Genomic DNA, 48,085 nt, shown 5'->3' on the forward strand with positions numbered 1-48,085 from the left:
TCACCGCGTTCGAGTCCGGCGGCGCGCAGTCCATGGACGAGACGGTTGGCGGCGGCGTGCAGACGACCGGCGGTCCACTCCTCGCCGTCCGGCGCGACGAGCACCGGCCGGTCGGGGTCGGCGGTGGCCTCGGCCCAGAAGCCTTGGGGCGCTTGGCTCACTGTTCCTCGCTCCTTCCGGCGATCCGGTTGACGCGGTCGACGGCTCGCCCGAAGCCTCGGGTGAGGTCGTCGAAGACGGCCTGGACGCTGCGTTCGCTGTTCATCCGGCCGACGATCTGCCCGACCGGGGTACCGAGCAGCGGCTCCACCTCGTACTTCTGGATGCGCGAGACCGCCTCGGCGACGAGCAGTCCTTGCAGGGGCATGGGCAGGGCGCCGGGTCCGGCGGGGTCGTCCCAGGCGTCGGTCCATTCGGTACGGAGCTGGCGTGCGGGTTTACCGGTGAGCGCGCGGGAGCGGACGGTGTCGCCGGAGCCCGCGGCGAGCAGTTTCTCGATCAGCCTGGGCGAGGGGAGTTCGGCCTCGGTGGTGGTCAGCCAGAGCGAGCCGAGCCAGACGCCCTGGGCTCCGAGGGCGAGGGCGGCGGCGATCTGCTGCCCGCTGCCGATGCCTCCGGCGGCCAGCACGGGCAACGGGTCGACGGCGTCCACGACTTCGGGCGTCAGCACCATCGAGGCGATATCACCGGTGTGTCCACCGGCCTCGTACCCCTGGGCCACGACGATGTCGATCCCGGCGTCGGCGTGCTTACGGGCATGACGGGCGCTACCGGCGAGGGCCGCGACGAGGACGTCGTGCTCATGGGCGCGGTCGATGACGTCGGCGGGCGGTGAGCCCAACGCGTTCGCGAGCAGCCGGATGGGGTAGTCGAAGGCGACGTCCAGCTGGGTGCGGGCGACCTGTTCCATCCAGCCGGTGATGCGCCAGCCGGAGGCCTCGCCCTCGGCGAGTTCGGGCACGCCGTACTTGGCGAGGGTGTCCGACACGAACTGGCGGTGGCCCTCGGGGATCATCGCCTCCACGTCGGCTTCTGTGACGCCCTCCACCTTCTTGGCCGGCATCACCACGTCCAGGCCGTACGGCTTGCCGTCGACGTGGGCCTCTATCCAGTCGAGGTCGCGTTTGAGGTCGTCGGGGGCTGTGTAGCGGACCGCGCCGAGCACTCCGAAACCGCCGGCCCGGCTGATGGCCGCGGCGACGGCGGGGAACGGGGTGAAGCCGAAGATGGCGTGCTCGACGCCCAGTTTTTTGCTCAGCTGGGTCTGCATGGGGGCAGCATGCATCAGTCCTCCGGACGAGGGAAGGGGTTTTCTGATGCACCGTCAGATTTTGGGATGACTGGGGGTGGGGCGCCTATGGGGAGGGGGTGTTGGGTGGGTGGGCGACTGCGGGCCGTGTGTGGCTGGTCGCGGGCGGATGCCTTCGGTGTAGATCATCGGTCAGCGGGCGATTTCACGGTCCGTCAGGTCCGGCAGGGCCCTGACGAGCGTGGTCGCCAAGGCCGGGTCGGTGCGGACCTTGCCCGGGACCTTCCGGTTCTTCGGGTGGGCGAAGCCGTGCTCGACCCGGGCGCGTCACCGTGCGTCAGACCCCGCGCGGACAGCGGCAGGACCATCTCGTCGACGCCGGTCGGCCGCCGCTGCCTCTCCTTGACGATCTGCGGCTCGCGGCTGCCGTCGCGGTCACGCGGCACCGTGCACTCCACCGGGCCGACGTCGGTCAGCACTGTCTTGGACCAGGCCCCGTCACGTCTGTTGCCACTGCCGGCACCGGCCGGATCGTGCTTCTCACGGCAGAGGTGGTCGGTGATCTCGCCTTCGAGAGAGGACTCCAGCACGCCCTTGGTCAGCTGCCGCAGCAGTGCGCCCTCACCGGTCGGCCGCAGACCGCCCGCGCGGCCGGTCGATCAACCGAAGACCGTACAGACCCGACTGGCGGGCTCTGGCGTTCGAGCGCGGTGGTCGAGCAGGATGGACAGATGCGTCCATCCCACCGTGCCGAAGAGGCATTCCGCGCCTGGCAGACGGCAGTTGCCCGCAACGATTCACAGGATGCTCTGCGGCACTTGGAGTTGGCGGCTGATCTCGGTCACCCGCACGCGATGACCGACCTCGGGATTCGACGGATCGAGAGCGGAGATGCCGCCGGGGCACGTGAGCTGTGGCGCCGGGCGTCGGAGACGGGCGCAAGCAAGGCCACGGCCAACCTCGCTGCCGAGGCAGAGATGCGCGACGACATGGTCGAGGCCGAGAAGTGGTGGCGCAAGGCGGCCGAACAAGGGGAGCCGGAGGGCATGCGAGGGGTAGGTGTACGCGCCTATCACCGCGGTGACCTGGCCGAGGCCGAGAAGTGGCTGACCCGTGCGGCAGACATGGGCGACAGGGAGTCCACCCGCTACCTTGCCGTCGTACGCAGCAAGCGGAGAGCCGAGGAGGCCGGGCAGGGCCCGGAGGAAGAGACGCTGACGGAGGAAGGAGTCCTCGCCCGGCTGATGGAGGGCGACACGGACCTCGCCGAGAGGCTCTTCCGTCGCCCTGCGATGGAAGGCAACGCCGAAGCCGCCTACAACCTCGGGGCGTTCTACCAGCAGGCGGGGAATCCGGAGCGGGCCTACCCCTTGTGGCTGCTCGCGGCCGAGCTCGGCCTGCCTCTTGCGATGTACAACCTCGCGGTCCTCTACGAGCAGCGCCACGAGCAGGCCACGGCCGATGTCTGGATGGACCGGGCGGCCGAGGCCGGGGTCTTCCAGGCCCAGGCAGCGGTGGGCCAGCGGATGCTTCAGGCCGGTCGCACTGAGGCGGCCGAAGAGCTACTGGTAGCCGCGGCCCGGCAGGGCAGCGTACCGGCCACCTGCTCACTGGGCTCGCTGCTCGCGGCGCGCGGTGAGATCTCGGACGCACAAGAGCTGTGGGAACACTCGGCACGCGGTGGCGACGCGTACGCAGCCCGCCAGATGGCCCGACTGCACGAGATCCGCGGCGACATCGCCTCGGCCGCCTACTGGCGCGCGATGGCGGAGGGGGCCGGAGAATCCACACAGCACGAACCCGGTCCGCCGGCACCCTTGTTGGAGCGCCGTTACCCCATTGAGCACGGTGCATCGTGAAAACTGCACGTCAGATGGCCTTGAGATGAGCGAAGCCGTGCCCTACCAGGGGCCCGCACCGCAGCCAGTGCCTTTGTCGGACAGTTTCCGACCACGGGTCAGGGGCCGATTGCGAGGGGCCTTGTAGCCGATGATCACCGCCGGGTCGGCGTACGGACCGGCATCGTCGAGTTTACCCGATGGTCTACGGCATAGACATCAGCCGCCGATCGGCACGAGTACCCGAATCGTCACCCACACCAGACCCGTGACCTGCGATTTCACGATGCACGCCACTCATTGGGGCCTGCGGCCCTTCATTCGGCCTGCGGCCCTTCGGTGGGGCTGGGAGACTATTTGTTCATGTTGCGTCGTGGATCGGCCGCGCAGGCGGGGCTGTTGGTGGAGCATCTGGAGCGGCTGGTCGAGGGGGCTGAGGGGTTTCTTCGGCCCTCTCCCTCGTATCCCTGGTACGCGGGGGTCGTGGTGCTCGCCGGGCGGGGTGGGATCGTCGCGTTGCATCGGGCTCTCGGGCAGGCCGTGCGGTACTCGGCGTATGACGAGGAGGCCGATGTCGGGGTGGAGTTTCCGGTGGAGCGGCAGATCGCGATGGCCGAGGACACCGTGTTCGACCTGGCCTCCGTCTCCAAGCTCTTCACCTCGATCCTCGTCGTTCAGCAGATCGAGCGCGGGGCGCTGGAGCTGGAGGGGAAGGTCGCCTCGTATCTGCCGGAGTTCGGGCGTGCGGGGAAGCAGGACGTCACCGTGCGGGAGTTGCTCACGCACACCTCGGGGTTCCGGGCCTGGCTTCCGCTGTACGAGGAGCCGTCGTACGAGGGGAAGCTGCGGCTCATCTGGGACGAGGCGCCCGTGAACCCACCGGGTAAGGCGTATCTGTACTCCGATCTGAATCTGATCTCGCTGCAGCTGGTGCTCGAACAGATCACCGGTCTCGGGCTGGAGCGCCTGCTCCACGACGAGATCACCGCTCCACTCGGGATGCACCGCACCCGTTTCAATCCGCCCGCCTCCTGGAAGCCGCGGATCGCGGCGACCGAGGACGCCCGTGCGCCCTGGTCGGGCCTCGATCGCGGGCTGGTCTGGGGCGAGGTCCACGACGAGAACGCCTACGCGCTCGGCGGGGTCGCGGGCCACGCCGGTGTCTTCTCCTGCGCCTGGGACCTGGCCGTCCTCGGCCGCACCCTCCTCGACGGCGGTGTGTACGGCGGCACCCGCGTCCTGGAGCCCAAGTCGGTGGACCTGATGTTCACCGACTTCAACACCGCCTTCCCCGGCCATGCGCACGGGCTCGGCTTCGAGCTGTACCAGCACTGGTACATGGGCGCGATGGCCACCCCGCGCACGGCCGGCCACACCGGCTTCACCGGCACCTCCCTCGTCCTCGACCCGACGACCGACTCCTTCCTCGTCGTCCTCGCCAACTCCGTCCACCCGGTGCGCACGTGGCGCTCCGGCTCCGCACCCCGCGTGACCGCTGCCAACCACCTCGCCCGAGCCGTCCCGGTACGCCCGGCCCACGGCCGCACCGCCTGGTTCTCCGGCATGACGACCTCCACCACCGCCACCCTCGCCCTCCCGCCCCTGGACACCTCCACTGCCGACCGGCCCCGACTGTGCTGCGCCCTGTGGTGGGACACCGAACCCCGGTCCGACGTCCTCATCCTGGAGACATCCACGGACGAGGGCTCCACATGGCAGCCGCTCCCCTTCACCACCACGCACGGCGACGACGCCCCGCAGGACCATCCCACCGGCGCGATCACCGGCTGGTCGGGGCGCGTCTGGCACCGGCTCGGCGCCGAACTGCCCCGGGCCACCGGACTGATGATCCGCTGGCGGTACTCGACGGATCGGCAGTACGTGGGGCGGGGCACCTACGTCGACGGGGTACGGGTGGACTCGGGCAGCGGCGTCCTCTTCGACGAGTCGCGTTCGGCGGACGCCGCGCGGATCACGGCGGCGGGCTGGACGGCGGCCACCGACTAGACCCCCTCCGAACCCCGTCCGGACCCCGTCCGGACCCCGTCCATTCGGCGGGCAGGTCTCGGAACCTCATCTGATCGATGGTCATCTTCCGTATCGCTCAACGGAGTTCGAGCGAGCGACAACGCTCCGAATCCATCCGTGACCGCCGATGCGTGGAGGATCTCTCGTGCCGTCCCAGCCCTCATCCACCCCACGACGACCGCGAAGGCGCGGAAGACTCGTCCTCGGTGTGCTGATCACCGCTCTGTTGGGTCAGTCGCTCGCAGGAACCGCATCGGCATCGGCACCGGCACCGGCACCGGCACCGGCACCGGCACCAGATGCTGTGGCTTGGCAGCCCTGTGAATCCCCTTACGGCGAGGGCACGTTCGAGTGCGCGACCATCGAGGTGCCCGTCGACTGGGAGCGGCCCCACGGCGACACCATCGATCTGGCGCTCGCCCGGCGCCGAGCGAGCGACCCCGGTAAGCGGATCGGCTCGCTGTTGGTCAATCCCGGTGGTCCGGGTGCCCCGGGCGTGGAGTTCGCGTTGAGCGCGCCCGTCTCCTTCTCCCCGGAACTGCTGGAGCGCTTCGACATCGTGGGCTTCGACCCGCGTGGCATCGGCCGCAGCGACCCGGTGAAGTGCGACGAGGAACTGATCGTCGCCCAGGACGAGTCGCTGTATCCGACCGACGCCGAATCCTTCGACGCCCTCGGCCGTGCGAACCGCGCGCTCGGTGAGAGCTGCCGGGCCCACACCGGGCCGCTCGTCGACCACATGGACACCGCGAGCGTCGTCCGTGACATGGAGGCGATCCGTGTCGGTCTCGGCGAGGAACGGATCAGCTACCTCGGCGTCTCGTACGGCACCGGCATCGGTCAGCAGTACGCCGAGCGCTACCCGGACCGCGTCCGTGCGATGGTCCTCGACTCGAACATGAACCACAGCCTGGACAGTTGGGGCCTGCAGAAGACCCGGGCCGTCGCGGTGGAGGAGACGTTCGGCCAGTTCGCCGACTGGTGCGCGCGTACGCCGTCCTGTGCGCTGTACGGCCGTGACGTACGGGCCCTGTACGACTCGCTCTATCGTCGTGCCGCCGCCGGTGAGCTGGTGCTGCCCGACGGCGATGTGTGGACCGCCGAGCGTATGCAGCGCACCGCCTTCGGGTTCCTGCGCAGCCCGCTCGACTGGTTCCGCTTCGCCCAGGTTCTCGCCGAGTGGGACGACCCCGAGGCCACGGCGGCGCGCTCCCTCCGGTCGAGCGGCACACCGGCCGAGTTCGCGTACTTCCCGGTGCTGTGCCAGGACTACGACCTCGACCTGCCGTCGTACGCCGCGCTCGCCGGCTACCGGAGCCGGCTCGCCCGCCTCGCCCCCGTCACCCGTTACAGCCACCTCGGCTGGACGGACCTGACCGGCTGCCAGGAGTGGCCGACTCGGGTGGCCAACCCGCCGCACCGGCTGCGGGTCGACGGCACCCCGCCGATCCTGCTCACCAACAGCCGTTATGACGCCGCCACCCCGTACTCCTGGGCCGTCGACACCGCCCGTCAGATCGGTGTGGAGGCCGTGCTCCTCACCTACGACGGTTCCGGCCATGGCACCTACTGGTCGAGCCCCTGCGTACGCGGCGCCGTCGACACCTACCTGGTCACCCTGGAGACACCGCGCAAGGGCACCCACTGCCCCGCCGTCTGGCCGAGCTAGGGCCGCCGGGCGAGGCCCAGTTCCTCCAGTACGGCCATCGCCGCGTTGTGCCCCGGTACTCCGCTGACCCCGCCGCCGCGTACCGCGCCCGCGCCGCAGAGGAGGACGTTCGGGTGGCGGGTCTCCACACCCCAGCGGCCGGTGCCTTCCTGCTGGTAAGGCCAGGCGAGGTCGTGGTGGAAGATGTTGCCGCCGGGGAGGCGGAGGTCCCGTTCCAGGTCGAGGGGGGTCTTCGCCTCGATGCAGGGGCGGCCCTCGGCGTCGGTGGCCAGGCAGTCGGTGATCGGCTCGGCGAGGTGGGCGTCCAGTTGGGCGAGGGTGGCCTTCAGGAGTTCGTCGCGCGCTGTGTCGTTGTCGGGCTCGAAGAGTCCCGCCGGGGTGTGCAGACCGAACAGGGTCAGGGTCTGGTAGCCCTGTTCGATCAGGTCGGGGCCGAGGATGGTCGGGTCGGTGAGGGAGTGGCAGTAGATCTCGGAGGGCGGGGCCTCGGGGAGGGTGCCGGCGGCGGCCTGGGCGTAGGCGGTGGCCAGTTGGTCGTAGCCCTCGGCGATGTGGAAGGTGCCGGCGAAGGCCTCGCGGGGGTCCACCGACGCGTCGCGGAGCCTCGGCAGCCGGGTGAGCAGCATGTTCACCTTGAGCTGGGCTCCCTCGGCGGGGGTGGGCGGGGCGTCGCCGGTCAGGGCGGCGAGTTCCTGGGGTGAGGCGTTGACCAGTACGTGGCGGGCGGTGACGGTGGCTTCGGTGTCGGCCGTGCGGTAGGTGACCTCGGCGGAGTGGCCGTCCGTCGCGATGCCGCGTACCTCGTGGCCGGTGGCGATCACCGCGTCCGCCTCGCGCGCGGCCCTCGCGAGCGCGTCGGTGAGGGCGCCCATACCGCCGACGGGCACGTCCCAGTCGCCCGTGCCGCCGCCGATCACGTGGTAGAGGAAGCAGCGGTTCTGCTTCAGGGAGGGGTCGTGGGCGTCCGCGAAGGTGCCGATCAGGGCGTCGGTGAGGACGACTCCGCGCACCAGGTCGTCGCCGAAGGCCGACTCGATCGCCGTGCCGATCGGTTCCTCGAAGAGGGTCCGCCATGCCTCCTCGTCGTCGATGCGGTGGCGCAGTTCGTCGCGGGTGGGCAGGGGTTCGGTGAGGGTGGGGAACACGCGTTTGGCCACCTGGCCCGTCATACCGTAGAAACGCCGCCATGCCTCGTACTCCGTGTCCGAACCGGTCAGCCGTGCGAACGCCTCCCGGGTGCGGCGCTCTCCACCGCCGACGAGCAGGCCGGTGGGGTGGCCGTCGCGTTCGACGGGGGTGTACGAGGAGATCGTGCGGCCCCGGACCCGGAAGTCCAGGTCGAGATCGCGCACGATCTTCCGGGGCAGCAGGCTGACCAGGTACGAGTAGCGCGAGAGCCGGGCGTCGACTCCGGTGAAGGGCCGAGTGGAGACCGCGGCGCCCCCGGTGCCGCCCAGCCGCTCCAGCACCAGGACCGAGCGGCCGGCCCGGGCGAGGTAGGCGGCGGCGACCAGACCGTTGTGGCCACCGCCGACGATCACGGCGTCGTACGCGTCCCGTGGCCGGGGCCCGGGACGGCTGGGCCGGGCTGTGGACGAGGGGACGGGTGCGGGGGTGGCAGGCATGGGACTTTTCGTAACACGTGATAATCGGGGTCGGCCAGGGGTGTGGGGCAGGTGGATCAATGGGGAGCGGGACGGCGTGTCCACCCTGCCCGGCTCGCAGCAGCCCCCGGTTCAAGGTCGCCCGGTCGCCCGCTGCCCGCGTAACGCCGCCACCCTCCGGTAGAGGTCCACGGCCTCCTGGCCCCGCCCGAGTTGTTCCAGGCAGTGGGCCTCGTCGTTGCGGCTGGCCAGGGCGTCGGGGTGGTCGGCGCCGAGGACGCGTTCGCGGGCGTCGGCCACGTCTCGGTACTCGGTGAGGGCGTCGGCCCAGCGGCCCAGCCAGCCGAGGCCGACGGCGACCTCGCGGCGGCTGACGAGGGTGTCGGGATGGTCGGCGCCGAGGGTGCGCTCGCGCAGGGCGCACACGTCGCGCGATTCGGCGAGGGCCTCCTCCCAGCGGCCGAGGCGCCCCAGATTGACGCCGAGGCCGTGGCGGGCGCGCAGGGTCTCGGGGTGGGCGGGGCCGTGGACGCGGGTGCGGTCGTCGACCAGGGCACGGTAGAGGGTGAGCGCGTCGGTGCTGCGGCCTAGTCGGCCGAGGCTGATGCCGACCTCGTAGCGGGCGGCGAGGGTGTCGGGGTGATCGGGGCCGAGGGCCTGGGCTCGGGCCTCGGCAACGTCCTGATAGGTCTGCAGCGCCTCGGGCCAGCGGCCCAACTGACCGAGGGCGTAAGCGACTTCGTAGCGGGTGACGAGGGTGTCGGGGTGGCCCGCGCCGAGGACGCGGGTGCGGGCGGCGGCCACGTCGCTCGCCATCTGGTACGAGTCCTCCAGGCGGCCCAGCCTGCTGAGGTTGAAGGCGAGGTTGTGGCGGCAGCGCAGGGTGTCCGGATGGTCGGGGCCCACCGTGCGTTCGCGGGCGTCGAGGACCGAGGTGTACGCCTGGTGGGCCTCGAAGTGCCGCCCCAACTGGCCGAGTACATACGCCATTTCCTGTCGGGCGGCGAGGGTGTCGGAGTGCTCTGCACCGAGGACCCGCTCGCGGGTTCGGGCCACATGGGCGAACTCGCGGAGGGCGTCTGCGGGGCGCCCGGTGCGGCTGAGGGTGAAGCCGACCTCGTACCTGCTGGCCAGGGTGTCGGGATGGTCGGGCCCGAGGGCGTGCTCGCGCTCGACGGCGACCGCGCGGTGCACTTCGCCGGCCTCGGTCCAGCGGCCGAGGCGTCCGAGACTCAGTCCGGCGTTGTGCCGTCCGGCCAGGGTGACGATCAACTCCCTTGACGGGGCAGGCCGTTCGTCCTGGACGGGTTCCTCGGCGCGGCCGGTGGCCGGGCGGGCGATCCACTCCCCGGTGAGACCGGCCGAGGCGTCCGGCGGGGTGAGGCTCAGCCCGGTGGCGGTGGCCTTGTGCCCGGTGGTCATCTCGCGGGTCCAGGAGGGCAGCCGGGGTTCGCGCGGGGAGGGCCGCCCGGGGCGGGGTTCGGGGGCGGCCTCGGGTGACCCGGGGGGTGCGACGGCCGTGGGGACGTACGACGGGGCCGGGGTGGCGGTGCGGCCCTCGTCCACGCGGCGGCCCAACTCGTGGGCGTCCTGCGGGCGTTCCTCGGGCCGCTTGGCGAGGAGGTCCAGGATGATGCGGTCCAGGTACTCGGGGATTTCCTCGCGGTGGGTGCGCGGCGGCCTGGGCGGGGTGTCCCGGTGTCCCATCAGCACGGCCCAGGCGTCGTCGAGGTCGAACGGCGGTACTCCGGTGATGAGTTCGTAGAGGACACAGCCGAAGGAGTACAGATCGCTGCGCTGGTCGACCTGGTCGCCGCTGATCTGTTCCGGGGACATGTAGTGCGGGGTGCCCATGGCGATGCCGGTGCCGGTGAGCCGGGAGGTGAAGGTGACGTCACGGCCGAGGCGGGCGATGCCGAAGTCGCAGATCTTCACCGTGTCGTCGGTGAGCCGCATGATGTTGGCGGGCTTCAGGTCGCGGTGCACGATGCCCTGGTGATGGGTGTAGGCGAGCGCGGCGGCGACCTGGTCGGCGATGTCGACGACATCGGCGACGGGCAGCGGGTAATGCCTGTTGTCCTCCAGGATCTGGCTGAGGTTGCGGCCCTCCAGTAACTCCATGACGAGGAACAGCACCCCGTCGGACTCCCCGAAGTCGTGGACGACGGTCACTCCCCGGTGCTGGAGCGCCGCCGCCACGCGGGCCTCGCGTCGGAAGCGCTCCCTGAGGACCTGGGTGAAGGCCTGGTCGGGCTGGGTGTTGATGGGCTTGAGGCACTTGACGGCGACCTGTCGGCCCAGTGATTCGTCTCTCGCGCGCCAGACCTCGCCCATCCCGCCCCGCCCGATCAGATCGAGCAGCCGGTACCGGCCCTGGACCAGCCTGGTGTCCCCCATCGCCGCCGTTCGCCCCCGTCCTCACGGACCCGCCCTCCCCTGGCCCGTCCAGTATGGCGACCTATCTCCTGACTTTGTACGGTGCCGGGCGCGAGCCGGGGCCGAGCCGGGCCATGGCGCGGAGGATGTGTTTGGGCGGGAGTTGCCAGCGCAGGTGTGCGGGGATCGAGCGCAGCAGGGTACCGGTGAGCCGGAGGCGCCGGGTGACGATGGCCGGTGCCGGGGCCGGTCTGCCGTACAACTCATGGGCGTACGGCGGCAGAGAGGCGTACGCCAGGTTGGCCACGCGCCGCCAGAGTGCTTCGCGTGCCGGTACGAGCAACGGGTGGGTGGGCGGTCTGCGCAGGAAGTCGTCCACCTCCCGTGCCTCGGGTCCGGCGGCCAGCTCGGGCCGCACCTTCTCGAAGTACGCGGCCAACTCCTGCTGGTCACCGGGGACTTCGGCCGGGTCGAGACCCACGAGCCCGGCGCTGACCCGGTGTTCACGGACGTAAAGGTCGGCGGCGGTCTCCGTGAACGGGTAGCCGGAGCGGCGCAGGATGTGCACATAGGAGTCGATCTCCGCGCAGTGCACCCACAGCAGCAGCTCGGGCTCGTCGACGCCGTACCGCTCCCCCGTGTCCGGGTCGGTCGCCGTCAGCATGCTGTGGATCTTCCGAACGCGGGCGGCGGCCCGTTCGGCGGCCTCGGTGGTGCCGTACGTGATCGTGCCGACGAAGTCGGCGGTCCGCATCAGCCGGCCCCAGGCGTCTTTGCGGAAGTCCGAGTTCTGCATGACTCCGCGCACCGCGCGCGGGTGCAGGGCCTGGAGGTACAGGGCGCGGATACCGGCGATCCACATCATGGGGTCGCCATGCGCCTGCCAGGTCATGGACCCCGGGCCGAAGAGCCCGGGGTCGCCCACGAGGGGGTCACCAGTTCGAGGGACGTCCACATGGCCAGTGTGGACGAACCGTGGAGCCCCCGGAAGACGCCTTCGGGAAGGTCGCCCGCCGGGGAGCACCGGAGTGGGCGGTCCGATCGCCGTTACTGCTTCCAGGCCCAGTGCAGGCGGTCGAGGCCGCTCTGGTTGTTGAGCTTGAGGCTGAGGCGGGTGCCCGTGCCCTGGAGGGTGGTGAGGGAGTAGGTGTCGCCGTTGCGCAGGCCGGGCCAGTAGACCGAGCCGAGGCCCAGCTCGCGGATGGTGTCGGTGGCGGCCTGGATGTAGGCGATCTCGTTGGAGCCGTTGACGGGGCCGTTGTAGTCGAGGCCGGTGGTCATGGAGGCGCCGAACTCGTCGAGGACGGTGCGCGAGGCGCAGGTGCCGATGCGCTCCTTGAAGTCGGCCTTCCACTGGTCGACGCTGGTCCAGTCGGTGTGCCAGAAACCGTAGTTGTGCAGGGCGATCCGGGTGCCGTCGAGGCGGCTGTCGGCGCAGACGGGCTTGACGTCCTCGCTGTACTTGATGCCGCCGATGAGGACCCGGTCGCGCGGTATGGAGCGGTGGGTGTCCAGCCAGTTGGCGGCCACGTCGCGCCACTCCTGGGAGGTGTAGCCGAACGGCTCGTTCATCGGCTCGAAGTACACCTTGGAGTTGCGCTCGTAGGACGAGGTGAGTCGCGCCCACATGCGGTCCCAGGCGGCCTGGTCGTCGATCTTGCCGTCCTTGGCGTTGTCGCCCTCCCAGTAGCCCAGGATGACCTTGAAGCCCTTGGCGGTGGCGGCGTCGATCGCAGCCCGGTACGACTTCCAGAAGGGGCCGTTGACGGAGGTGGGGTTGACCGGGAGGCGGACGGTGTTGGCGCCGAGTTCGGCGAAGCCGCCGATGATGGCGCGGGACTTGGCGTAGGTCGTGCCGTAGCTGTCGGAGGTGGACAGGCCGGAGGGCACGACCGCGTCGTCGGCGTAGTTGTCGCGCGGGTCGGCCCAGTTGACGCCGCGGAAGTCGCTGACGGGTGGCGGTGAGGCGTGGCGGGAGACGGCGGCGGGAGCGGCGGCCGCAGGGGAGGCGAAGGCTCCGCCGAATGCCGTGGCGCCGGCCAGCAACGCCCCCACACAAGCTGTCCCGCGATGGTTCTTTCCGTGCACGACGTACCTTTCTGGGCAGTTGCGTCCGCGCGACCTCACCTGCAGGTCAGCGGCTCTGTGGCTTCCGCAACCTAGAAGGGATCTCAAACAGGGGTCAACACATCTGCACACCAAATTTCATCAAGAACACAGACCCGGAAGGCGGGCGCAGTGGTCGGCCCGGTGTGCGTGGGCCTCGGCGAGGAGGAGGTAGGCGGCGGCGGTCCAGGTGTAGGCGCGGTCGCGCAGGCCCGTGCCGGTGAGGGCGTCGAAGTTCTCAGCGAAGCCGTGGGCCTCGCACAGGGCGCGGAAGCGGGCGCTGACGTCGTCCGCGAGGCGGTGGTGGCCGACGCGGCGCAGTCCGTCGTCGATGAGCACGGTCGCGGGGGCCCAGATGGGGCCGCGCCAGTAGCCGTCGGGGAGGTAGTGCGGCGAGGTGGTCAGCTCGGTGGCGAGGCCGTACGGCGTCAGATGGGCCTTGATGCGATCGGCCAGGGCACCGGCGATGTCGTCGGGCAGATGCTCGCCCAGCACGATCGGCATCACATCGAGCAGACCGGCGCTGCGCCAGGTGTCCCCGGTCTCGACGCCCCGGGCGACGAAACCGTCCCCCGTCCAGAGCCGGTCGAAGAGCGCCGACTGCGTCTCCTCGGCCGTCCGCTCCCAGCGGCGGGCGTCTTCGGGTTTCTCCAACTCCTCGGCCAGTGCGGCGAGTTCGCGCAGTTGGAGGACGAGGAAGGCGGCCAGGTCGGCGGTTTCGACGACGCGCTCGGGGTCGAAGGTGGTGGCGTTGTCCCAGCCGCTGTCGTTGCCGTGCTGGTAGTGGGCCAGCGGGGAGCCGGGGGCACGGCGTGCGGTGAGCCAGAAGTCCGTCCAGCGTGCCAGCCGCTCGTATGTCTCGGCCAGCGCGGCCCGGTCGGGAGGTGTGGGCAGTCGGCGGCGGAGGTGGCCGAAGGTCCAGCCGTGGATGGGGGTTTGACAAAGTTGTACAGGACTTCGGAGTGGGTGACCGAGTCGGGCAGGGCGCCGCCCGCGTCCTGGTGGTCGAAGGGCAGGGCGAACTGGGCCAGTTCGGGGCGGCCGGGGGCCAGGGCGAGGGCGTTGAAGCAGTGGTCCCAGCTCCAGACCTTGTCCATCCAGTGCTTGGACATCAGGACGGCGGGCCGCCCCACCAGGCCCGCGGGCCGAACGGTCGCCGACCACAGGACACAGGCGGCGAGTTCGGCGGCCGGGGTGGCGGGCGAGCGCCAGGGGGCCACCGTGTCGGCGAAGTCGGCGAAGCCCTGCCGCGCGGTGGTTACGACGTCGTCGAAGTCCCCCGACGACGACGCCGCGTACGGCGGACGCGCGGTGTCGAGTTCCTCGATCGCGATCTCCCAGTCCCCGCCCCCGTCCAGGGTGACTCCACGGTCGCCGCTGCCCAGCGTCTGGGCTCCGGCCGTGTCGGCGAGGGTGCCGGACAGCACGGTGACGCGGTAGCGGCGGCCGGTCTCGAAGGGCAAGCACACGCTGAGCTCGCCGCGAGGAGCCTCGACGGCAAGGGCGCCACCAAGGGCGACGCCATCGTCGACCGCCTCACGCTCTCCCTGCCGGACGCCTCGGCCGCCACGCAGGTGTACGAAGGTGAGCCGGCCTGGCTGGGCGGCGGGGCGAAGCCCGTCTATCAGCTGCCCGAGCGGGCCGGGACCCCAGCCACCGGCTCGGGCGCGGTCCAGTTGAAGAAGGGGCAGACGGCCACGTTCTGGGTCTACTCCCCCGCCGACCGCGAGGCCACCCTCGATGTCGACACCCTCACCGGGTCGGGCGCCCGGCTCTCCGTCAACGGCCACGACGTCCTGCGGCTGGCCAAGGGCGGCGGCAAGGCCGCGGTCTCCCTCTCGGGCGGTGTCAACAAGGTGACGCTGACCGGGAGTTCGACCACCACGCTCGTCGACCGCCTCACGGTCACACCCGCCGAAGGCGCCCTGGAGAGCCGTACGTACGAGGCGGGCGACGCCGAACTGGCGGGCTCAGCCGCGCTCACCCCGCTCTCGCTGGCCACCGGCGGTACGGCGATCACCGGGGTCGGCGGCGAGCCGGGCAACGGCAACACGGCGACCTTCACCGTCACCGCCGACCGGGCTGGTCTGTACGCGCTGCGCATCCGCTACTCCAACCCCGAGCAGGCGGAGGCCACCCACTACAACCCGGACCCGCTCGCCCGCCACGCCGACCTCACCGTCAACGGCGGCGAGACACGGCGCGTCGGCTTCCCGCACAGCTTCCACCAGAACAACTTCTGGGAGCTGACCGTCCCGGTCCAGCTGAAGAAGGGCCGGAACACGGTCACCTTCCGCTCCGAGGAACTGCCCGACTTCGACGGCACGACCTACGCGTCGGACACCTTCCCCGGAGTGCCGCTCCGCTCCCGCTTCGCCCCGCTGATCGACCGGATCACCGTGGCACCGTACGCACGGGAGCTGCGGTGAGGCGATCGGTGAGGTGATCCCGCCATCGCGATGAGGTGATCACCGCCGACGACTTGGGGCGAGCCGGGCTCACTCCAGGTCGTCGGCGCGCAGAAGGAGTTCGAGGAGTCCGGGGAAGCGGGCCTCGAACTCCTCTCTGCGTAGGCGGTTGACGCGTTTGGGGCCCTCGTCGCGCTGCTCGACCAGGCCGGCGCCGCGTAGGACGGAGAAGTGATGGCTCAGGGCCGCCTTGCCGACGGGTACGTCGAAGCTGCCGCAACTGCGTGACCAGTCGGCGGAGCCCGCCAGCTCGCGGATCAGCTGGATGCGCACGGGATCGGCGACCGCGGACAGCGCGGCCAGCACGGACACGTCCTCGGGATCGGTGTGCACCGGCGCCGCCCGGTGACTCCCGCCCACAGCCCGGTTCGACATGCCCCTCCCGTCATCGTGTACGCCCCCTCGACGGCTCTCCGTGTCGAGGGCTCCGGCCGGTTGCCGGCCAGTTGCCGAGTGTTCGATGAATATCTTACAGTCCGAGTGTTCGCTTCCCGTTGAACACTCATGCACACTCATCAACGCTCGTCGAAGGGTGCGGTGATCCGCCATGCGCGCAGTCGAGTTCCAGGAGTACGGCGCTCCCGAGGTCCTGAAGGCCGTGGAGGTCGAGGTCCCCGAACCGGGGCCGGGCCGGGTCAGCATCGACACAGCCTACGCCGGTGTGAACTTCGCCGACCTCAAGGCACGCGCCGAGGGGTACCGGGTTCCGTCGCTGCCTTACCGTCCGGGCCTGGAGGTCTCCGGGCGCATCCGGGCCGTCGGCGCCGGGGTCGAGGGGCTGCGCCCGGGCCAGGAGGTCGCCGCCCTCACCGACGGCGGGGCCTACGCCGAGGTGGTCGTCGCCGACGCCGTCACCGTCTTCCCGCTCCCCGACGGCCTGGACCTGCGGACCGCGGCCACCCTCCCCACCGTCGTACCGACCGCGCACGCCCTGCTCCACGAGGTCGGGCGGCTGCGCGCGGGTGAGACCGTGCTGGTGCAGGGCGCGGCGGGCGGCATCGGCACGGTGGCCGGACAGCTCGCCCGGGCGGCGGGCGCCGGAGCGGTGTACGGGGTGGTGTCCTCCGCGTCCAAGGCCGAGTACGCGCTGAAGCACGGCTATGACGAGGTGTTCGTCGCCGACACGTTCGCCGAGGACGTCCGCCGTGTCACCCGGGGCCGGGGTGTCGACCTGGTGCTCGACCCAGTGGGCGGCGACACCCTGCGCCAGGGTCTCGACGCGCTGGCCGTCTTCGGGCGCCTGGTGTCCTTCGGCAACGCGAGCGGGGCCCAGCCGTGGCACGTGGGCCAGCCGGAGCTGTACGCGCGGGGCCTTTCGGTCGCCGGTTTCTCCATCCTGGCCCTCGCCCGCTCGGCACCCGACGCGCTGCGCACACTCACCGAGCGCGCCTTCCGTAAGGTGTCCGACGGCACGGTGAGTCTGCCGGTCACCGCCGAGTTCCCCTTGCCGGAGGCCGCAGAGGCGCACCGGCTGATGGGCGGGCGTACCTCGACGGGGAAGCTGCTGCTGCGGGTGGGCGACTGAGGACGGCGGCCGGGACGGATGGCCGGCCCTCGGGAGCCGCCCTCATGATCGGCGGGGCGCCTCTCGGTCCCGGCCCGGAGCTGAATACCGTACGGGGAGATCGCCACCCGCACAGGAGCACGTACACATGATCGGTAGTCGCCGGATTCGCCGGACGAGACCTTCCGAACCCTTCGATGCCATCGAACCACCGGCCACCGGCGAACTGGTGCTCGCCGTACTCACGTTGACGTTGCTGGTGGAGATCCTCGGGGTGCTGTCCGGGTCCGAGGTGTGGCTGCTCGGTCTGCTGGTGTTCCTGCCGGGTACGGCGGCGGCACTGTGCTCGGTGCGGCAGACGGCGTTCGTCGCCGCGTGGAGCACGCTGGTCGTGACGACGACCGTGGTGGTGCGGGCCCCGATCGGCGGCCTCTGGCTGGACCGGCTGCTGCTCGTGCTGTTCACCGTGGCCCTGGGCGCGGCCTCCGTCTACGCCTGCCATCGGCGCATCCGGCGCGAGCACGAGATGCTCCGGCTGCGCTCCACCGCCGCCGCGATGCAACGGCACATCCTGCACCCGCTGCCGCTGGTCACCGATGACGTGCTGGTCAACGGCGTCTACGAGCCGCTGCACGAGGAGCGCCTCGTCGGCGGTGACATCTACGACGTCGTGGCCTCGCCCTGGGGCACCCGGGTGCTGATCGGCGATGTCCAGGGCAAGGGGCTGGCCGCCGTGGGCGCCGCGTTCGCGGTGATCGGCGCCTTCCGTGAGGCGGCCCACCGTGAGCCCACGATGACCTCGCTGGTGGACGCGCTGGACGCGGCGGTCGTCCGGCACAACTCGTACGCCGAACAGACCGGCGACGACGAGCGGTTCGTGACCGCGCTCATCGTGGGCGTCGACCCGGGCGGCGAGGCCCAGCTCGTCAACTGCGGGCATGTGCCGCCCCGGCTGCTGCACGAGGGCGTGGTCACCACACCACCCCTGGACTCCGGTGTCCCGCTGGGGCTGGCCGAGTTGGCGATGGAGCCGACCACCGTGGACTGGTTCGACTTCCCGGACGGGGCCACTTTGCTGCTGACCACCGACGGCCTGACCGAGACCCGTGACTCCGAGGGCACGTTCTACCCGCTCGACGAGCGTCTGTCGAAGCATCTCGGGCTCTCCGCCACCGAGTTGCCGAAGGCCCTGCACGAGGACGCCCGCGCCTTCGCCGACGAGGGGCGCCGTCAGGACGACGTGGCCGTCCTGACGGTCCGCCGGGCACCGCGTATCTGAGCGCACCGAAGCCGGGCGCGCCCTTGAGTCACCGACGCGGTCAGTGGGACTCCCGGCCCACCTCCGAACCGCTGGAGCCGACCAGGAAGTCCAGGTCGGCGCCGGTGTCGGCGCCTTGGACATGGTCGACGTAGAGGCGTTCCCAGCCGCGCCGGGGGTTGGCGAAGCCGGTGAGCGTGGCCTTGTTGGGGGTGCGTGCGGCGAGTTCGTCGTCGGGGACGTCGACGTCGATACGGCGGGCCTCGACGTCCAGGGTGATGAGGTCGCCGGTGCGGACGACGGCGAGGGGGCCGCCGGCCGCGGCCTCCGGGGTGACATGGAGGACGACCGTGCCGTACGCCGTGCCGCTCATCCGGCCGTCGCAGACGCGGACCATGTCTCGGACGCCCTGTTCGAGGAGCTTCTTCGGCAGGGGCATGTTGGAGACCTCGGGCATGCCCGGGTAGCCCTTGGGGCCGCAGCCGCGCAGGACGAGGACGGAGTCGGCGTCCACGTCCAGGTCGGGGTCGTCGATACGGGCGTGGAAGTCCTCGATGGAGTCGAAGACGACGGCCCGTCCCCGGTGCCGGAGGAGGTGCGGGGAGGCTGCGGCCGGTTTGATGAGGGCGCCGTCGGGGGCGAGGTTGCCGCGCAGTACGGCGATGCCGCCTTCGGCGACGAGGGGTTCGGCGCGGGTGCGGATGACCTCGGGGTCCCAGATCGGGGCGTCGTCGAGGGCGTCGACCAGGGGTTCGCCGGTGACGGTGAGGGCGTCGCGGTCGAGCAGGTCGCGGACCTCGCGCAGTACGGCGAGCAGTCCTCCGGCGCGATGGAAGTCCTCCATGAGGAAGCGTCCGGCGGGCTGGAGGTCGACGAGCACCGGCACGCGGGAGCCGATGCGGTCGAAGTCGTCGAGGGTGAGGTCGACGCCCAGGCGTCCGGCGATGGCCAGGAGGTGGACGACGGCGTTGGTCGAGCCTCCGACGGCGGCCAGCGTGACGATCGCGTTGTGGAAGGACCCCATGGTGAGGAACGTGGCGGGGCGACGGTCGGCGGCGATCATGTCGACGGCCAGTCTCCCGGTGTGGTGCGCGGCCTCAAGGAGGCGGCTGTCGGGGGCGGGGGTCCCGGCGACACCGGGGACGATCGTGCCCAGCGCCTCCGCGACCAGCGCCATCGTCGAGGCGGTGCCCATGGTGTTGCAGTGGCCCCGGCTGCGGATCATCGCCGACTCGGAGCGGGTGAACTGTTCCTGCGAGAGCGTGCCCGCGCGGACCTCCTCGGACAGCCGCCACACATCGGTGCCGCAGCCCAGTGGTCTGCCCCGAAAGGTGCCGGTGAGCATGGGGCCGCCGGGGACGACGACGGCGGGCAGGTCCACCGAGGCGGCGGCCATCAGCAGCGAGGGGATCGTCTTGTCGCAGCCGCCGAGCAGCACGACTCCGTCGACGGGGTTGGCCCGCAGCATCTCCTCGGTGGCCATCGCGGCCATGTTGCGCCAGAGCATGGCGGTGGGCCGTACGTTCGTCTCGCCGAGGGACACCACGGGCAGGTCGAGGGGGATGCCGCCCGCTTCGTAGATGCCGTCCCGCACCGAGGCGGCGACCTCGTCGAGATGGGCGTTGCAAGGGGTCAGGTCCGAGGCCGAGTTGGCGATGGCTATCTGGGGCCGTCCGGTGAAGGCGTCACCGGGCACGCCCCTGCGCATCCACGCCCGGTGGATATAGGCGTTGCGGTCCTGTCCCTCGTACCACTGTGCGCTGCGGAGCCTCACCCTGGGACCTCTTCCGACAGTCGGTACGGTGGTCTACAGTCTGGAACGCCATGGAGCATACGCAGACCTACGACGGTCCGACAGACCCCGGAGCGGACGGGCCGACGCATGTCGGCGTGGACGGTCCAACTCCCGCCGCCGGCAGCCGTCTTGTCGGCTCGGACCGGGTGCTCGCGGTGCTGAAGGAGCTGGCCCGGTTCCCCGAAGGGGTGGGGCTTGAGGAGCTGACCCGGATCGTGGCGAGCCCCAAGCCGACCGTGCACCGGGCGCTCGGCGCGCTGCGCCGGGCCGGGCTGGCCGACCAGGACGACCGCGGCCGTTATCTGCTGGGGGACGAGTTCCTGCGGATGGCGTTCGCCCATCACGAGGCCCGGCCCGAGGCCGTGCGCATCGGCCCCGTGCTCGAAGCCCTCGCGGACCGCTTCGGGGAGACCGCGCACTACGCGGTCCTCGACGGGCGCGAGATCGTGTACCGCGCCAAGGTCGATCCGCCCACCGGTGCCGTCCGGCTGACCTCGACGATCGGCGGGCGCAACCCCGCCCACACCACGGCCGTCGGAAAGCTGCTGCTGGCGCGGCGGCTGGGCACGCTGGAAGAGGTCCGGGCCTGGATCGGCGTCTCCCCGCCGACGTCTCGTACGGCCCGTTCTCGGTGTACGGCCGACGCCCTGCACGAGGATCTGACGGCCACCCGGGAACGGGGGTACGGCGTGGACGACCAGGAGAACGAGATCGGGGTCAACTGCCTCGCCCTCCCCGTCTATCCGACCTCGCCGACCGTGCCCTCGGGCGCCGTGAGCGTCAGCGCGCTGGCGTACCGGACCCCGTTGACCTCCCTGGTCGACGCCCTGGACGAGATCCGCGCGCTGCTGGGCTCCCTCGGCAGACCGCACGTCTGACACCCGCCCCGGCCGACATCAGCCGGCCCCTCACCCCGCCCCCTCACCTTGGAGCCCCAGCATGTATCTGATGCGCATCGGCGCCGCCGGAGCCGAGAAGCCCGTGGCCCGTATCGACGACGAGACGTATGTGGATCTGTCCGATGTCGTCACGGACTTCGACGAGGCGTTCTTCGGCTCGGGCGGTCTCGACCGGGTCCGTCCCGTCGTCGCCGAGCGGGCCGAGGCGGGCCGGGTCTCCCGTTTCTCCGGGGAGCGGATCGGCGCTCCGATCGCCCGCCCGCACCAGATCCTCTGCATCGGCCTCAACTACCGCGACCACGCCGCCGAGAGCGGAATGGCCGTCCCCGACGAGCCGATCCTCTTCACCAAGTCGCCCAACACCCTGATCGGCCCGAACGACGACGTACGCATCCCGAGGGGTTCGACGAAGACCGACTGGGAGGTGGAGCTGGGCATCGTCATCGGCAGGCGGACCGGCTATCTGGACTCGGTGGCGGAGGCCCGCGACGCCATCGCGGGCTATGTGGTCGTCAACGACGTCAGCGAGCGCGCCTTCCAGTTGGAGCGGGGCGGGCAGTGGGCCAAGGGCAAGTCGGCGGAGACCTTCAACCCGGCGGGCCCCTGGCTCGCCACCGCCGACGAGCTCGACGACGTACTCGCCCTGGACATGTGGCTGGACGTCAACGGCGAACGCCGGCAGACCGGCAGCACCAAGACGATGATCTTCGACCCGTACTTCATCGTGCACTACCTCAGCCAGTTCCTGGTCCTGGAGCCCGGCGACCTCATCAACACCGGCACCCCGCCCGGCGTCGGCATGGGCCTCACCCCGCCGGTGTACCTCCGGCCCGGTGATGTGATGGAGCTCGGCATCAAGCACCTCGGCACCCAGCGCCAGAACGTGCTCGGACCCCGGTGAGTCCTCGCCCGATGCGCGCGTTCGTGCTGACCGCCCCCGGCTCGTACGAGGTCCAGGAGCTTCCGGCGCCGACGGCCGGTCCCGGGGAGGTCGTGGTGGACGTGGAGCGGGTCGGTGTGTGCGGCACGGACATGGAGTTCTACACCGGTGCCATGGCCTACCTCCACCAGGGGCACGCCGGTTATCCGATGGTGCCGGGGCACGAGTGGGCGGGGCGGGTGGCGGCCGTCGGTGACGGGGTCGATCCGGGGTGGATCGGCCGCCGGGTCATGGGCGACACCATGCTGGGCTGCGGCGGCTGCCGCCGCTGTCTCCGGGGCCGTCAGCATGTGTGCGAGGGGCGCCGGGAGGTCGGTATCCGAGGCGGACAGGCCGGGGCTCTCGCCGGGCAACTCGCCGTGCCCGCCTCCTCGTTGCACGCGCTGCCCGACACGGTCGACGCCGTGCTCGGCGCGCTCGTGGAACCGGGCGGCAACGCCCTGCGCGCGGCCCGCGCCACCGCGACCGGCCCCGGGGACCGGGTGCTCGTCCTCGGGCCCGGGACCATCGGCCTGCTGGTCGCGATGTTCCTGCGGGCGGAGGGCGTCGAGGTCCATCTGCTGGACCGCGCCGACAACTCCCCCGCGTTCGCCCACTCCTTGGGCTTCGAGCACGTATGGGACGAGGACTCCCTCCCCGGCCTGCCCTTCGACGCGGTGGTGGACGCCTCGAACGCCGCCCATCTCCCGTCCCGCGCCCTGGAGTCGGTCGAACCGTCCGGCCGGGTCGTGTACATAGGCCTGGCGGGAGAGCCCAGCACCATCGACACCCGCACGCTCGTGCTGAAAGACGTCACCGCGGTCGGTGTCCTCTCCGCCTCCCCCGGCCTCCCCGCCACCATCGAGGCGTACGCCTCAGGCAGGGTCGATCCCCGACCGTTGGTCGCGGCGACGGTGAGCCTCGACGAGGTGGGCCCGGTACTGGCGGGTGAACGCCCTCGGGACGCCGGGGCCGGCCCCAAGATCCAGGTGGACCCTCGGACGAGTCGGACGGGCGACGGCGACGGGTGAGGCAGTGCGGCGGTCGCGCAAGGCGGTCCAGGCAGTCCACGGCGGCGAACTGGAGGACGTCCAGGCCACCAGGAGCACCTTGACCGCCCCTGCGGCCCCAACCGCTTCGGCGGTACACCCCGGCCCGTCTCACCATCGCGGGCTCGACCCGGTTCTTCCCGGTGGTCGCCCTCGGCCGCACGGCCCCTCGTCCCCACCGCGGATCAGAACGGGGAGGAGGCGCGAAACCGCCACGCCGAGGCGGGCCCGGACGACAGACGACCGCGGACACCGGGGGTGTCCGCGGTCGCGGCCGGGCGTATGGGGGTTGTCCCGGCTGTACGCGGGCTGGTCGCACGGGGGTTGTGCCCGCGTGTGGCGCTCCGGCCACGTGCAGGGGGCACGCCCGTGTGTGGTGCTCGGGCCGGGCGTGCGCCGTCCTTCGTTACGCGGCGACCGCCGGTCGGCCGTGGACGCCGCTCCGCCCCGTCAAGCGGAACGTTTCGCCCAGCCGGTCCTGCCAGTCATGCCGATCCAGTCGGTCCAGCCGGTCGAGTACGTCCAGTCGGTCCTGCCGATCACGCCGGTCCAGCCGGTCCTGCCGGTCCGTCTGGGTCGGCCGGTCCGGTCGGCCCAGACGGTCCGTCAGATCGCTTCGCAGCGCGAGGATTCCGACGCGCAGGGCGATCGCGACGAGATGTGTGCGGTTCTTCGCGCACAGCTTCTCCCGCATGCTGCGCATGTGCGAGGCGACCGTACGGGGAGAGATCGACAGTCGATGGGACATGTCCGCGTCCGACATCCCGTGGGCCGCCAGAAGGAGGATTTCCAGTTCCCGGGCGCTGAGTCGGTCAGAGCTGTCCACAGCCATGGTTCCTGCCTTGTTCGAGTGGGGGGTCGGGGGACCCTCGGCATCGTTCGCCTGGTGCGTTGTGACTCTTTCGTGACGAGCGGGCCCGGGGCATCGACCATTCGACCGATAGCGGGGCCGCGCCATCGGTCGATCGGCCTCGGTCGCTCCGCCCGAAGACGACCAGTCGCCCGGTACGCGCCGACTGCCCCGGTTCTCAGGGCCCTTCATCCATCGGCTTTCGGCGGTCGGCCGGATCATCGACATGATCCGTGGCATGCTCGGCCGGGTGAGCAGCAATCCGACGCGTGTGATGATCGCCGACGACCAGGACCTGGTCCGGGCCGGTTTCCGTCTCATCCTCGACGCCCAGGAGGGCATCGAGGTGATCGGGGAGGCCTCCGACGGGCTCACCTGCGTGGAGTTGGCGCGCGCGCTGCGGCCGGACGTGTGTCTGGTGGATGTGCGGATGCCGAAGCTGGACGGCCTGGAGGTGACCCGGCTGCTGGCCGGTCCGGGGGCGACGCATCCGACCCAGGTGGTGGTGGTCACCAGCTTCGACCAGGACGACTACCTCAACGTGGCACTGCGCAACGGCGCCTGCGGGTTCCTGCTCAAGGACGCCACGCCCGCGTTGCTGGTGGAGGCGGTACGGGCGGCGGCGCGCGGTGACGCGCTGGTCTCGCCGGCGGTGACGGTCCGGCTGCTGAAGCAGTTGGAGGAGCGCGTGGCGGCGCCGGGGAACGGCCTCGGAGTGCACGAATCGTCGCTCAGCACACGGGAGTTGGAGGTCGCCCGGCTGGTCGCGGTGGGCCGTACCAACCAGGAGATCAGCGCCGAGCTGTGTCTGTCGCTGTCGACCGTGAAGACACATCTGGGCCACATCCATCACAAGCTCGGCGTGCGCAACCGTGTCGAGGTGGCGGCCTGGGCCTGGGCCAACGGAACGGTCCAGACCGGACACTGACATCGTGTCCGTGCCGGCCCGCACTTGATCGGCCTGTGATGTCCCTGTAATCGATCTGTGCCCCATCCCACAGATCCCCGCACTGGCTGACACGGAGGCATGACCATGCCTAGCCTCCGGTTGTATGACAACCTCGTCACTCGCGGCGCTCTCGGCACGTGCGACTCAGCCGCACCATCGCCCCCGTCGGTTACCCATCTCGCAGGTGAAGCACCGCGCGCTGTACCCGGCCTTCGGCGTGCTGTGGCTCCTCGACATGGTGATCATCGGGTCCCAGCAGCGGGGGCCCGCCGACTGGATACCGCTCGTGACCGGCCCCATCGCCCTGGCGCTGGTGCTCGTCCCGGAACCGCGGCTGAGCACCGAGGGGCGGGCCCTCTTCGTCGCGACGGTCTCGTCCTCGGTGACGCTGGGCACCTGTGTGATGGGGTGGTCCATGCCCGAGTGGGGGCTGCTGGAGACGGCGTGCATGCTGTTCCTGCTCGCCCGTATCTGCCGCAATGTCACCCGCCCCGGCATCACCCTGGGGCTGGCCACCGCGATCGGGGCGAGCATCATCGACGAACCCATGCGCACCGGCGGCATGGGGATCACGCTGACCTATCCGTTTCTGCTGACGTTCGCCGTGGGCGGGGCGGTCGGGACGGGCTGCTATCTGCGCACCCAGGACGCCCGCCGCAACCGTACGATCGCCGCCGTGCGTCTCGCCGAGCGGATGCAACTCGCCCGGGAACTCCATGACTTCGTGGCCCACCATGTGACGGGCATCATCGCGCAGGCGCACGCCGCCGGGGTGATCCACGAGAGCGCGCCCCATCAGGTCGGGCCGATCCTGAACAACATCGCCGAGGCCGGGCAGCGGACCCTGGACTCCATGCGCCGGCTGATCCGGGTGCTGCGCGACGAGGGCGAGCAGTCCGCCGTCACCCGGCCCGAGGAGCCGTACGCCGAACTCACCAAGATCGTCTCGATGTTCAGCGGTCAGGGTGACGGTTCGACCGCGCAGCTGGAGATCACAGCCCCGGCCCGCAAGAGCGTTCTGCTGCCCGAGGTGGGCTCGGCGGTCCACCGTGTGGTGCAGGAGGCGCTGACCAACGTACGCCGGCACGCGCCCGGCGCCCAGGCGACGGTGCGGGTGCATCGCACCCGGGACGATCTGCTCCGGGTGGACGTCTACAACGACAGAACGGGCCGCCGCGTGTCCCGCCCCACGGGCGGCCACGGCGGTTATGGGCTGATCGGTCTGCGGGAGCGGGCCGAGGCGGTGGGCGGTTCCCTGGCGGCGGGCCCGGCCGACGACGGCGGCTGGTGGCTCATCGCCCATTTCCCGGTGCTCACGGAAGCCGATCTGGAGAGCGCGGAGGAGGCGGTGAACGGAGTGCCCTCGCCCCGCTCGAAATCCGGCCGCCACGCCGTCTCCAGATCCGGGCGGCACGCCAAGAGGGGCGTCTTCGCCAAGGCCGAGCCGGACATGGGTTGAGACAGGGATTGAGGCGTGGGCCGAGGCGCGGTTCGAGGCACGGGCCGAAGCGTGAGTTAGGCAATTCTGCCCATCGCGCCGGGCGGGCCTCACCCTCTATTGTCGAAATCCCCAAGGCGCCGGGACGGCCTTCATACGTCCCACTCAGTGGTGAATCGGCTCGGACCGGGCCCAGGTGAGGGCCCGGTCCAACCACCTCCCCCACCACCTCCGCAGGACTTATTCGAATGGCCCGGACCTTGTGGTCCGGGCCTTTTTCGCGCCCTTCCGCACCCTCGACTGCCATGTGAAGCAGGTCACCCTGAGAGTCGGCAATTTTCTCGATGTGGGGTCCCTGTGAGTCCCCGTACTGTTCTTTCTCGAAGGGCACGGGAAAAGGAATTCCGAAGCCCTCGAAGGAAAGGGAAAAGCGAATGAGCAGCATCTCGAAGGCAATGGACCGCATGGACCTCCCCGTCGAGGGTGTCATCCTCGCGTCCGCTCGTCCCACCCTCGGTACCCCGCGTATCGGCCGTGTGGCGAACGCCAACAACGCCCTGAACGCGCTGGGTGGTCTGGCGGACCTGGCCCAGGCCGCCGGTGGTGTGGCGCAGGTGGTCGGCGCGGCCAGCGCGGTGGAGGCCAACCAGGCCGCGGCCGACGCCAACCAGGCCGTCGCCAACGCCGCCAACGCCCAGGCCGCGGCCGCGGGCGGCGTCTGATCCGCTCCGGGCGGTCCGGCCTACTCCGGCCGCTCGGGGGTTGATCGAGAAAGCGCATGAAAAAAGCTGCCGGGCCAGAGGTGAGTTCTGGCCCGGCAGCACGCTGCGAATGCTTCGAACGCTTCGACGTACAAAGCTTCTGCCAGAGGCTACCACGAAAGAGGGGCCCGTGAAATTCAGCGGAAAAATTCCTCCCGTGATTCCCGCGATTCCCGTGATTCCCAAGAAAATCACTTCTGCGGTGTTCGGTCCTGCTCCGGTCGCCCGGGATCGCGCCATCGGGATGTCCGAGCGGCTGGCCGCGGTGTCCAGCCTGCAGTCCTCCCTGGAGTATCTGATCCAGCGCAAGGACATCGAGAAGGGAGGCATGAACGACTGGGAGGTCTCCCGGCAGTACCTCGCGGGCGCCGGCCCCCTGACGCGCCGTCTGGTCGACAGTGTGAGCGGGGTGCGAACCACGACCGCGCTGCATGTCGCCCGTTCCGCCGTGGCCCTCGGCATGCTGCTGCCCGGCGACTCCCGCTGGCGGGGCGCCGGCAACCTCTTCCTCGGCGCCTCCTCCACTCTGCTCTCCCCCCGCCATCACTACGGCGGCGACGGCTCCGACCAGGTGGCCACGCTGGTGCAACTGGCCACCGGCGCCGCCCGTCTCGTCCCCTCACCGGCGGCCAAGGACGCGCTGGTCTGGTACGCCGCGCTGCAGGCCAACATGGCCTACGCGATCTCGGGCTGGGTCAAGCTGTTCGGCAAGCCCTGGCGTGACGCCACCGCGCTCGGCGGAGTGATGCGCACCCGTACCTACGGGCACGACGGCATGTTCAAGTGGACCCAGGAGCACCCGAGGACCGCCAAGGTGCTCACGCACAGCGTGCTGGCGCTGGAGTGCCTGTTCCCGCTCACCTACGCGCGGGGCGGCAAGCTGACCCGCGCGATGATCACGAGCGCCGCCGCCTTCCATGTGGCCAACGGCTACTTCATGGGCCTCGGCCGCTTCGTGACCGCCTTCCCCGCCTTCCACCCCCTGGTCGCCTACACCAGCGCCCCCAAGTCCCACCCCGCCGTCGCCGGACGTGACGACCGCGCGGTCAAGGTCGCGCTCGCCGCGCTCGCCGGCGGTACGGCCGCCGCCGCGGTGACCGCCGTACAGCGGAGACTGCGCACCACCGAGGGCTGGCACACCTCGCGGACGTTGACGACGCGGCACGGCAACCGGCTCCAGTACGAGGAGTACGCGCCGGGCGATCCCGAGCAGCCGGTGGTCGTGCTGGCCAGCGGGCTGCTGTCGACCAGCGAGCACTACGCCTGGATCGCCGAACGGCTGGCCTACGAGACGCGGTACGGCGTCGTCGCCTACGCCCGCGCCGGGTACGCCGGCAGCCGCCGGAAGGCCACGACCGCGTTCCGGCTCTCGGAGTCCGTCCACGATCTCGTCGACCTGGTCAACGGCGCCGTCGACCCCCGCCGCAAGGTGATCCTCGTCGGCCACTCCATCGGCGGTGAACTCGCCCGTCGCGCCGCCCACCAACTGGGCGACCGACTCCAGGGCATCGTCTACCTCGACTCCTCGCATCCCGGCCAGTTCGCGAGCGGAATGGGTGCGACCGACAAGGGCCTGGCCGGCCACTTCGCCTCCGTCAGCCGGGCACTGCGGCTGGGCACGGGCCTGCTGCTCACTCACCCGGCCTGGATCAACGAACTGCCGTTCGCCTACCGGAAGAAGGTCTTCGCGCAGTACGCGGACGCCCGGATGTGGGAGGCGGCCCGCCGTGAATGGAAGGCCGTACGGGCCGACTTCAAGGCGTTCAGGGGGGCGCTGGCCCCGATCGAGGGCGTGCCCGCGCTGGTGGTGTCCGCCCAGCGGACCGTGGACCGCAATCCCGAACAGCTGCTGCTGCACAAGGAGTTGGCGGAGGCGCATATGGGCACCCGGACCGAGACCGTGATCGTCGAGGGCGCCACCCATGAGTCGATGCTGATCAACAGCCGCTACGCGAGCCAGGTGACGGACCGCGTCATCGCGTTCTTCGCCGCCCCCGAACGCCCCGGGTCCGCCCCGCCCGCCGCGCCCTTCTCCCGTCCCGCCCGTCCCGTCCCCCGGAAGGAGGCCACGCGATGACCTCCCGTATGTCCCTGCCCCGGCTGCGGCTGAAGAACGTCCTCACCGGTGAGGGCGCCCCCTGGCGGATCGCCGGAGCCGCCGTGCTGCTGCTGACCCTCGCCGGCCAGCATCCCCACCACGACTTCGGCCGGGTCCGCTCCCGCGACCACTTCTCCCTGCTGCCGAACTGGCGGTTCTTCGCCCCGCATCCGGCGATGTTCGACTACCACTTCCTGTATCGCACGGTGGCGGCCGACGGCTCGACCTCGACCTGGCGTGACGTCAGCGGTATCGAGGACCGCAAGCCGCTGCACCTGGTGTGGTTCCCGACCCGGCGTGCCGACAAGTCCGTCTTCGACGCCTGTCAGGAGATCCTGCCGCGCCTCGACCAGGGCTTCGCCGCAGCCGCGCACACCCCCGGCTACCGCCTGATCACCGAGCATGTCCGCACCCGTATCGCGGCCGAGGAGGCGGCGGTCGACGACGTCCGGGGCTTCCAGTTCGCCCTGGCCTCCGGCACCGGATACGACATGCGGCAGGGCCCCCGGCTGATGTTCGTCTCCCCGTTCGTGCCACTCGATCCGCACGCCCCGGGCACCCCGCTCACCCCCGTCGCCACCGCCCCCGCCCCCGCCCCCGCCACGACCGAAGTGAAGGCCTGACCATGAGCCTGTCCAACCCCTTCTTCATCAGCGGCCTCGCGCTCGTCGGCGTCGGCCTGATCCGGGCGGCCTTCCTGTACGTCCAGGTCGCCAAGGAACGCAAGCAGGAGGGGAGTGACGCCGAATGAGCCCCGCCGGCGCACGGTCCGAGAGCAGGCCGCGGGCCGTGCACCGGGCGGTTCCCCAACTCCATCTGCATCTGCTGTGGGGCAAGGGCGCCAAGCCCTGGCAGGCACTCGGCCGGCACCGCGGGCTGATCATGCTCGGCATCCTGCTGGGCCTGCTGGGCGCCGCCGCCTCCCTGGCCCAGCCCGCGGTCATCGGCGCGCTGGTGGCCTCCGTGGAGCAGCAGCAGCCGGTGACCCGCCCCATCTTGATCGCCGCGGCCCTGTTCCTCGCCGACGCGATCCTCGGCGCCCTCCATTCGTACGTCATCGGACTGGCCGGCGAGAACATCGTCTACGACATCCGCAGCACCCTGGCCTCCCGGCTGCTGCGCTCCCGGTTCCGGGCGTACAGCGGCTGGAAGCAGGGCGATGTGTTCGCCCGGATGGTCAGCGACACCCTGCTGGCCCGCACCACCATGACCCACGCGATCGACAGCATCATCCAGAACGGATTCCTGGTCATCGGCGGTATCGCGCTGATGGCGTGGGTCGACGAGATACTGCTGCTCGCCACGGTCGGCTGTCTCGGTGTCACCAGCGTGATCTCGCTGTGGCTGGCGCGCGGGGTGCGGAAGGTGTCGATCACCAACCAGACCGACACCGGCAACTTCGGCTCCGCGCTGATGCGGGTGCTCGGGGCGATGCCGACGGTGAAGGCGTCCCGCGCCGAGGCCCGTGAGGCGGAGGGCATCGCGGACATCGCCAAGCAGGCCCGCAAGTCGGGTATCAAGGTGACGGTCCTGTCGTCGCTGCTCGACCCGACCATGAGCATCGGCACCCAGCTCGCCCTGACCGTGGTCATCGCGCTGGGCGCGGCCCGCTCCGCGACCGGTGAGATGAGCGCCGCCGACCTCACGGCGTTCATCCTCTACCTCTTCTATCTGGTGGCCCCGCTGCTGACGTTGTTCACGTCCATCGCCCAGTTCCAGGTGGGCCGGGCGTCGATCGACCGGCTCGCGGAGCTGGGCATGATCGAGGTGGAGGGCGACCGGCGCACGGAACCCCCGGCGGACAGCAGGCGCGGCCCCCGGATGACCAAGGTCGAGTACAACGGCGGTCTCGTCTTCGACCAGGTGGCGTTCGCCTACCCGGGCACCGACAAGACCGTCCTCGACGGGGTGTCGTTCTCGGTGCCCGCCACCGGGCTCACCGCCGTCGTCGGCCCGTCCGGCGCCGGCAAGAGCACGGTCTTCCAGCTCATCGAGCGGCTCTTCGACCCGGTCTCCGGTGCGATCCGCATCGACGGCACGGACATCACCGATCTGCCGCTCAACAAGCTGCGGTCCATCGTCGGTTACGTCGACCAGGACCACACCCTGCTGCGGGGCACCGTACGGGAGAACCTCACCTACAGCGCCCCGGACGCCGGTGACAAGGACATCGCCGAGGCGCTGCGCATGGCCAACCTCACCGATGTGATCGCCGCGCTGCCGCACGGCCTCGACACCGAACTCGGCGACCGCGGCGCCGGACTGTCGGGCGGTCAGCGCCAACGCCTCGCCATCGCCCGTACGTTGCTGCAGGCGCCCCGGTTCCTGCTGCTGGACGAGGCGACCGCCAACCTCGACAGCGAGTCGGAGGGCGCGCTGCGCGACAGCATCGCCATGATCTCCGACTTCTGCTCGGTGATCGCCATCGCCCACCGGCTGTCCACGGTCACCGAGGCCCGCCAGATCGTCGTCCTCGAACAGGGCCGCGTCCACGCCGTCGGCACCCATGACGAACTCCACCGCCACAGCGACCTCTACCGCCGCCTCGCCCGGCTCCAGGAACTCAGCGACGTGGCGTCCTGAGCCACGGAAGGACAGGGCGGCACCCCCGAGAAAACCCCGACAGGAGAAAGACATCCCGACAGGAGTGACCCATGAACGACTTCCTGCTCATCCCATCCGTGGTAGCCCTCGGCATCGTCGGCTTCCTCATCACCACCCGGGCCGTCAGCACCCCCGCCGTCATCGGCGTCGCCCTCGTGGTGCTGCTCGGTGCCTGCTCCCAGGCCAGAAGCACGACCCACGCGAGGAACACCCCCACCAAGAAGCGGAGGCAACACCCATGAGCACGACCACGACGACCCGCTCGTCCGCGTCGACTGCCACGTCGACGCCCACGGCATCCCGCACCTCCGGCGCCACGTCGAGCGGCATCATCGACGACATCGGCTACGGCCGGCAGTTCGACGGCTGGTACCACCGTCTCTTCCCCGACGACGCGTCCGTCGTCGCCGAGGTCGACCGCCTCGCCTCCCTCCACCCCGACCCGGCCCTCGGCACCGTCGAGTTCGGCGTCGGCACCGGACGGATCGCGCTCCCCCTGTCCCGCCGCGTCGGCGCGATCACCGGAGTCGACTCCTCCCCCGAGATGCTCGGCGTACTGCGCCGCGACCTCACCGACGACACCCCCGTCGAGCCCGTCCACGGCGACATCTGCGCCTACACCGCCGACCGCACCGTGGGCCTCGTGTACTGCGTCTGCGCCACCCTCTCCATGCTGCTCACCCCCGAGGAACAGCAGCTGGCGGTGCGCCGCGCGGCCGAACTCCTGGCCCCCGGCGGCAGGCTCGTCATCGAGACCCACAACAAGCAGGCCATTCTCGATCTGCACGAGGGCCGTGTCCGCGCCACCTACTTCACCCCGTACCCGGAGCCCGGCACCGGACTGCAGAGCCACTCCCAGCTGCTGCCCGAGTCGCTGTGGCATCTCGCCCATGTCTGGTACGAGTCCGACGGCACGACCCGGGTCGGCACCGAGGTGTCCCGGCTGACCTCCCCGGAGGAGATGGACGTCTACGCCCGCGCCGCCGGCCTCGTACCGGAGGACCGCTACGGCGACTGGCCCGTCGAAGGGGAGCTGTACACCGCCGAGTCACCCCTGGCGATCTGCACCTACGTCAAGCCGTAGCGTCAGACGTGGCCGTGGCGTCAGACGTTACGGCGGTACTGGCCGCCCACCTCGAAGAAGGCGTCGGTGATCTGCTGGAGCGAGCAGACGCGGGCGGCGTCCATGAGGACGGCGAAGACGTTGTGGCCCGCCATCGCCGCCTCCTTGAGGGCGGCGATGGCGGTGTGCGCCTCGTCGCGGTGGTCGGTCTGGTAGGTGCGGACGCGCTCCAGCTGGGACTGCTTCTCCTGTTCGGTGGCGCGGGCGAGTTCGACGGTGCCCGGTTCCGTGGTGTCGGCGTGGGGGTTGCGGAAGGTGTTGACGCCGATGAGGGGCAGGGTGCCGTCGTGCTTGCGCTGCTCGTAGAGCATCGACTCGTCCTGGATACGGCCGCGTTGGTAGCCGGTCTCCATGGCGCCGAGCACGCCTCCGCGCTCGCTGATCCGCTCGAACTCCTGGAGGACGGCTTCCTCCACGAGGTCGGTGAGTTCGTCGATGATGAACGAGCCCTGGATGGGGTTCTCGTTCATCGCGAGGCCCCATTCCCGGTTGATGATCAGCTGGATGGCCAGGGCGCGGCGTACGGAGTCCTCGGTGGGGGTGGTGACGGCCTCGTCGTAGGCGTTGGTGTGCAGGCTGTTGCAGTTGTCGTAGATGGCGATGAGGGCCTGGAGGGTGGTGCGGATGTCGTTGAAGTCCATCTCCTGGGCGTGCAGGGAGCGTCCGGAGGTCTGGACGTGGTACTTCAGCTTCTGGGAGCGCTCGTTCGCCCCGTACTTCTCCTTCATGGTGACGGCCCAGATACGGCGGGCGACGCGGCCGAGGACCGAGTACTCGGGGTCCATGCCGTTGGAGAAGAAGAACGACAGGTTGGGGGCGAAGTCGTCGATGTGCATACCGCGGGCGAGGTAGGCCTCGACGTAGGTGAAGCCGTTGGCGAGGGTGAAGGCGAGCTGGCTGATGGGGTTCGCCCCGGCTTCGGCGATGTGGTAGCCGGAGATGGACACCGAGTAGAAGTTGCGGACCCTGTGCTCGATGAACCACTCCTGGATGTCGGCCATCATCCGCAGGCTGAACTCGGTGGAGAACAGGCAGGTGTTCTGGCCCTGGTCCTCCTTGAGGATGTCGGCCTGGACGGTGCCGCGTACGTTCGCCAGGGCGCGGGCGCGCAGCTCCTCCGCTTCCTCCGGCTTCGGGTCCCGGCCCTGCGCGGCCCGGAAGGTATCGATCTGCTGGTCGATCGCGGTGTTGAGGAAGAACGCGAGGATCGTCGGCGCGGGTCCGTTGATCGTCATGGAGACCGAGGTGGTGGGGGCGACCAGGTCGAAGCCGTCGTAGAGGGCCTTCATGTCGTCGAGGGTGGCGATCGAGACGCCGGAGGTGCCGACCTTGCCGTAGATGTCGGGGCGTTCGTCGGGGTCGCGGCCGTAGAGGGTGACGGAGTCGAAGGCGGTGGACAGGCGGGTGGCGGGCTGGCCCTCGGAGAGCAGCTTGAAGCGGCGGTTGGTGCGGAACGGGTCGCCCTCGCCGGCGAACATCCGGGCCGGGTCCTCGCCGTCGCGTTTGAAGGGGAAGACTCCGGCGGTGAAGGGGAAGTGGCCGGGCAGGTTCTCCCGGCGCCAGAAGCGGACCAGTTCACCGTGGTCGGTGAAGCGGGGCAGGGCGACGCGCGGGATGCGGTTGCCGGAGAGCGACTCGCGGGTCAGCGTGGTGCGGATCTCCTTGTCCCGTACCTTCACCACCTGCTCGTCGCCGGAGTAGGAGGCGACGACGGCGGGCCACTTCTCGATCTGCTCGCCGATCTCGTGCGGGAGGTGCCTGCGGGCGCCTTCGAGCAGCGACTCCACGTTCCCGGCGTCGGTCCCGGCCTCGGCCAGCTCGCCCTTGACCAGCTCCAGGCGCTGCACCCGGCGGGCGGCCTCCGCCAGCCGGTCGGTGTCCGAGTGGTAGGCGCGGACGGTGTCGGTGATCTCGGCGAGATAGCGCACCCGGTCGGCGGGGACGACCTGGCGGATGCCGGAGGAGTGGCGTACGTCGACGGGTGCGAGGTCGCCGTCGGACAGTTCCAGCCCCTGCCCGGCGAGGGCGGACTTCAGATGCTGGTAGAGGGCGGTGACGCCGTCGTCGTTGAAGGTGGCGGCGGAGGTGCCGTACACGGGCATGTCCTCGGGGCGCTTGCCGAACGCCTCGCGGTTGCGGACCAGTTGACGGCCGACGTCACGCAGGGCGTCCTTGGCGCCGCGCCGCTCGAACTTGTTGATCGCCACGACATCGGCGAAGTCGAGCATGTCGATCTTCTCCAGTTGTGACGCGGCGCCGAACTCCGGGGTCATCACATACAGCGAGGTGTCGACGAACGGCACGATCGCCGCGTCGCCCTGCCCGATGCCGGGCGTCTCCACGATCACCAGGTCGAACCCGGCCGCCTTGACGACATCGATCACCTCGGACAGATGCTCGGGCAGCTCCCGGCTGCCGCGCGTGGCGAGACTGCGGAAGAACACCCTGTTCCCGTCGAGGGAGTTCATCCGGATGCGGTCGCCGAGCAGCGCGCCGCCACCGCGTCGCCGGGTCGGGTCGACGGCGACCACCGCGATCCTCTGGGGGCACCTCCCAGCGGTAGCTGGGGGATTGTCCTGCTGGTCGACGCGGAAACGGCGTACGAGTTCGTCGGTGAGGGAGGACTTGCCGGAGCCGCCGGTGCCGGTGATGCCGAGCACCGGCACCCGCCGGGTCGCCGCCGAGGTGCGCAGCTTCTCCAGGAAGTCCGGTTCGAGCCTGCCCAGTTCGGCGCCGGTGATGGCGCGGGCGATGGCGAACCGGTCGCCCGCGAGGACGGCGGCGGCATCGGCGGGCTTGCCGTCCCAGAGGTCGAAGTCGCAGTCCTTGACCACCGAGTTGACCATCCCGGCCAGCCCCATCCGCTGGCCGTCCTCCGGGGAGAAGATCGTCACCCCGCTCGCGCGCAGCCGGGCGATCTCCTCGGGCACGATGACCCCGCCCCCGCCGCCCACCACCCGGACATGATCCGCGCCCTGTGCGCGCAGCGACTCGACCAGGTATTCGAAGTACTCCACATGTCCGCCCTGGTACGACGAGACGGCGACACCGTGCGCGTCCTCCTCCAGCGCGGCGTCCACGACCTCCTGGACCGAGCGGTTGTGCCCGAGGTGGATCACCTCGGCGCCCTGGGACTGGAAGATCCGCCGCATGATGTTGATCGACGCGTCATGTCCGTCGAACAGGGCCGAGGCGGTGACCAGGCGGACCGGGTTCGCGGGGCGGTGGAGATCGTTCATGGGTGCCCTCCTGGACAGGTCGAGGATCGCTCACCATAGAAATACTAGGACGTCCTAGTATTTCGGTGAAACGACACCCCGCCGTGGCACATCTCGCATGCTGGATCGATAGTAGGTCGTCCTACTATCTGCCACCGAGCCCTCACCCGCAAGGGGAGCACCTCCCGGAAGCGGGGAGCGCCCCAAAGGGGCGCGGGGAACTGCGCGACCAGCCACGACGAGCCCGCACCCGGACGACACCCCATCCCGGCCCACCCAGCGGAGCGCCTAGCGGCGGACCCGGGGCATACCGAGGCCGATCCAGGAGATGATCTCGCGCTGGATCTCGTTGTTGCCGCCGCCGAAGGTGAAGATGACGGCGGAGCGGTAGCCGCGTTCGAGTTCGCCGTGGAGGGCAGCGCCCGCTGAGCCTTCCTTCAGCGCGCCCGCGGTGGCGACGATCTCCATCAGCCAGGCGTATGCGTCGCGGCGGGCCTCGGAGCCGTAGACCTTGACGGCGGAGGCGTCCTGCGGGGTGAGGGTGCCGTCCTGGACGGCGCTGACCATGCGCCAGTTGAGCAGTTTCAGGGCGTCCAGCTTGGTGTGGGTCTGAGCGAGGCGGCGGCGCACCCAGGGCAGGTCGATGACGCGGCGGCCGTCTGCGAGCTTGGTGTCCATGGCCCAGCGCTGGACGTTGTGCAGGGAGCGGATGGCCATGGTGCCGTGGGCGGCGAGGGTGACGCGTTCATGGTTGAGCTGGTTGGTGATCAGCCGCCAGCCCTTGTTCTCCTCGCCCACCCGGCGGGAGACGGGGACCCGGATGTCCTCGTAGTAGCTGGCCGTGGTGTCGTGCGAGGCGAGGGTGCGGATCAGGGTGCAGGAGTAGCCGGGGTCCGTCGTCGGGACGAGAAGCATGGTGATGCCCTTGTGGGGCGGGGCGTCGGGGTCGGTGCGGGTGGCCAGCCACACCCAGTCCGCGGTGTCGCCGTTGGTCGTCCAGATCTTCTGGCCGTTGACCGTGTAGTGGCCGGTGGCCTCGTCGCCATCCCTGACCGCGCAGGTCTTGAGGGAGGCCAGGTCCGTGCCCGCGTCGGGCTCGCTGTAGCCGATCGCGAAGTCGATCTCGCCGGAGAGGATGCGCGGGAGGAAGTACGCCTTCTGCTCCTCGGTGCCGAACTGCATGATCGTGGGGCCGACCGTGTTGAGCGCCATCAGGGGCAGCGGGACGCCCGCCTGGGCGGCCTCGTCGAAGAAGATGAACTGCTCGATGGCGGTGAGGCCCCGTCCGCCGTACTCCTTGGGCCAGCCCACGCCCAGCCAGCCGTCCGCGCCGAGACGGCGGACGGTCTCGCGGTAGAACCGCTTCTGGGTCGCCGGGTCGAAGTGGCGGCCGTGGGCATTCGCCGGGATCAACTCGGCGAAGTAGGCGCGCAGTTCGGTGCGCAGCCGGTGCTGTTCGGGCGTGTATTCGAGGTGCACGGCGCCTCCAGGCTCCCCAGGACCGACCTGACGGCGCACACGCTAGAACGTGTTCCAGTAATTGGGAACAGACGGGAGCGACCCGGTCCGGACGAGCCCGGCACCGTCCTCGGTCGCGCCCCGGGCCTCGGCTGGGCGGCGGTCATACCGTTCGGGCGTTCAGCCGAGCGTGGCCAGGAAGTCCGTGCAGGCCCGGGCGCAGTCGCGGCACGCCTTGGCGCCCTCTTCGGCCCCGGACCGACCGTCGAAGACATGGGCGCACTCCAGACAGATGGCGCGGCACCACTCCACCTGGACGCGTATGCCGGCCTCGTCGAGTCGGGGCTCCTCCGCGAGCACTCGGCAGGTGGCGTCGCACACCTCCGCGCACATGATGGCCCTGCGCCGCATCTGCTCCTGGCTCTCGGGGCCGTCCGGGTCGGCGAGGCTCGCGCGCAGGGCGCACGCCCGCGCACACTCCGTGCACGCCTGCGCACACGCGAAGCGGTCTTCGAGGAAGCGGATCAGTTCCTGCCGGGATGTCGTCATCGAGGTCACCACGGCCGGGTAGCCGCAGCGGAACCGGTCAAACGCGGCCGGAAGCGGATGCGGCGGTTCCGCCGGGGCCGGTTCGTACGGCATCTGGAGGGTATTCGTCCTCTATGAACATGGAATGGACTGAAATAGCCGCAGAGCGCAGTGTGCTGGCCGGGCTCGCGCCCTTCCTGGGTGGCCTCATCCTCGTCGGCATGCTGGCCGGAGCCCTCTGGCTGGGCGCCCGGGTACGTGCCCGTGAGCCGCGTCGTCCGCTTCCCGAGGAGCAGCCCAAGCTGCCGGAGGGCGGACCGGTCCGCGAGGAGCGGGAGAACCGTGAGCCGGACGAGATCCCCGAGAGTGATCTCCGGCTGCTGCCCTACGAGGTCCATGGAAACCTGGGTTCCCGGCCGAGTGGGAAGAAGGAGCGGCCCCGCTGGAGCCGGGGCCATACCGGTTCCTTCGGCGGCGGTGGGCTGGGCGCCCACTGAAGCCCCGCTCCGGTCAGCCCTCCGCGTCGAGTGGCAACCCCGTGTAGTTCTCCGCGAGTTCGGCCGCCGCGTGCCGTGATGTGGCGACGCGGTCCAGTTGGGAGAGCTGGAGCTTGGTCTCGAACGGGGGCTGCCGCGGGTCGGCGTGCAGGGTCGTGGTCATGAAGTAGGAGAAGTGCTCGGCCCGCCACACCCGGCGCAGACAGGTGTCGGAGTAGGTCTCCAGCAGCTCGGTCGAGCCGGTCTCCTTCCACCGCGCGAAGGCACGGGCCAGCACGATGACGTCGGTGGCGGCGAGGTTGAGCCCCTTGGCGCCGGTCGGCGGCACGATGTGGGCGGCGTCGCCGGCCAGGAAGAGCCGGCCGTAGCGCATCGGCTCGGTGACATGGCTGCGCATCGGCAGCACGGCCTTGGCGGTGACGGTGCCCCGCTTGAGCCGCCAGTCGGGGTCGGCGGTCAGGGCGAAGCGGGCGTCCAGCTCGTCCCAGATCCGCTCGTCGGACCAGTCGGCCGGGTCGGTGCCGTTCGGGACCTGGAGGTAGAGGCGGCTCACCGACGGCGACCGCATGCTCGCCAGCGCGAAACCCCGGTCGGAGTGGGCGTAGATCAGCTCGTCGTAGACGGGCGGGGCGTCGGCGAGGATGCCCAGCCAGGAGTACGGGTACGTCCGCTCGTACGTCGTGCGCACCCCGTCCGGAACGGCGTCGCGGGCCACCCCGTGGAAGCCGTCGCAGCCGACCACGTAGTCGCAGGTCAGGGTCTGCTCGCGGCCCTCGTGGGTGTAGCGGATCACCGGACGGTCCCCCTCTTGAATAAGTGCGGTGGCACCCTCGACCGCGTGCACCTCGGCCTCGAAGAGCAGGGGGCCGCCCTCGCTGAGCTGGAGGGCGATGAGGTCCTTGACGACCTCGGTCTGGGCGTAGACCCACACCCGGCGTCCGCCGGTCAGCCCGGGGAAGTCGATCCGGTGGGCGCGGCCGTCGAAGCGCAGTTCGATGCCGTCGTGGGGCATGCCCTCGCGGTCGAGCCGCTCCCCCGCGCCCGCCGAGCGCAGCACGTCGACGGTGGCCTGCTCCAGGATTCCGGCACGCTGACGCCGCTCGACATACGCGCGATCCTTGCGTTCCAGAACCACACTGTCGATGCCCGCGTTGTGCAGCAGTCGGGCCAGCAGCAGCCCCGCCGGGCCGCCGCCGATGATGCCGACAGTGGTGTGCATGAGTACTCCCTCGTCGTTGAGGACGAGCCGCCTCCCGACCCCCGGGCACCGGCATTGTTCGTCAGGTGAACTTCACTTCACTATGTTCTGGGAGTGAGTCTGCGCCCGGGTCCGCCCGCCTGTCAACGGTCACACCTCGAACGGGGTCAGTCCGGGTGGTGGAAGCGCGGTCTCGGGTGCGTCAGGAAGTGGTGGTGGGGAGGTGCTGGTGCCGGACGAGTCGGTGAGCGAGGGCATTCACTGGCTTCAGCGGGTACGCGGATGTGGGGGTCGCAGGGTCGCGAGGGTGGTGAGGGCGGCTGTGCCGCCGCCTATGAGCACCGGTGCGGCGGGCCCGGACCATGCGCTGCCCACCGCGGCGGTCACCCCGGCGGCGACCGCGCCGGCCTTGGAGAAGAACTCCAGGGAGCCGAACATCCCGCCGGGCGCACGGCCCCGGGCGCACTCGGCGGCCAGCACGGACAGCCCGACCATGCCGAGGGTGAGGCCCGCGCCGAGCAGCAGTCGTACGGCGACGAGTGCGGGCAGGGTGGCGGCGACACCGTGTCCGGCGAGACTGAGGGCGATCAACGCGAAGCCGAGGGCGATGCCGAGTCGGGGGCGGGTACGGATCGCGCGGTGCACGGCCATCGCCGAGACCAGGTAGCAGAGGTGGGGCAGGGCGAACAGCAGACCGGAGAGGGCGGCGGAGGCGTCCGGGAGGCGCTCTTCGACGAGCGATATCAGGTAGGGGAAGGAGATCACCGTGGAGAACACGAACGCGAACTCCAGTGCGTAGAGGCGCCGCAGGGCCGATGCCGGGGCCATGTCGCCCGCCTCCGTCTCCTCGCCCGACTCGGCTCTCGCGGTGACGCCCGGCTCGGGCAGGGCGGCCAGGAGGAGGGCCGCGGTGAGCGGGAGGAGGGCGAGGAGGGCGTACTGACGGTGCGGGGACATCCATGGTGACAGCGCACCGACGACGATGGGCGCGAAGACGAGCGCCGCGCGTGCGCTGCCCTGCATCAGGGTGAGCGCCTTGGACAGGTGGGCGCCTTCGAGGGCGGCGCCGAGGTAGCCGTTGGAGGCCGCGAAGGTACCGCCGAGGATGCCCTGGAGCACCAGCGCCACGGTGAACATGGTGAGCGAGTCCGCCCACCCGGCGATCAGGAAGGAGACGGCGAGGCCCAACTGGGCGCGCAGCAGCAGCCGTTTTCGCCCGAACCGGTCGGCGAGCCGCCCCCACAGCGGGGCCGCGATGGCACTGAACACCGTCGGTACGACATACAGCACACCGGCCCAGCGGGCGGTACGGTCGCCGAGGCCCGGCAGTATCTCCGTGAAGTACGGCGGCAGGCCCAGCGCGGCGAACGACGCCACGAAGTAGCAGGCGGCCACGGCGTGCACCTGGCGTGGCCCGAACGCCGGGCGCGCCATCGGAAGCGTCTCGCCGGTCATGCCGAACCTCCCGCCCGCAAAAGATCGTTGGGGCCGGAAGTGTAGTGCTTGTTGATGTCGGCGACGCACGAGCGCTCCTTGCTGAGCGGGGTCCCGGCGGTCACGTGCAGGACCCTGCCCTCAAAGCGGGGCTCGCGGTCGGTCACCGCCTCCGGCAGCCGCTGCTGGGGGGCGGGGCGGGCCGCTCTCGCGGTGGGCCCGCCCCGGGTTCCTCAGGTGGTGACTGCGCCGGTCACTACTCGGGCAGTTCGACGCCGGTGGCCTCGGCGACGTCGGCGAGCATCTCCTCGGCGGCCTGGACACCGATGCCGGACATCCAGGTCTCGTCCGGGACCTCGAAGACCTTGCCGTTCTTGACGGCGGGCAGGTCCTTCCAGACGGGGTTGGAGGTGACCTGCTTCTTCTATCTGTCGGCCTTTCCCCGGATGATCGACGACCTCAGCACCGGAGTCAGCGGCGTTCAGCTCACGCTGACGGCCTTCATGGTCGGGCTGGCCACCGGCCAACTGGTCATCGGCCCGCTGTCCGACCGCTGGGGACGACGGCGGCCCATGCTGGCGGGCACCTCGGTGAGCGCGCTCGCCGCACTGCTCTGCGCCCTGGCCCCCTCCGTCGAACTCCTCACCGCCGCCCGCTTCCTCCAGGGCTTCGGCGGAGCCGCCGGGATCGTCATCGCCCGAGCGGTGATCACCGACCGGTCGGCCGGGGCGGGGGCTTCGGGGAGCGGGGCCGCGCGGGCCTTCGGGATTCTCGTGATCACCGGCGGAGTGGCGCCCGTCGTCGCCCCGCTGATCGGCGGGGTCGTACTCGACACCGCCGGCTGGCGCGGGATCTTCCTCACCCTGACCGCGCTGGCGGTACTGACCGTCCTGGCCGTCGTCGTCCGCGTACCGGAGTCCCTTCCACCTCGGCTCCGCCACAACGGCGGCTTCTCGACGACCTTCCGATCGATGGGCGGGCTGTTCACCGACCGCCACTATGTCGGACACGCGCTGGCGTACGGCTTCGGATTCGGCGTCCTCTACGCGTATCTCTCGGCGTCACCCTTCGTGTACCAGCACCTCTACGGCCTCTCCACCGGCACCTACACCGTGGCGCTCGCGGTGAACGCGTTCCCCTTCACCTCCACCGGCGCCGTCAACCGCAGGATCGTCGGCCGGTTCGGCCCCCGGGTCCTGTTGCGCGTCGGACTCACCTCGATGCTGGTCTGCTGCGCCGTGCTGAGCGCGGCGGCCACGGCCGGGCGGCCTCCGTTCGTCGCGACGGTCGTCCTGCTGTACCTCACCACGTCCTCACTCGGCCTGGTCGCCGCCAACGCCACGGCCCTCGCCACCGCCCGCGCCCCGCACGCGGCGGGCAGTGCCTCGGCGCTGCTGGGTGCGCTGCAGTTCGGTCTGGCGGCTGTCGTCGCGCCCCTGGTGGGGCTCGGCGGCGAGGGGACGGCACTGCCGATGGCGGCGACCATGACCGCGTCGGCCGGGGTGGCGTGGCTGGGCGGTGTGCTCCTCACGGCCGCTCCCCCCGCGCCTCGCGCGGTCGACGGCGTCAGTCGTGCGGCGCCTGTCCGCTCACCCGGTGGTCGGCGTGGCTGAGCGCCTCCACGACCAGTCGGCGCAGATGGCCGTCGCTGAGGCGGTAGTGGATGTGGCGGCCCTCGCGGCGGGTCTCGACGAGCCCGGCCAGGCGCAGCTTGGCGAGGTGCTGGCTGACCGCCGTACGGGACGCCTCGCACCGCTCGGCCAGTGAGCCCACATCGGACTCGCCCTGCGCCAGGAGCCAGAGCAGATGCAGCCGGGTGACGTCGGAGAGCATCGCGAACACTCCGGTCGCCTCCGTGAGCCGCGCGCTGTCGGGGGCGCACAGATGCGCACCGGCTGCAGGTGACACGGCACGGCGTTCAGGCATGGGTCCAGGGTAGAGCCACATATCACCGAACCATCATGTGCGCATCTGCGCACATGATGGTTACACTCGTTCGTATGCTCGCCGTTCTGCGTCACCGCGCCTATCGGCACCTGTTCGCCGCCCAGGTCATCGCCCTGATCGGCACCGGGCTCGCGACCGTCGCCCTCGGGCTGCTGGCGTACGACCTCGCGGGCCCGGAGGCCGGTTCGGTGCTCGGTACCGCGCTGGCGATCAAGATGGTGGCGTATGTGACGGTGGCCCCGGCGGTCGGCGCGGTCGCCGACCGGCTGCCTCGGCGGGCGCTGATGGTGTCGGCGGATCTGACGCGTGCCGGGGTGGCGGTGTTCCTGCCGTTCGTCGACCACGTCTGGCAGGTGTACGTGCTGGTGTTCCTCCTCCAGTCGGCCTCCGCCGTGTTCACGCCCACGTTCCAGGCGGTCATCCCCGATGTCCTGCCGGAGGAGCGCGCGTACACGCGGGCGTTGTCGCTGTCGCGGCTCGCGTACGACCTGGAGAGCCTGTTCTCCCCCGCGCTGGCCGCCGCGTTGTTGTCGGTCATGGGCTACAACTGGCTGTTCTCCGGCACGGTGTTCGGTTTCCTGGCCTCGGCCGCGCTGGTGGTGTCCACCGCCCTGCCCGAGCGCCCCACCTCCACCGCACCCCGCACCGGCCGCCGCACCCTCGCGGGCTCCCGGCTCTTCCTCGCGGTCCCCCGACTGCGGGCCCTGCTCGCCCTCAACCTCGCGGTCGCGGCGGCGAGCGCGATGGTGACCGTCAACTCCGTGGTCTACGTCCGCGATGTGCTCGGCATGTCGGAGGGCGCCGTAGCGCTGGCGCTCGGCGCGTACGGGGCCGGGTCGATGGTGGTGGCCCTGGTACTGCCGCGTCTGCTGGACAAGGTGCCGGACCGGGCGGTGATGCTGCCGGGCGCGCTGTCGCTGGCCGTCGTCTTCGCCGGGCTCGGGGGTGTCACGGCGGCGCCGGGCGGGAGTTGGCGGCTTCCCGCGCTGCTCGGGCTGTGGGCGGCGTTCGGTGCCGCCTGCTCGGCGGTGCTCACCCCGACCGGGCGGCTCATCCGGCGCTCGGTGCCGCCCGGGGAGCGTACGGCCGCGTTCGCCGCGCAGTTCTCCCTCTCGCACGGCTGCTGGCTGCTGACGTATCCGCTGGCGGGCTGGCTCGGGGCGGAGGCCGGACTCGACTGGGCGGTGCTCGCGCTGGGTTCGCTCGCACTGGGCGCGGCGGTGCTCGCCGTTCGGCTGTGGCGGCCCACGCACGCCTCCTCCCGTGTGCGCCCCGCATCCCATGCGGCCGGCGCGTCCCACGTGCACAGCGACCTGCCCGTCGGCCACCCTCACCTCGTGGGCGCCCTGCGCGTACCGACGGGCTGGCGGCACAGCCATGGCCCGCTGCCGGACGGGCCGCACGCGTCGTCATAGGACCACGGATGGCCTGTGGGCGGTCGCGTCAGACGCTCAGTGCCGCCCGTACCGTCTGTTCGGCTCCCGTCCCGCCCTCCCCCGACGACGTGACCCGGCCCGCCTCCAGGACGTAGTACCGCTCGGCGGCACGCATGGCGAAACCCACGTGCTGTTCGACGAGGAGGACGGAGAGGCCGCCCCGGCGGGTGAGGGCGAGGATCGTCTCCTCTATCTCGGCGACCACCGACGGCTGGATGCCTTCGGTCGGTTCGTCGAGGAGCAGGAGCTTGGGGCGGGTGATGAGGGCGCGGGCGAGGGCGAGTTGCTGGCGCTGGCCGCCGGAGAGGAGACCGGCGCGGCGGCCGGAGAGTTCGCGCAGGACGGGGAAGAGGTCGAGGGCTTCCGCGATGGCCTGTCTGCCGTCGGGGCGGCCGTCGGCGACGAGTTGGAGGTTCTCGGCCATGGTGAGGTGCGGGAAGGACTGCTGGCCCTGGGGGACGTAGGCCATACCCTTGGCGACGCGTTGGTGCGGGGCGAGGTGGGTGATGTCCTCGCCGTCCAGCAGGACGGTGCCGCTCCTGGGCCTGAGCAGGCCCATGGCGGCACGCAGGAGGGTGCTCTTCCCGGCGCCGTTGTGGCCGAGGACGGTGGCGACGCCGTCCTTCGGGACGGTGAGGGTGACGCCGTGGAGCACGGTCGTGCGGTCGTAGCCGGCGTGGACGGAGTTCAGCTCCAGCATGGGGTCACGCCTCCTGGGTCGAGGGGACGGGGGCGGAGGCCGACTCGGCGTCCGGCTCCGCGGTGGGCTCCGGGTCGGAGGCGCGGCCGAGGTAGACCTCCTGGACCTTGGCGTCGGCCTGGACCTCGGCGACGGTGCCCTCGCTGAGGACCTTGCCGGCGTGCAGGACGGTGACGCTGCGGGCGAAGGAGCGCATGAAGTCCATGTCGTGTTCGATGACGACGACGGTGTGGTCCTCGCTGATGCGTCGCAGGAGGTGGCCGGTGGCCTCGCGCTCGTCGTGGCTCATTCCGGCCACCGGTTCGTCGAGGAGCAGCAGCCTGACGTTCTGCACGAGCAGCATGCCGATCTCCAGCCACTGCTTCTGGCCATGGGCCAGCACGCCCGCCGGGCGGTCGCGCAGCTCGGTCAGGCCGGTGGTCTCCAGGGCCCGTACGACCTCCTCGGGGACGCCCTTGCGGCGGCGCAGCATCGCCCACGGGCTCCGGCCCGCGCCGGCGGCGATGTCGAGGTTCTGCAGGACGGTCAGTTCCTCGAAGACCGTGGCCGTCTGGAAGGTGCGGCCGATGCCCATGCGGGCGATTCTGTGCACGGGTCTGCCGATGAGTTCGTCGCCGCCGAAGCGGACCGAACCGGTTGCCTTGACCAGGCCGGTGACCGCGTCGACGAGGGTGGTCTTCCCGGCGCCGTTCGGCCCGATGAGGAAGCGCAGATCACCGGGACGGATGTCCAGGTCGACACCGTCGACGGCCTTGAACCCGTCGAAGGTCACCCGCAGATCGCGGACGCTCAGTCCCTCGCCGTTCATGCTGTGCCTCCGGTGGGGGTGGTGGGAGTACGGCGTCTGCGCACGACGGTCGCCAGCGAGGCCAGGCCGCCCGGCAGGAAGCCGACCGCGACGACGAACAGCAGGCCCTGGAGGTAGGTCCAGGCGGCGGGGAACGCGTCGGAGAGGGTGCTCTGCGCCCAGGCGACCGCGATCGCGCCGAGCACCGCGCCGACGAGCGAGGCGCGGCCTCCGACGGCGGCGCCGATGACGAAGCCGATGGACGGGACGATGCCGATCAGCGCCGGGGAGATGATGCCGACGGCCGGGACGAAGAGGGCCCCGGCGAGGCCTGCCATGCCCGCGGCGACGACGTAGGCGACGAGCTTGACGTTGGCGGGGTCGTAGCCGAGGAAGCGGACGCGTTCCTCGGAGTCCCGTACGGCGACGAGGAGTTCGCCATAGCGGCTGACGAAGAGTTGGCGGGCGGCGGCCATCAGCGACAGCAGCGCGACGGCGATGATGAAGTACACGGTCCGTTGGTTGACCGGGTCGTTCAGGTCGTAGCCGAAGAAGCCCTGGATGTCGGTGAGGCCGTTGGTGCCGCCGGTGGTGGCCTGTTGGCCGACCAGCCAGATGGCGAGGGCCGCCGCGAGCGCTTGGCTGAGGATGGCGAAGTAGGCGCCCTTCACCCGGCGGCGGAAGACGAAGAAGCCGAGGAGAGCGGCGACCGCCATGGGCAGCAGTACGGTCATGGCGAGGGCGAACGCCGGGTTGGCGAAGGGTTCCCACCACCAGGGCAGGGTGTCGCCGGTGCCGTACAGCTGCATGAAGTCGGGCAGGGTCTGGCCGGTGGCGGCGGCGTCGGCGAGCTTGAGGTGCATGGCCATGGCGTAGCCGCCGAGGCCGAAGAAGACGCCCTGGCCGAGGACGAGGAGTCCGCCGCGGCCCCAGGCGAGACTGACGCCGACCGCGACGATCGCGTAACACAGGTATTTGGCCAGCAGGTTGAGGCGGAAGTCGGAGAGGGCGAGTGGGGCGACGCCGAGGAGGAGGACGGCGCCGAGCAGGAAGGCGCCGGGGAGGCGGAGGCGGTCGTAGAGGGAGGCGGTCGGCTTCGCGGGGGCGGCCTCGGGCGTGGTCGGGGAGGTCGTGGTGGTCGTCATGCCAGGCTCCGGGTGCGCAGTGTGTACAGGCCCTGGGGTCGCCACTGGAGGAAGGCGACGATCGCCACGAGGACGACGACCTTGGCGACGCTGACGGTCGTCGAGTACTCCAGTACGGACTGGAGGACGCCGAGCGCGAAGGCGGTGATGACGCTGCCCTTGAGCTGGGCGACTCCGCCGACGACCACGACGAGGAAGGCGTCGACGATGTAGTTGGTGCCCATCGTCGGGCCGATCGGGCCGACCAGAGTGAGCGCGACCCCGGCCACACCGGCGAGGCCCGAGCCGATGAAGAAGGTCATCCGGTCGACGCGGGCGGTGGCGATGCCCGACACCTCGGCGAGGTCGCGGTTCTGCACGACGGCGCGGATACGGCGGCCGAGGGGGGTCAGCCGCAGGATCAGGGTGAGGCCGAGCACGCACAGCAGGGCGAGGCCGAGGATGAACAGCCTGTTGTTGGCGAGGGTGACGCCGCCGATCTCGATGTTGCCGGTGAGGAGGTCCGGGGCGCGGGTCTGGACGTTGGGGGCGCCGAAGATGTCACGGGCGAGTTGCTGGAGCATCAGGGAGACGCCCCAGGTGACCAGCAGGGTGTCGAGCGGGCGGGTGTAGAGGCGGCGGATGAGCAGCCACTCCAGCAGGGCGCCCATCGCCCCGGCGACGAGGAAGGCGACGGGGAGGGCGACGAGGAGGGAGATTCCGGCGCCGCTGATGGATTTCTGCAGGACGTAGGTGGTGTAGGCGCCGGCCATGATGAACTCGCCGTGCGCCATGTTGATCACGCCCATCTGCCCGAAGGTCAGGGTGAGGCCGAGGGCGATGAGGAGGAGGACGGCGCCGATACTGACGCCGGTGAAGGACTGATTGAGGACGACCGTCATGTGCGGCTCCGGGTGGGGACGGGGGGCGGTGCGGTGCGGTGTGGTGCGTGCGGGAGGAGAGCGGGTGCGTGGGGGTTCGCCGGGGCGTTCCTCGCCCCCGCCGCCCCTACCCGTCCCATCCCCAGGGGCGGCTGCCCCTTCGGCCCCGCCACGCGGGAGAGCTTGGTTGGCGGGGGTGTGTTCGGCGGGTGCGGGTGGTGTGTGGTTGCTCGCGCAGTTCCCCGCGCCCCTAAAAGGCGGGGCGCAGCCCCAAGCCTTCAGGGGCGCGGGG

Annotated in this window: 38 protein-coding genes and 4 pseudogenes (1 of these 42 cut by a window edge); 20 read left to right on the plus strand and 22 right to left on the minus strand. The window is 70.8% G+C overall.

Annotated elements, in window-relative coordinates:
* The 3 genes and pseudogenes from ACWD4G_RS21590 to ACWD4G_RS21600 form a co-directional block, all read right to left on the minus strand.
* A protein-coding gene (locus tag ACWD4G_RS21590) for an acyl-CoA synthetase (protein WP_451295733.1) crosses the window boundary here: on the minus strand, positions 1-161 show its beginning. Its footprint begins 1,390 nt before the window's first position; only the first 161 of its 1,551 coding nucleotides appear in the window; its start codon is at positions 159-161; its stop codon lies off the left edge, out of view.
* Positions 158-1,270 carry a nitronate monooxygenase gene (locus ACWD4G_RS21595; RefSeq protein WP_451295735.1) on the minus strand — a complete coding sequence of 371 codons (1,113 nt, stop codon included), beginning with the start codon at positions 1,268-1,270 and terminating at the stop codon, positions 158-160. The genes ACWD4G_RS21590 and ACWD4G_RS21595 overlap by 4 nt, the downstream gene beginning before the upstream one ends.
* Before the next feature lie 305 nt (positions 1,271-1,575).
* Positions 1,576-1,890: pseudogene (locus tag ACWD4G_RS21600) on the minus strand (transposase); the annotation flags it as partial.
* 1,560 nt (positions 1,891-3,450) lie between these two features.
* On the opposite strand from ACWD4G_RS21600, the gene ACWD4G_RS21605 reads away from it, so the two are divergent.
* Both ACWD4G_RS21605 and ACWD4G_RS21610 read left to right on the plus strand, forming a co-directional pair.
* Positions 3,451-5,094 carry a serine hydrolase gene (locus ACWD4G_RS21605; RefSeq protein WP_451295737.1) on the plus strand — a complete coding sequence of 548 codons (1,644 nt, stop codon included), beginning with the start codon at positions 3,451-3,453 and terminating at the stop codon, positions 5,092-5,094.
* 325 nt (positions 5,095-5,419) lie between these two features.
* On the plus strand, positions 5,420-6,784 hold the full coding sequence (locus ACWD4G_RS21610; protein ID WP_451295739.1) for an alpha/beta hydrolase: 1,365 nt from the start codon (positions 5,420-5,422) through the stop codon (positions 6,782-6,784).
* On the opposite strand, the gene ACWD4G_RS21615 is transcribed toward ACWD4G_RS21610, so the two are convergent.
* From ACWD4G_RS21615 to ACWD4G_RS21635, 5 genes and pseudogenes are all read right to left on the minus strand, one after another.
* Positions 6,781-8,409, minus strand: a complete 1,629-nt coding sequence (locus tag ACWD4G_RS21615; protein ID WP_451295741.1) for a phytoene desaturase family protein — start codon at positions 8,407-8,409, stop codon at positions 6,781-6,783. The two genes, ACWD4G_RS21610 and ACWD4G_RS21615, sit on opposite strands and share 4 nt — an antisense overlap.
* Before the next feature lie 111 nt (positions 8,410-8,520).
* The gene (locus tag ACWD4G_RS21620; RefSeq protein WP_451295743.1) at positions 8,521-10,785 is read right to left on the minus strand and encodes a tetratricopeptide repeat protein; all 2,265 of its coding nucleotides are present in this window, start codon (positions 10,783-10,785) and stop codon (positions 8,521-8,523) included.
* A gap of 61 nt (positions 10,786-10,846) precedes the next feature.
* Positions 10,847-11,656 (minus strand): oxygenase MpaB family protein, encoded by an 810-nt coding sequence (locus tag ACWD4G_RS21625; protein WP_451295826.1) that lies wholly within the window; start codon positions 11,654-11,656, stop codon positions 10,847-10,849.
* A 155-nt stretch (positions 11,657-11,811) separates the two neighbouring features.
* On the minus strand, positions 11,812-12,852 hold the full coding sequence (locus ACWD4G_RS21630) for a glycoside hydrolase family 5 protein (RefSeq protein ID WP_451295745.1): 1,041 nt from the start codon (positions 12,850-12,852) through the stop codon (positions 11,812-11,814).
* A gap of 120 nt (positions 12,853-12,972) precedes the next feature.
* Positions 12,973-14,330 (minus strand): annotated as a pseudogene (locus ACWD4G_RS21635) (amylo-alpha-1,6-glucosidase); the annotation flags it as partial.
* Here ACWD4G_RS21635 and ACWD4G_RS21640 point away from each other — a divergent pair.
* Positions 14,320-15,299: pseudogene (locus ACWD4G_RS21640) on the plus strand (LamG-like jellyroll fold domain-containing protein); the annotation flags it as partial. The pseudogenes ACWD4G_RS21635 and ACWD4G_RS21640 overlap by 11 nt on opposite strands.
* Positions 15,300-15,368: 69 nt before the next feature.
* Here the strand turns inward: ACWD4G_RS21640 and ACWD4G_RS21645 are convergent.
* On the minus strand, positions 15,369-15,713 hold the full coding sequence (locus ACWD4G_RS21645; protein ID WP_451295747.1) for an ArsR/SmtB family transcription factor: 345 nt from the start codon (positions 15,711-15,713) through the stop codon (positions 15,369-15,371).
* A 172-nt stretch (positions 15,714-15,885) separates the two neighbouring features.
* On the opposite strand from ACWD4G_RS21645, the gene ACWD4G_RS21650 reads away from it, so the two are divergent.
* Both ACWD4G_RS21650 and ACWD4G_RS21655 read left to right on the plus strand, forming a co-directional pair.
* On the plus strand, positions 15,886-16,863 hold the full coding sequence (locus tag ACWD4G_RS21650; protein WP_451295749.1) for a quinone oxidoreductase family protein: 978 nt from the start codon (positions 15,886-15,888) through the stop codon (positions 16,861-16,863).
* Between the two features lie 127 nt (positions 16,864-16,990).
* Positions 16,991-18,121: a PP2C family protein-serine/threonine phosphatase gene (locus ACWD4G_RS21655; RefSeq protein ID WP_451295751.1), complete on the plus strand. Its 1,131-nt coding sequence runs from the start codon at positions 16,991-16,993 to the stop codon at positions 18,119-18,121.
* A 40-nt stretch (positions 18,122-18,161) separates the two neighbouring features.
* Here the strand turns inward: ACWD4G_RS21655 and ACWD4G_RS21660 are convergent, their stop codons facing one another.
* Positions 18,162-19,874, minus strand: a complete 1,713-nt coding sequence (locus ACWD4G_RS21660) for an IlvD/Edd family dehydratase (RefSeq protein ID WP_451295753.1) — start codon at positions 19,872-19,874, stop codon at positions 18,162-18,164.
* A gap of 50 nt (positions 19,875-19,924) precedes the next feature.
* Between ACWD4G_RS21660 and ACWD4G_RS21665 the strand changes: the two genes are divergently transcribed.
* The 3 genes from ACWD4G_RS21665 to ACWD4G_RS21675 all read left to right on the plus strand — a co-directional run bounded on the left by ACWD4G_RS21665 (position 19,925) and on the right by ACWD4G_RS21675 (position 22,744).
* Positions 19,925-20,773 (plus strand): IclR family transcriptional regulator, encoded by an 849-nt coding sequence (locus tag ACWD4G_RS21665; RefSeq protein WP_451295755.1) that lies wholly within the window; start codon positions 19,925-19,927, stop codon positions 20,771-20,773.
* Positions 20,774-20,834: 61 nt separating this feature from the next.
* On the plus strand, positions 20,835-21,695 hold the full coding sequence (locus ACWD4G_RS21670) for a fumarylacetoacetate hydrolase family protein (RefSeq protein ID WP_451295757.1): 861 nt from the start codon (positions 20,835-20,837) through the stop codon (positions 21,693-21,695).
* An 11-nt stretch (positions 21,696-21,706) separates the two neighbouring features.
* A complete protein-coding gene (locus tag ACWD4G_RS21675; RefSeq protein WP_451295759.1) occupies positions 21,707-22,744 on the plus strand; it encodes a zinc-dependent alcohol dehydrogenase in 1,038 nt (345 codons plus the stop codon).
* A gap of 424 nt (positions 22,745-23,168) precedes the next feature.
* Here the strand turns inward: ACWD4G_RS21675 and ACWD4G_RS21680 are convergent, their stop codons facing one another.
* Complete coding sequence (locus ACWD4G_RS21680) at positions 23,169-23,594, minus strand: response regulator transcription factor (protein ID WP_451295761.1); 426 nt, start codon at positions 23,592-23,594, stop codon at positions 23,169-23,171.
* A gap of 244 nt (positions 23,595-23,838) precedes the next feature.
* Here ACWD4G_RS21680 and ACWD4G_RS21685 point away from each other — a divergent pair, with 244 nt between their 5' ends.
* The 9 genes from ACWD4G_RS21685 (at position 23,839) to ACWD4G_RS21725 (ending at position 32,546) form a co-directional block, all read left to right on the plus strand.
* Positions 23,839-24,540, plus strand: a complete 702-nt coding sequence (locus ACWD4G_RS21685; RefSeq protein ID WP_451295763.1) for a response regulator — start codon at positions 23,839-23,841, stop codon at positions 24,538-24,540.
* A 205-nt stretch (positions 24,541-24,745) separates the two neighbouring features.
* Complete coding sequence (locus ACWD4G_RS21690) at positions 24,746-26,020, plus strand: sensor histidine kinase (protein ID WP_451295765.1); 1,275 nt, start codon at positions 24,746-24,748, stop codon at positions 26,018-26,020.
* A gap of 413 nt (positions 26,021-26,433) precedes the next feature.
* Positions 26,434-26,721 carry a hypothetical protein gene (locus ACWD4G_RS21695; RefSeq protein ID WP_451295766.1) on the plus strand — a complete coding sequence of 96 codons (288 nt, stop codon included), beginning with the start codon at positions 26,434-26,436 and terminating at the stop codon, positions 26,719-26,721.
* A gap of 283 nt (positions 26,722-27,004) precedes the next feature.
* A complete protein-coding gene (locus tag ACWD4G_RS21700) occupies positions 27,005-28,837 on the plus strand; it encodes an alpha/beta fold hydrolase (protein ID WP_451295768.1) in 1,833 nt (610 codons plus the stop codon).
* Positions 28,834-29,481, plus strand: coding sequence for a hypothetical protein (locus tag ACWD4G_RS21705; protein WP_451295770.1), 648 nt, complete (start codon positions 28,834-28,836; stop codon positions 29,479-29,481). The genes ACWD4G_RS21700 and ACWD4G_RS21705 overlap by 4 nt, the downstream gene beginning before the upstream one ends.
* A 2-nt stretch (positions 29,482-29,483) precedes the next feature.
* The gene (locus tag ACWD4G_RS21710) at positions 29,484-29,609 is read left to right on the plus strand and encodes a hypothetical protein (RefSeq protein ID WP_451295772.1); all 126 of its coding nucleotides are present in this window, start codon (positions 29,484-29,486) and stop codon (positions 29,607-29,609) included.
* A complete protein-coding gene (locus ACWD4G_RS21715) occupies positions 29,606-31,441 on the plus strand; it encodes an ABC transporter ATP-binding protein (protein WP_451295774.1) in 1,836 nt (611 codons plus the stop codon). The genes ACWD4G_RS21710 and ACWD4G_RS21715 overlap by 4 nt, the downstream gene beginning before the upstream one ends.
* A gap of 71 nt (positions 31,442-31,512) precedes the next feature.
* Positions 31,513-31,704: a hypothetical protein gene (locus ACWD4G_RS21720; protein WP_451295776.1), complete on the plus strand. Its 192-nt coding sequence runs from the start codon at positions 31,513-31,515 to the stop codon at positions 31,702-31,704.
* Positions 31,701-32,546 (plus strand): class I SAM-dependent methyltransferase, encoded by an 846-nt coding sequence (locus ACWD4G_RS21725; protein ID WP_451295778.1) that lies wholly within the window; start codon positions 31,701-31,703, stop codon positions 32,544-32,546. Before ACWD4G_RS21720 ends, ACWD4G_RS21725 begins: the two co-directional genes overlap by 4 nt.
* A 20-nt stretch (positions 32,547-32,566) precedes the next feature.
* Here the strand turns inward: ACWD4G_RS21725 and icmF are convergent, their stop codons facing one another.
* From icmF to ACWD4G_RS21740, 3 genes are all read right to left on the minus strand, one after another.
* Positions 32,567-35,824: a fused isobutyryl-CoA mutase/GTPase IcmF gene (gene icmF / locus ACWD4G_RS21730; RefSeq protein WP_451295780.1), complete on the minus strand. Its 3,258-nt coding sequence runs from the start codon at positions 35,822-35,824 to the stop codon at positions 32,567-32,569.
* A gap of 267 nt (positions 35,825-36,091) precedes the next feature.
* On the minus strand, positions 36,092-37,282 hold the full coding sequence (locus ACWD4G_RS21735) for an acyl-CoA dehydrogenase family protein (RefSeq protein WP_451295782.1): 1,191 nt from the start codon (positions 37,280-37,282) through the stop codon (positions 36,092-36,094).
* Between the two features lie 159 nt (positions 37,283-37,441).
* Positions 37,442-37,810 (minus strand): ferredoxin, encoded by a 369-nt coding sequence (locus ACWD4G_RS21740; RefSeq protein ID WP_451295827.1) that lies wholly within the window; start codon positions 37,808-37,810, stop codon positions 37,442-37,444.
* Positions 37,811-37,923: 113 nt separating this feature from the next.
* Here ACWD4G_RS21740 and ACWD4G_RS21745 point away from each other — a divergent pair, with 113 nt between their 5' ends.
* Positions 37,924-38,286 (plus strand): DUF6479 family protein, encoded by a 363-nt coding sequence (locus ACWD4G_RS21745; RefSeq protein WP_451295784.1) that lies wholly within the window; start codon positions 37,924-37,926, stop codon positions 38,284-38,286.
* 13 nt (positions 38,287-38,299) lie between these two features.
* Here ACWD4G_RS21745 and ACWD4G_RS21750 read toward each other — a convergent pair whose 3' ends face one another.
* The 3 genes and pseudogenes from ACWD4G_RS21750 to ACWD4G_RS21760 all read right to left on the minus strand — a co-directional run.
* Positions 38,300-39,505, minus strand: a complete 1,206-nt coding sequence (locus ACWD4G_RS21750; protein WP_451295786.1) for a 4-hydroxybenzoate 3-monooxygenase — start codon at positions 39,503-39,505, stop codon at positions 38,300-38,302.
* A 246-nt stretch (positions 39,506-39,751) separates the two neighbouring features.
* Entirely contained in the window at positions 39,752-40,939 is a 1,188-nt protein-coding gene (locus ACWD4G_RS21755; protein ID WP_451295788.1) for an MFS transporter, read from the minus strand.
* A 235-nt stretch (positions 40,940-41,174) separates the two neighbouring features.
* Positions 41,175-41,342 (minus strand): annotated as a pseudogene (locus tag ACWD4G_RS21760) (ABC transporter substrate-binding protein); the annotation flags it as partial.
* Positions 41,343-41,364: 22 nt separating this feature from the next.
* On the opposite strand from ACWD4G_RS21760, the gene ACWD4G_RS21765 reads away from it, so the two are divergent.
* Positions 41,365-42,531, plus strand: a complete 1,167-nt coding sequence (locus ACWD4G_RS21765) for a multidrug effflux MFS transporter (protein ID WP_451295829.1) — start codon at positions 41,365-41,367, stop codon at positions 42,529-42,531.
* On the opposite strand, the gene ACWD4G_RS21770 is transcribed toward ACWD4G_RS21765, so the two are convergent.
* Positions 42,485-42,844 (minus strand): ArsR/SmtB family transcription factor, encoded by a 360-nt coding sequence (locus tag ACWD4G_RS21770; RefSeq protein ID WP_451295790.1) that lies wholly within the window; start codon positions 42,842-42,844, stop codon positions 42,485-42,487. The genes ACWD4G_RS21765 and ACWD4G_RS21770 overlap by 47 nt on opposite strands.
* 74 nt (positions 42,845-42,918) lie before the next feature.
* Between ACWD4G_RS21770 and ACWD4G_RS21775 the strand changes: the two genes are divergently transcribed.
* Positions 42,919-44,280 (plus strand): MFS transporter, encoded by a 1,362-nt coding sequence (locus tag ACWD4G_RS21775; RefSeq protein WP_451295792.1) that lies wholly within the window; start codon positions 42,919-42,921, stop codon positions 44,278-44,280.
* A gap of 28 nt (positions 44,281-44,308) precedes the next feature.
* On the opposite strand, the gene urtE is transcribed toward ACWD4G_RS21775, so the two are convergent.
* From urtE to urtB, 4 genes are read right to left on the minus strand one after another with little or no spacing between them, the layout of a single operon-like run.
* The gene (urtE, locus tag ACWD4G_RS21780) at positions 44,309-45,001 is read right to left on the minus strand and encodes an urea ABC transporter ATP-binding subunit UrtE (RefSeq protein ID WP_451295794.1); all 693 of its coding nucleotides are present in this window, start codon (positions 44,999-45,001) and stop codon (positions 44,309-44,311) included.
* A 4-nt stretch (positions 45,002-45,005) separates the two neighbouring features.
* Complete coding sequence (gene urtD, locus ACWD4G_RS21785) at positions 45,006-45,809, minus strand: urea ABC transporter ATP-binding protein UrtD (protein ID WP_451295796.1); 804 nt, start codon at positions 45,807-45,809, stop codon at positions 45,006-45,008.
* Entirely contained in the window at positions 45,806-46,933 is a 1,128-nt protein-coding gene (gene urtC, locus ACWD4G_RS21790; protein ID WP_451295798.1) for an urea ABC transporter permease subunit UrtC, read from the minus strand. Before urtC ends, urtD begins: the two co-directional genes overlap by 4 nt.
* A complete protein-coding gene (gene urtB, locus ACWD4G_RS21795; protein WP_451295800.1) occupies positions 46,930-47,814 on the minus strand; it encodes an urea ABC transporter permease subunit UrtB in 885 nt (294 codons plus the stop codon). The genes urtC and urtB overlap by 4 nt, the downstream gene beginning before the upstream one ends.
* Positions 47,815-48,085: the final 271 nt, after the last annotated feature.

It is taken from the genome of Streptomyces sp. NPDC002643 (genome assembly GCF_053592555.1).

What these genes read in the sequence shown, in the direction of transcription:
- ACWD4G_RS21595 (WP_451295735.1), bottom strand. Translation starts at nt 1,270, where the DNA reads ATGCAGACCCAGCTGAGCAAAAAACTGGGCGTCGAGCACGCCATCTTC.
- ACWD4G_RS21605 (WP_451295737.1), top strand. Translation starts at nt 3,451, where the DNA reads ATGTTGCGTCGTGGATCGGCCGCGCAGGCGGGGCTGTTGGTGGAGCAT.
- ACWD4G_RS21615 (WP_451295741.1), bottom strand. Translation starts at nt 8,409, where the DNA reads ATGCCTGCCACCCCCGCACCCGTCCCCTCGTCCACAGCCCGGCCCAGC.
- ACWD4G_RS21620 (WP_451295743.1), bottom strand. Translation starts at nt 10,785, where the DNA reads ATGGGGGACACCAGGCTGGTCCAGGGCCGGTACCGGCTGCTCGATCTG.
- ACWD4G_RS21625 (WP_451295826.1), bottom strand. Translation starts at nt 11,656, where the DNA reads ATGACCTGGCAGGCGCATGGCGACCCCATGATGTGGATCGCCGGTATC.
- ACWD4G_RS21645 (WP_451295747.1), bottom strand. Translation starts at nt 15,713, where the DNA reads ATGTCGAACCGGGCTGTGGGCGGGAGTCACCGGGCGGCGCCGGTGCAC.
- ACWD4G_RS21650 (WP_451295749.1), top strand. Translation starts at nt 15,886, where the DNA reads ATGCGCGCAGTCGAGTTCCAGGAGTACGGCGCTCCCGAGGTCCTGAAG.
- ACWD4G_RS21655 (WP_451295751.1), top strand. Translation starts at nt 16,991, where the DNA reads ATGATCGGTAGTCGCCGGATTCGCCGGACGAGACCTTCCGAACCCTTC.
- ACWD4G_RS21665 (WP_451295755.1), top strand. Translation starts at nt 19,925, where the DNA reads ATGGAGCATACGCAGACCTACGACGGTCCGACAGACCCCGGAGCGGAC.
- ACWD4G_RS21670 (WP_451295757.1), top strand. Translation starts at nt 20,835, where the DNA reads ATGTATCTGATGCGCATCGGCGCCGCCGGAGCCGAGAAGCCCGTGGCC.
- ACWD4G_RS21675 (WP_451295759.1), top strand. Translation starts at nt 21,707, where the DNA reads ATGCGCGCGTTCGTGCTGACCGCCCCCGGCTCGTACGAGGTCCAGGAG.
- ACWD4G_RS21680 (WP_451295761.1), bottom strand. Translation starts at nt 23,594, where the DNA reads ATGGCTGTGGACAGCTCTGACCGACTCAGCGCCCGGGAACTGGAAATC.
- ACWD4G_RS21685 (WP_451295763.1), top strand. Translation starts at nt 23,839, where the DNA reads ATGATCCGTGGCATGCTCGGCCGGGTGAGCAGCAATCCGACGCGTGTG.
- ACWD4G_RS21695 (WP_451295766.1), top strand. Translation starts at nt 26,434, where the DNA reads ATGAGCAGCATCTCGAAGGCAATGGACCGCATGGACCTCCCCGTCGAG.
- ACWD4G_RS21700 (WP_451295768.1), top strand. Translation starts at nt 27,005, where the DNA reads ATGTCCGAGCGGCTGGCCGCGGTGTCCAGCCTGCAGTCCTCCCTGGAG.
- ACWD4G_RS21705 (WP_451295770.1), top strand. Translation starts at nt 28,834, where the DNA reads ATGACCTCCCGTATGTCCCTGCCCCGGCTGCGGCTGAAGAACGTCCTC.
- ACWD4G_RS21710 (WP_451295772.1), top strand. Translation starts at nt 29,484, where the DNA reads ATGAGCCTGTCCAACCCCTTCTTCATCAGCGGCCTCGCGCTCGTCGGC.
- ACWD4G_RS21715 (WP_451295774.1), top strand. Translation starts at nt 29,606, where the DNA reads ATGAGCCCCGCCGGCGCACGGTCCGAGAGCAGGCCGCGGGCCGTGCAC.
- ACWD4G_RS21720 (WP_451295776.1), top strand. Translation starts at nt 31,513, where the DNA reads ATGAACGACTTCCTGCTCATCCCATCCGTGGTAGCCCTCGGCATCGTC.
- ACWD4G_RS21725 (WP_451295778.1), top strand. Translation starts at nt 31,701, where the DNA reads ATGAGCACGACCACGACGACCCGCTCGTCCGCGTCGACTGCCACGTCG.
- icmF (WP_451295780.1), bottom strand. Translation starts at nt 35,824, where the DNA reads ATGAACGATCTCCACCGCCCCGCGAACCCGGTCCGCCTGGTCACCGCC.
- ACWD4G_RS21740 (WP_451295827.1), bottom strand. Translation starts at nt 37,810, where the DNA reads ATGACGACATCCCGGCAGGAACTGATCCGCTTCCTCGAAGACCGCTTC.
- ACWD4G_RS21745 (WP_451295784.1), top strand. Translation starts at nt 37,924, where the DNA reads ATGAACATGGAATGGACTGAAATAGCCGCAGAGCGCAGTGTGCTGGCC.
- ACWD4G_RS21750 (WP_451295786.1), bottom strand. Translation starts at nt 39,505, where the DNA reads ATGCACACCACTGTCGGCATCATCGGCGGCGGCCCGGCGGGGCTGCTG.
- ACWD4G_RS21755 (WP_451295788.1), bottom strand. Translation starts at nt 40,939, where the DNA reads ATGACCGGCGAGACGCTTCCGATGGCGCGCCCGGCGTTCGGGCCACGC.
- ACWD4G_RS21765 (WP_451295829.1), top strand. Translation starts at nt 41,365, where the DNA reads ATGATCGACGACCTCAGCACCGGAGTCAGCGGCGTTCAGCTCACGCTG.
- ACWD4G_RS21770 (WP_451295790.1), bottom strand. Translation starts at nt 42,844, where the DNA reads ATGCCTGAACGCCGTGCCGTGTCACCTGCAGCCGGTGCGCATCTGTGC.
- ACWD4G_RS21775 (WP_451295792.1), top strand. Translation starts at nt 42,919, where the DNA reads ATGCTCGCCGTTCTGCGTCACCGCGCCTATCGGCACCTGTTCGCCGCC.
- urtE (WP_451295794.1), bottom strand. Translation starts at nt 45,001, where the DNA reads ATGCTGGAGCTGAACTCCGTCCACGCCGGCTACGACCGCACGACCGTG.
- urtD (WP_451295796.1), bottom strand. Translation starts at nt 45,809, where the DNA reads ATGAACGGCGAGGGACTGAGCGTCCGCGATCTGCGGGTGACCTTCGAC.
- urtC (WP_451295798.1), bottom strand. Translation starts at nt 46,933, where the DNA reads ATGACGACCACCACGACCTCCCCGACCACGCCCGAGGCCGCCCCCGCG.
- urtB (WP_451295800.1), bottom strand. Translation starts at nt 47,814, where the DNA reads ATGACGGTCGTCCTCAATCAGTCCTTCACCGGCGTCAGTATCGGCGCC.